Annotated in this window: 41 protein-coding genes and 2 pseudogenes (1 of these 43 running past the window's edge); 32 read left to right on the top strand and 11 right to left on the bottom strand. The window is 62.9% G+C overall.

Annotated elements, in window-relative coordinates; genetic code table 11:
• The 12 genes from NED97_RS20015 to NED97_RS19960 all read left to right on the top strand — a co-directional run.
• Positions 1-587: the 3' portion of a Gfo/Idh/MocA family protein gene (locus NED97_RS20015; protein WP_252490846.1), read on the top strand. It extends 373 nt beyond the left edge of the window; 587 of the gene's 960 nt are visible here — the last part of the coding sequence; the start codon falls outside the window, past its left edge; the stop codon is at positions 585-587.
• 871 nt (positions 588-1,458) lie between these two features.
• On the top strand, positions 1,459-3,186 hold the full coding sequence (locus NED97_RS20010; RefSeq protein WP_252490845.1) for a cation:proton antiporter: 1,728 nt from the start codon (positions 1,459-1,461) through the stop codon (positions 3,184-3,186).
• Between the two features lie 104 nt (positions 3,187-3,290).
• Entirely contained in the window at positions 3,291-4,061 is a 771-nt protein-coding gene (locus NED97_RS20005; protein WP_252490844.1) for an IclR family transcriptional regulator, read from the top strand.
• 792 nt (positions 4,062-4,853) lie between these two features.
• The gene (locus tag NED97_RS20000) at positions 4,854-6,281 is read left to right on the top strand and encodes a sodium-dependent transporter (RefSeq protein WP_252490843.1); all 1,428 of its coding nucleotides are present in this window, start codon (positions 4,854-4,856) and stop codon (positions 6,279-6,281) included.
• Positions 6,282-6,678: 397 nt separating this feature from the next.
• Complete coding sequence (pdhA, locus tag NED97_RS19995; protein WP_252490842.1) at positions 6,679-7,824, top strand: pyruvate dehydrogenase (acetyl-transferring) E1 component subunit alpha; 1,146 nt, start codon at positions 6,679-6,681, stop codon at positions 7,822-7,824.
• Positions 7,821-8,837, top strand: coding sequence for an alpha-ketoacid dehydrogenase subunit beta (locus tag NED97_RS19990; protein WP_252490841.1), 1,017 nt, complete (start codon positions 7,821-7,823; stop codon positions 8,835-8,837). Before pdhA ends, NED97_RS19990 begins: the two co-directional genes overlap by 4 nt.
• A gap of 124 nt (positions 8,838-8,961) precedes the next feature.
• Positions 8,962-9,678, top strand: coding sequence for an EthD domain-containing protein (locus tag NED97_RS19985; RefSeq protein WP_252490840.1), 717 nt, complete (start codon positions 8,962-8,964; stop codon positions 9,676-9,678).
• A 4-nt stretch (positions 9,679-9,682) separates the two neighbouring features.
• Positions 9,683-10,270, top strand: a complete 588-nt coding sequence (locus tag NED97_RS19980; protein ID WP_252490839.1) for an HD domain-containing protein — start codon at positions 9,683-9,685, stop codon at positions 10,268-10,270.
• Positions 10,271-10,786: 516 nt separating this feature from the next.
• Complete coding sequence (locus NED97_RS19975) at positions 10,787-16,222, top strand: AMP-binding protein (protein ID WP_252490838.1); 5,436 nt, start codon at positions 10,787-10,789, stop codon at positions 16,220-16,222.
• A 1,096-nt stretch (positions 16,223-17,318) separates the two neighbouring features.
• Positions 17,319-19,574 (top strand): NADP-dependent malic enzyme, encoded by a 2,256-nt coding sequence (locus NED97_RS19970; protein WP_252490837.1) that lies wholly within the window; start codon positions 17,319-17,321, stop codon positions 19,572-19,574.
• Positions 19,575-19,977: 403 nt separating this feature from the next.
• Positions 19,978-20,247: a hypothetical protein gene (locus tag NED97_RS19965; protein WP_252490836.1), complete on the top strand. Its 270-nt coding sequence runs from the start codon at positions 19,978-19,980 to the stop codon at positions 20,245-20,247.
• A gap of 292 nt (positions 20,248-20,539) precedes the next feature.
• On the top strand, positions 20,540-21,409 hold the full coding sequence (locus NED97_RS19960) for an SMP-30/gluconolactonase/LRE family protein (protein WP_252490835.1): 870 nt from the start codon (positions 20,540-20,542) through the stop codon (positions 21,407-21,409).
• A gap of 128 nt (positions 21,410-21,537) precedes the next feature.
• On the opposite strand, the gene dgoD (NED97_RS19955) is transcribed toward NED97_RS19960, so the two are convergent.
• The 7 genes from dgoD (NED97_RS19955) to NED97_RS19925 form a co-directional block, all read right to left on the bottom strand.
• Positions 21,538-22,740: a galactonate dehydratase gene (gene dgoD / locus NED97_RS19955; protein WP_252490834.1), complete on the bottom strand. Its 1,203-nt coding sequence runs from the start codon at positions 22,738-22,740 to the stop codon at positions 21,538-21,540.
• Between the two features lie 87 nt (positions 22,741-22,827).
• Complete coding sequence (locus NED97_RS19950; RefSeq protein WP_252490820.1) at positions 22,828-23,706, bottom strand: carbohydrate ABC transporter permease; 879 nt, start codon at positions 23,704-23,706, stop codon at positions 22,828-22,830.
• Positions 23,706-24,248: a carbohydrate ABC transporter permease gene (locus NED97_RS19945; RefSeq protein WP_252490833.1), complete on the bottom strand. Its 543-nt coding sequence runs from the start codon at positions 24,246-24,248 to the stop codon at positions 23,706-23,708. The genes NED97_RS19950 and NED97_RS19945 overlap by 1 nt, the downstream gene beginning before the upstream one ends.
• Positions 24,202-24,615, bottom strand: a complete 414-nt coding sequence (locus NED97_RS19940) for a carbohydrate ABC transporter permease (protein WP_252490832.1) — start codon at positions 24,613-24,615, stop codon at positions 24,202-24,204. Before NED97_RS19940 ends, NED97_RS19945 begins: the two co-directional genes overlap by 47 nt.
• Before the next feature lie 63 nt (positions 24,616-24,678).
• The gene (locus tag NED97_RS19935) at positions 24,679-25,986 is read right to left on the bottom strand and encodes a sugar ABC transporter substrate-binding protein (RefSeq protein ID WP_252490818.1); all 1,308 of its coding nucleotides are present in this window, start codon (positions 25,984-25,986) and stop codon (positions 24,679-24,681) included.
• A gap of 123 nt (positions 25,987-26,109) precedes the next feature.
• Entirely contained in the window at positions 26,110-27,417 is a 1,308-nt protein-coding gene (gene melA, locus NED97_RS19930) for an alpha-glucosidase/alpha-galactosidase (protein WP_252490817.1), read from the bottom strand.
• Positions 27,418-27,552: 135 nt separating this feature from the next.
• Positions 27,553-28,686 carry an ABC transporter ATP-binding protein gene (locus tag NED97_RS19925; RefSeq protein ID WP_252490816.1) on the bottom strand — a complete coding sequence of 378 codons (1,134 nt, stop codon included), beginning with the start codon at positions 28,684-28,686 and terminating at the stop codon, positions 27,553-27,555.
• Positions 28,687-29,044: 358 nt separating this feature from the next.
• On the opposite strand from NED97_RS19925, the gene NED97_RS19920 reads away from it, so the two are divergent.
• Positions 29,045-29,833 carry an IclR family transcriptional regulator gene (locus NED97_RS19920; protein WP_252490815.1) on the top strand — a complete coding sequence of 263 codons (789 nt, stop codon included), beginning with the start codon at positions 29,045-29,047 and terminating at the stop codon, positions 29,831-29,833.
• Between the two features lie 140 nt (positions 29,834-29,973).
• Positions 29,974-31,320 (top strand): sulfatase-like hydrolase/transferase, encoded by a 1,347-nt coding sequence (locus tag NED97_RS19915; protein WP_252490814.1) that lies wholly within the window; start codon positions 29,974-29,976, stop codon positions 31,318-31,320.
• Positions 31,321-31,980: 660 nt separating this feature from the next.
• Here the strand turns inward: NED97_RS19915 and NED97_RS19910 are convergent.
• Positions 31,981-33,018 carry a family 43 glycosylhydrolase gene (locus NED97_RS19910; protein WP_252490813.1) on the bottom strand — a complete coding sequence of 346 codons (1,038 nt, stop codon included), beginning with the start codon at positions 33,016-33,018 and terminating at the stop codon, positions 31,981-31,983.
• A gap of 118 nt (positions 33,019-33,136) precedes the next feature.
• Between NED97_RS19910 and NED97_RS19905 the strand changes: the two genes are divergently transcribed.
• The 9 genes from NED97_RS19905 (at position 33,137) to dgoD (NED97_RS19865) (ending at position 42,038) form a co-directional block, all read left to right on the top strand.
• Positions 33,137-34,435 (top strand): extracellular solute-binding protein, encoded by a 1,299-nt coding sequence (locus tag NED97_RS19905; RefSeq protein WP_252490831.1) that lies wholly within the window; start codon positions 33,137-33,139, stop codon positions 34,433-34,435.
• Between the two features lie 8 nt (positions 34,436-34,443).
• Entirely contained in the window at positions 34,444-34,644 is a 201-nt protein-coding gene (locus NED97_RS19900) for a hypothetical protein (RefSeq protein ID WP_252490830.1), read from the top strand.
• Positions 34,645-34,707: 63 nt separating this feature from the next.
• Entirely contained in the window at positions 34,708-35,397 is a 690-nt protein-coding gene (locus tag NED97_RS19895) for a carbohydrate ABC transporter permease (RefSeq protein WP_345781249.1), read from the top strand.
• Positions 35,354-36,217 (top strand): carbohydrate ABC transporter permease, encoded by an 864-nt coding sequence (locus NED97_RS19890; RefSeq protein ID WP_252490810.1) that lies wholly within the window; start codon positions 35,354-35,356, stop codon positions 36,215-36,217. Before NED97_RS19895 ends, NED97_RS19890 begins: the two co-directional genes overlap by 44 nt.
• Entirely contained in the window at positions 36,214-36,849 is a 636-nt protein-coding gene (locus NED97_RS19885; protein ID WP_252490809.1) for a hypothetical protein, read from the top strand. Before NED97_RS19890 ends, NED97_RS19885 begins: the two co-directional genes overlap by 4 nt.
• Before the next feature lie 108 nt (positions 36,850-36,957).
• Positions 36,958-38,106 carry an ABC transporter ATP-binding protein gene (locus tag NED97_RS19880; protein WP_252490808.1) on the top strand — a complete coding sequence of 383 codons (1,149 nt, stop codon included), beginning with the start codon at positions 36,958-36,960 and terminating at the stop codon, positions 38,104-38,106.
• A gap of 57 nt (positions 38,107-38,163) precedes the next feature.
• Positions 38,164-40,188: a glycoside hydrolase family 2 protein gene (locus NED97_RS19875; RefSeq protein WP_252490829.1), complete on the top strand. Its 2,025-nt coding sequence runs from the start codon at positions 38,164-38,166 to the stop codon at positions 40,186-40,188.
• Positions 40,104-40,850, top strand: coding sequence for a hypothetical protein (locus NED97_RS19870; protein WP_252490828.1), 747 nt, complete (start codon positions 40,104-40,106; stop codon positions 40,848-40,850). Before NED97_RS19875 ends, NED97_RS19870 begins: the two co-directional genes overlap by 85 nt.
• A 39-nt stretch (positions 40,851-40,889) precedes the next feature.
• Positions 40,890-42,038: a galactonate dehydratase gene (gene dgoD, locus NED97_RS19865; protein WP_252490827.1), complete on the top strand. Its 1,149-nt coding sequence runs from the start codon at positions 40,890-40,892 to the stop codon at positions 42,036-42,038.
• A gap of 81 nt (positions 42,039-42,119) precedes the next feature.
• Here the strand turns inward: dgoD (NED97_RS19865) and NED97_RS19860 are convergent, their stop codons facing one another.
• Positions 42,120-42,926, bottom strand: a complete 807-nt coding sequence (locus NED97_RS19860) for an IclR family transcriptional regulator (RefSeq protein WP_252490826.1) — start codon at positions 42,924-42,926, stop codon at positions 42,120-42,122.
• Between the two features lie 239 nt (positions 42,927-43,165).
• Here NED97_RS19860 and NED97_RS19855 point away from each other — a divergent pair, with 239 nt between their 5' ends.
• The 9 genes and pseudogenes from NED97_RS19855 (at position 43,166) to NED97_RS19820 (ending at position 55,471) form a co-directional block, all read left to right on the top strand.
• Entirely contained in the window at positions 43,166-45,889 is a 2,724-nt protein-coding gene (locus NED97_RS19855) for a sugar-binding domain-containing protein (protein WP_252490825.1), read from the top strand.
• A gap of 723 nt (positions 45,890-46,612) precedes the next feature.
• Positions 46,613-48,010, top strand: a complete 1,398-nt coding sequence (locus NED97_RS19850) for an NAD-dependent succinate-semialdehyde dehydrogenase (protein WP_252490804.1) — start codon at positions 46,613-46,615, stop codon at positions 48,008-48,010.
• Between the two features lie 175 nt (positions 48,011-48,185).
• Positions 48,186-49,797: pseudogene (locus NED97_RS19845) on the top strand (acetolactate synthase large subunit).
• A gap of 289 nt (positions 49,798-50,086) precedes the next feature.
• Entirely contained in the window at positions 50,087-50,683 is a 597-nt protein-coding gene (locus tag NED97_RS19840) for a hypothetical protein (RefSeq protein WP_252490824.1), read from the top strand.
• A gap of 232 nt (positions 50,684-50,915) precedes the next feature.
• On the top strand, positions 50,916-51,137 hold the full coding sequence (locus tag NED97_RS23270; RefSeq protein WP_345781248.1) for a hypothetical protein: 222 nt from the start codon (positions 50,916-50,918) through the stop codon (positions 51,135-51,137).
• Entirely contained in the window at positions 51,134-51,265 is a 132-nt protein-coding gene (locus NED97_RS23265) for a hypothetical protein (protein ID WP_345781247.1), read from the top strand. The genes NED97_RS23270 and NED97_RS23265 overlap by 4 nt, the downstream gene beginning before the upstream one ends.
• Before the next feature lie 93 nt (positions 51,266-51,358).
• Positions 51,359-52,231: a DMT family transporter gene (locus NED97_RS19830; RefSeq protein WP_252490800.1), complete on the top strand. Its 873-nt coding sequence runs from the start codon at positions 51,359-51,361 to the stop codon at positions 52,229-52,231.
• 861 nt (positions 52,232-53,092) lie between these two features.
• The gene (locus NED97_RS19825) at positions 53,093-54,058 is read left to right on the top strand and encodes a transcription initiation factor IIB (protein WP_252490799.1); all 966 of its coding nucleotides are present in this window, start codon (positions 53,093-53,095) and stop codon (positions 54,056-54,058) included.
• Between the two features lie 78 nt (positions 54,059-54,136).
• The gene (locus NED97_RS19820) at positions 54,137-55,471 is read left to right on the top strand and encodes a metallophosphoesterase (RefSeq protein ID WP_252490823.1); all 1,335 of its coding nucleotides are present in this window, start codon (positions 54,137-54,139) and stop codon (positions 55,469-55,471) included.
• Positions 55,472-55,642: 171 nt separating this feature from the next.
• On the opposite strand, the pseudogene NED97_RS19815 reads toward NED97_RS19820, so the two are convergent.
• Both NED97_RS19815 and NED97_RS19810 read right to left on the bottom strand, forming a co-directional pair.
• Positions 55,643-57,152 (bottom strand): annotated as a pseudogene (locus NED97_RS19815) (MATE family efflux transporter).
• Entirely contained in the window at positions 57,149-57,577 is a 429-nt protein-coding gene (locus NED97_RS19810; protein WP_252490821.1) for a TetR family transcriptional regulator C-terminal domain-containing protein, read from the bottom strand. The pseudogene NED97_RS19815 and the gene NED97_RS19810 overlap by 4 nt, the downstream one beginning before the upstream one ends.
• Positions 57,578-57,671: the final 94 nt, after the last annotated feature.

The raw sequence follows: 57,671 nt of genomic DNA, 5'->3' as shown, positions 1-57,671 counted from the left end.
GTCTGATCGACCGGGCCGAGGAACTGATCAGCGGGCGGACGCTGAGCCTCATCGAGGGTCGATACTGGGGCGGCGTCCCCGGACGCGAATGGGGTCGGCAGAAAGCGAAGTCCGGCGGCGGCAACGTCCAGCTGACGACACACGTTTTCGATCTGATTCGCTACTTCGGCGGCGAGGTCCAGGCGGTCACCGCGTTCGGTGGGTCGCGCGTCGACCTCGAGTCGATCGACTTCGAGGACGTCAACTCGACCACGATGAAACACGAGAACGACGTGGTCAGTCACGTCTCGACGAACTGCGTGACGCCGGTCGGCCGCAAACTCGAACTGGTCGGCGACGGGTTCTACCTCGACCTCGATTTCACTCACCGGACGCTCACCGGAACCGTCGATGACGAGGCCGTCGAGTACGAGTCCGACGACTCGAACGAGGCGCTTCGTCGAGAAGTGGACGCGTTCGTCGCCGCCGTAACCGAACGGGACGAAGCGTACGTCAGGAGCGACTACGCGGACGCCGCAAAGACGCTCGAGCTAACGCTGGCCGCAAACGAAGCGATCGAAACCGGCGAACCGGTCTCGCTTTCGTAGGTTCGAGTGCGGGTCGTCGTGTTCCCGCCCGGTAAACCGGATTATCTCGGTGAACTCGGTTCTCGGACGGCGGAAACGGCCGGTTTACGTTTTCACACGCTATTTGATAATACTAAACAACGCTGTTGCTCGAGCCGGACTCGCGCGTGTTCGATCACGCTTTCGCCTCGAAGATCGATCGTATATCGGTACCGCTGAACAGGGTCCTGTTCGGCTGTGGTCCCGGTATCGGTACTCGCCACGCCCGCATTACAGCAGTACTAATGTAAAAAAATTCTGCCGTCGTCATAATGGATGGCTATTTCCATCCACTTCGACGACAGGTTAGTACACCATATGAATTTAATATTATTAAACAATAGAGCGTCGATACAACGGAGCGCAGCAGTTCACTAGTATGTAACCGTCTATATCATTCTCATCACTATATATCTACACGTCCGGGAACGCTATTTCGACCATCTCCCAAATACGCCCTTTTTATGGCCTTTAGATGCCTATAATGCCCAGAAACAAGGTCTTTCCTTTCTGAGAGAAATCACTGGTAGCAGACATGAATACTAACACTAGTCAAACATGTAATCTCAAAGCCGAACGTCGATACGGGATTCTATTCTATAATCGATACCCCCGTTCATCTGCTGGGGAAACACTTCGTTTGACGTCAATCGTCCGCTTCGATTTCGGCGACGGGGCGAGCGTGGACGTTCGATACCAGTCCACGACGTTCTACCGACCGTTGGTCGAGACCAGAGACGCCCTCCACCGTCGAGACCAACCGACCCTCACACAGCCGCTCGCGAGCGGTACGACCGTCGCCTCGGGTACCTTCGGTGGTAGCATTAACTGGCTCCGTAGAATACTGCTCGTGATGAGCGTCCTCGAGACGGTTCTCGTCGAACTCGTCGTTGTCCTGTTGATCGCGGGTACGGTCGGCGTCGCTCTCGCGAGGACTGCGAACATTCCGTACACGATTGCGCTGTTGCTCGTCGGCTTCGGGGCCTCGGTGTTCGGAATCGATCACACGATCGGTCTCACGGAGGAGATCATCCTGCTCGTCGTCCTTCCGGCGCTGTTGTTCCAGGGTGGTTCGAACGTCGACCTTCGACGCCTGCGGGAGAATCTCCTGCCGGTGATCCTGCTGGCCGGTCCCGGGCTCCTGGTTTCGATCCTCCTTCTCGGAATCGCCGGCCGGTACGCGTTCGGCTATCCGCTGCTCGTCTCCCTGCTGTTCGCGGCGATGATCATGCCGACGGACGCCGTCTCGGTGGTGGCGGTGCTCGAGGACGTCGGCGCGCCGAAACAGCTCTCGACCATCATCGAGAGCGAGAGCCTGCTCAACGACGGCGTGGGCGTCGCCCTCTTCACGACGATCCTCGCGGTCGTCGTCGAGGCCTTCCAGCGCGAAATCTCGCCCGCGGCGTTTACGTCCGCCACGGAGCTGATCCGAGATATCGGCGCCGGACTGCTGGCGGCGAGCGTCGGTGGCTTTCTGATCGGGGTCACCGCCGGCTACGTCGTCTACCGGGCGATGGTCGTCGCCGACGACGCGATGCTCGGCGTCACGCTCACCGTCGTCCTGGCCTACGGTTCGTACTTCCTCGCGGATGCGCTCGGTGCGAGCGGTGCCATCGCCGCCGTCGTCGCCGGACTGCTCATCGGCGACCGGGGGGAGACCGAAGCGCTCGATCCACAGACGCGGATCACCGTCGCGACGACGTGGGGTGCCGTTGCCTTCCTGCTCGACACGCTCCTGTTCGTCCTCATCGGCCTCGAGACTCCGATCGACGCGTTCGTCGACAACGCCGAACTCGTGCTGGCCGCGTTCGTTCTCGTCGTCCTCGCTCGGTTCCTCGTCACCTATCCGCTCGTAACGCTAGCCAACCGGTGGCTCTCCGAATCGGTCCCGTGGTCGTCCCAGCACGTGATCGCCTGGAGCGGGTTGCACGCGTCGATTCCGATCGCACTGGTCCTGGGTCTTCCAACCGACCTCCCCGTCGCGCTCCGCGAAGAGCTTCGGGTGCTGGTCTTCGGTGTGGCGGCGTTCAGCCTCCTCGTTCAGGGACTGACGATCACCTCGCTGCTCGAGCGCACCGGGATCGGCAGACGAGCGCCGGCCGATGCGGTCTATCGACTGCTGATGACCCGCCTCCGCGGCGTCGACGCGGCTATCGAGAGTGCGAGTCAGCTGCGCCGGGACGACGCGCTCCCCGAGGATCTCTACGTCGAATTCTGTGCGACGTACGGCCGGGAGAAACGCCGTCTCGAGGCGACGGTCTCGGCGCTCCTCGAGCGGTATCCGTCGGTGCGACGTCGGACCGAACTCGCCGGCGAACGTCGCGTTCTCGAGAGCGAGAGGGCGGCGATGATGGACGCGATCAAGTCGGACGCCGTCGACGGGACGGACGCCGATCGACTGCTCGAGACGGTGGACGCGCGACTCGAGCGCGTCGATGCGGGCCAGAGCGACGTTCGGCAGCTCGAGGAAACCGGGTTCCGCGAGTTCTGGACCGACGTACTCGACGCGTACGATATCGACGTCGACGAACCAGCGGTGAACGACCGGACGGATAGCTCGACTCCCGAAGGCGACGAGTAACGAAGTGGACGATACGACTGTTCGAGGTCTGGATCGACTGACGGAGAACCGGTTTTCGGCCTGATAGAACAACACCTAAATCACCGGTCGAACGATACGGGACCATGGACGACACCCCTCGATCGAATCGGCCGGTGACGACGACCGAGTCGTCTATCCGCCTTCTCGAGCAGCTGAAGGAAAACCCCGGCCAGACGCTCGACGACCTCGCCGCGGCGTCGGACCTCGCGCGGAGTACCGTCCACCGCCACCTGCTCACGCTCGAGGACAACGATTTCCTGTTCAGAGAGGAGGGGAGATTCTATCTCGGCCTTCGGCTGCTCGATTTCGGAATCAGCGCCCGCACTCGCGTCCCGTTTTTCGACGTCGGGCGACGACAGGTCGATCGGCTGGCCGAAGAGACCGGCGAGAAGGTCTGGCTCGTCGCGAAGGAGGGAGACTTCAGCGTCCATCTCTACAAGGCGTTCGGCGACAGTCCGCTGCGAACGTCCGCCCGCGTCGGGCAGCGGCGATACCTTCACCAGCTCGCCGTCGGCAAAGCGATACTGGCCTATCTCGATCCGGACGAACTCCGGGCGATCGTCGAACGGCAGGGGCTAGTGGAGATGACCGAGCACACGATCACCGACGAGGACGAACTGCTCGAGGAACTCGAGGCGACTCGGGAACGAGGGTACGCGTTCAATATCGAGGAGTCGATCGAGGGATTGAACGCGGTCGGCGCTCCGATCCGGGACGAAGACGGCGCGCCGATCGGCGGGATCAGTATCTCCGGGCCGGCAAACCGGGTGAAAGACGAGTATTTGCGAAACGAACTGCCGGACAAACTCCTCGCAGCGATCGACGAGATCCACATCAACCTCAGATACAGCTAGCGACGGTTCCGTCGGACGTCGCGACCCCAGCGCCGGATTCCGGGATCTGCGCCGTGAAACGTCACAACGGGTCGACTTCGGTCTGAAGAGATCGGCCTCCAGACGCTTCGGTGCCGTCCGAGTAACTTGGACATCTTTTCGTTCTACGATCTCGTGCCTGCTACGGCTATCGCCGTTTCGGCGATTCGGAGCACCGATACGGCCTTCTCGTGCCGCTTTCACCCGTTTCGAGAGCGGACGGTGCGTATCACCGTGATCCAAGCAGATTGGATACAAATCCCGTTCACTCGTTTACGGAGTGGACCGGTTCGATCGTCGTCGATCGCCGGAGAGACGGGACTGTACCGCCTGACCCGGGTATACGTTCCCGATATCAGCTGATTCAGCGAGTGGAGTCCGGGAGGAGCGAGCGGACGGGGTCGTGAGTGACGATTCCCCTGATAGTAACATCTGTAGGTTATACAAACATATGTTTGTAATTCATCGATTGCTGCCGGTAGTTCGTCCAAACTATTCGGATTAGTATAGTGCCTCGAGACGGACGCCACAGATAACTGGTAGGACGATGAGTAATCGTATCGTTTTTCGACGTCGCTGGGTTCGAGATGCCAACGACCGCGTGACGCTTATTCATATGAAATATGGTAAATTGGATACTACTATCGCCCACTCGACTCTCGACTCGACAGTCGCTTCTCGTCGGAGTATCGGGATTTTCGATGATCGTTCTATATCGATCATCTCAGAATAATGAGAAAATATATAGCTGCCGAGTATGTTCTGTGATATAGTATGACACGTGAAACCTGGGCCAGCCGCGTCGGATTCATACTGGCGGCGGTTGGGAGCGCTATCGGTCTGGGGAACATCTGGCGGTTCCCGTGGATGACCGCGGAGAACGGGGGAAGTGCGTTCCTGCTAGTCTATCTCCTCATCGTTATCGGCGTCGGCGTTCCGGGGCTTCTGGCCGCGTTTATCATCGGACGACGATCGAATCGAAACCCCGTCGGCGCGTTCAAATCTCTCAAAGGATCACGCGCGTGGACGTCACTCGGGGTCCTGTGTGTCGTCACGGCAGTCGTGCTGCTGTCGTTCTACAGCGTCGTCGGCGGCTGGATCCTCCGCTATTTCGTCGAGAGCGTTACGGGGGCGTACTTCGCTGATCCCGGCGCTCACTTCGAAGCGATCAGCTACGGGATGGACGCCTTTATCTATCAACTGATCGTTCTCGGTGCGAGTGCGATGATCGTCACGGCCGGCGTGAGACGGGGAATCGAGGCGACGACGAAGGTGATGATGCCCGGTATCGTCGTCCTGCTCGTCGCGTTGGCCGTCTGGGCGGCACAACAGCCCAACGCAGCACAGGGGTACGAGTTCTATCTCGGCTTCGACGGGGAGTATCTCGCGAATAACTTTTTGACGGTGCTCGGCTCGGCCGCCGGACAGGCGCTGTTCACGCTCTCGATCGGTGGCGGAACGATGATCACGTACGCCTCCTACATCGACGACGACAGGTCGTTACCGCTCGACGCGTCGGCGATCGCCGTCCTCAACCTCGGTATCGGCGTGCTGGCGGGACTCGTCCTGTTCCCGCTGCTCTTCTCGTTCGCTGCCGGACCGACGGCCGGCGGTCCCGGTGCCCTCTTCGTCGGTATGGCCGGGGCGTTCGCGAATCTCCCCGCGGGACAGCTGCTCGGTGCGACCTTCTTTCTGGTCGTCCTGCTGGCTGCCATCACCAGTCTGATCAGCATGCTGGAAATCCCCGTCTCGTTCCTCGTCGACGAGTTCGGTATCGAGCGACCGACGGCTACTCGAGGGCTCTTCGTTCTGATCGTTTTCACCGGAGCCCTGAACGCCTTCAGTGCGGACGTTTTCACGCTGTTTGCGAACCACCTCGTGGACCTCCTGTTGACGCTCGGACTGACCGGCTTCATGTTCTACACGGCCTGGGTACTCGGTCCGGACGCCGTTCAGGAGTACCGTAACGGTGCCGGTCCGATCTCGCGGTCCCTTGCCACGCCGTGGCGGTACGCGATCGGAACGGTGTTTCCGACGTTCCTCCTCTTCGCGTTCTACTCCGACGCGCTGAGTCTAGCGGGGTTCTCCCCGCGGACGTCGACGATCGTGTTCGTTACGGTCGCGACGGCCGTCCCGTTCGTGCTCTTCGTCCGCTGGTCGGCGCGTGACGTCCGGTCGACGTCCGTCGACGCTGCCGACTGAACGCCGCGATTCTCTCTCGGCCCCGTTTTTGGTTCTCTCAGTCTCCAGCGGGCGTTACCGGCGGCATATCGCACACCATCGCTTTCGGTCGGTTGTGTCTACCTAGCACAGAACTGTTAAGTACTATAATGACAATTGGACCTCATATGGTGACCGCCAGTACACCGGACGTTCGCGCCGTAACCGAGCTATCCCGGCACTCCGCCGCCAGCCGTCGCGCGATCGGTCTTCTTTCGTTTACACTGGCGGATCTCGCTCCGGTGCGTGACGGTAAACGTATTCGCACCGGACGCACTCTCTGGTAGCGCTTTCGGGATTCGTTTCCAACGATCTCGGGGCTCCCCAGACCGGCTACGGAGTCGTTCCGTGAGTAGAGACAGGTACACACCACCAACCAATGAGCACCCAAAACGAAGCAGACCCACACGTGAACAGCGAGTCGACGCAACGCGACGAACCGATCCGGATCCTGGACGACGACGGGAACCTCCTGTCACACGCGGAGGTTCCGGCGCTCTCCGACGAGAAACTGCTCGCGATGTACGAGGACCTCGTGCTCGCGCGCCGGTTCGACCAGCGTGCGATCAGTCTCCAGCGACAGGGGCGAATCGCGACGTACGCGCCGATGACCGGACAGGAGGGCTCCCAGGTCGCGACGAGTTACGCGCTCGAGGAGCAGGACTGGCTGTTCCCGACCTATCGCGAGCACGCGGCCAAGTACGTTCACGGCATGAGCCTCGCCTCGCTCCTGAAACCGCTCTGTGGGCTCCGGGACGGGTACGCGATCCCGGACGACGTCAACGTCCTGCCGGAGTACATCCCGATCGCGACGCAGGTTCCCCAGGCGATGGGGATGGCCTGGGGACACCACCTCCAGAACCGAGCCGACACGGCCGTCCTGTGTCACTTCGGCGACGGCGCGACGTCCGAGGGCGACTTCCACGAGGGGCTGAACTTCGCCGGCGTCTTCGACGTCCCCGCGGTGTTCGTCTGCAACAACAACCAGTGGGCGATCTCCGTCCCGCGAGACCAGCAGACGGCGAGCGACACGATCGCACAGAAGGCCGCCGCGTACGGAATCGAAGGCGTGCGCGTCGACGGACTCGATCCGCTCGCAGTCTACGAGGTCACGCGTTGTGCGCTCAGCAAGGCAAAGAACCCCACCGACGGCGAGCGTCGCCCGACCCTCGTCGAGTCGGTCCAGTACCGCTACGGCGCGCACACGACCGCGGACGATCCGTCCGTGTATCGCGAAGAGGACGAAGCCGAGGCGTGGCGACGGAAGGATCCGGTCGACCGCCTCCGGAACTTCCTGTACGCGGAGGGGCTTCTCGACGAGGACCTCGAGGACGAGATCGACGACCGCGCCGAGTCACAGATTAGCGAGGCGATTTCGACCGTCGAGGCGGCGGCGGCCGATCCGTCGTCCATCTTCGAACACGTCTACGAGGAGCTGCCGGACCGTCTCCGCGAGCAACGGGACGAACTGAACGCGCTTCGCGAAAAGTACGGCGAAGAGGCGTTCTCCGAGGTGTTAGAATGAGTTCGGCGGCGACGCCCGAAACCGGGGACGGGACGGACAGCCTGACCCTCGTCGAGGCGGTCCAGGACGCGCTCTACACCGAGATGTCGTCGGACGAGAACGTCGTCGTGATCGGCGAGGACGTCGGCGAGAACGGCGGCGTCTTCCGCGCGACCGAGGCGCTCTACGAGGAGTTCGGCGGGAACCGAGTCGTCGACACGCCGCTCGCGGAGTCCGGTATCGTCGGAACGGCGATCGGACTGGCGCTGGCCGGGATGCGACCGGTCGCGGAGCTCCAGTTCATGGGGTTCTCGTATCCCGCGTTCGATCAGATCGTCAGTCACGCATCCCGGTTGCGAAGTCGGAGCCACGGCCAGTACTCGGCGCCGATCGTGATCCGCGCTCCCTACGGCGGCGGCATCCGCGCTCCGGAACACCACTCGGAGTCCAAGGAGGCCTTCTTCGTTCACGAGCCCGGACTCAAGGTCGTTTCGCCGAGTACGCCCTACGACGCGAAGGGACTCCTTATCGCGTCTATCCGGGACCCGGATCCCGTCGTCTTCCTCGAGCCGAAGCTCCTCTACCGTGCGTTCCGCGGGGACGTTCCGACGGGCGGCTACGAGGTGCCGCTTGCCGACGCGGCGATCAGGCGGGAGGGCGACGACATCACGGTGTACACGTGGGGTGCGATGACCCGCCCGACCCTCATCGCCGCGGACAACGTCGCCGATGAACACGGCGTCGAGGTCGAGGTCGTCGACCTGCGGACGCTGTCGCCGCTGGACGTCGAGACGATCGTCGACTCGTTCAGAAAGACCGGGCGGGCCGCAGTCGTCCACGAGGCGCCGAAGACCGCCGGACTGGGCGCGGAAATCGCCACGACGATTCAGGAGCGCGCAGTCTGCTATCAGGAGGCGCCGATCAAGCGCATCACCGGTTTCGATACGCCGATGCCGCTGCACGCGCTCGAGGACTACTATCTCCCGCAGGCGGTCCGCATTCAGGACGGGATCCTCGAGACGGTCGAGTTCTGACCACCGACGGGACTCTCGCTTCCGGAGGTGGTGGACCGAACCGGGAGCGCGCCCTCGAACTCCCGACCGACGCCGACCGGATCGTCCTTATGATTTATTATATCGTATGCAAAACTTGCGTGTGATGTACAAGCACGTCGCCTTGCTGGTTCGCCAGGAGGGGATGACCCACGAGGAGTTCGTCGACTACTGGCAGACGAATCACACGCCGATCGCCCGCGAGATCGAGGGCGTCGTCCGGTACCACCAGGTGCTGCCGACCGAACCCGAGCACGCGGAGTTCGACGGACTCGCCGAACTCTACTTCGAGGATCTCGAGGCGCTCCACGACGCGCTCGGCAGCGAGGGGTCGCGCGACTACGATCCCGAGCGGGGCAAGGCGAAGGAAGCGCGGGAGGACGTGGACAACTTCCTCGCGATCGAACAGCGACCGCGGTTCATCGGCGAGGAGATCGTCCAGAAGGATACGGTCGACAGCGATACCGACGGCCTGTACAAGCACTCGGCGTTCCTGGTTCGCCAGGAAGGAATGACACACGAGGAGTTCGTCGACTACTGGCAGACGAATCACACGCCGATCGCCCGCGAGATCGAGGGCGTCGTGAAGTACAACACGGTCATCCCGACGGATCCCGACAACGCCGAGTTCGACGGCGTCGCCGAACTCTACTTCGACGACCTCGAGAAACTGTACGACGCGCTCGGCAGCGAGGGTTCGCGCGACTACGATCCCGATCGGGGCAAGGCGAAAGAAGCGCGCGAGGACGTGGACAACTTCCTCGCGATCGACGAACGCCCCCGGTTCATCGGGCGAGAGCGACTCGTCAAAAACGAGGCGTGATCGCATGACCGACTTCGAGCACCAGGTTCGCGAGGCGGTACCCGAACTCGAGCGCATCGAGAGCGACGACCTTCGGGAGCGCGTCGTCGAGGCGTGGGTCCTCGGCTTAGAGCGCGGTGGCTGGCAATCCATCGAGGACGTTCCCTACGCCTGGAACATTCAGGAGGTCACGAACGTCGAACACGTCCGCGGCGTCACCCGAATCGCGCTCGAGGCCGCGAACGAGCAGCGCGAGTTCCACGGCGCCGACCCGGACGAGGACACGATCGTCGCGGCGTGTCTCCTTCACGACGTCGGGAAGTGCTACGAGTACCCGGATCACGTCGACGACGACCTCGTCACCGAACCCGATTCGCGGTACGTGAGCGAGGAGATTCCGCACTCGATTTCCGGATACGCGCTCGCCCACGAGGTCGGCTGTCCGCTCGCCGTCCAGCGAGCGATCCCGCACTTTCTGGGCGAGGTTCCCAAACGAACGCTCGAGGCGGAACTCGTCAAGAGCGCGAACTCCGCCTCCTCGAACGCCATCACGCAGGCCAGCATGGGAATCACGCTCCAGGAGTGGGTCGAGAAGTACTCCCAGACGTCGTAGTCTCCGGCCGAGTGCGACGCTCGTTCCGACGGCCCTCGCCGATGGTGGTTGGAGGTGAGATATCTCCCGAAACGCCCGTTATAACTCTACACACGTTGATAAACTATCCGTTACTACAACTCAAAACCACTCGAATCCTTCCGAAATAACTATCGGAATATATGGTTATCGGCGACAATAGTTCATACACGACTGCCTCCAGACGGGAACAGGACCTCTCTATTAAAAGTTCACGGACGTGAGATCCAGCCACGAAGGCGGCACAAACCGACACGGCCGCGTAACAAGGGCGGCCCCTCATCTGGTCATCGATACGGCCGGTGAACTCGCTCGCTCCCCGAAGAACCGCGACCGTACCGCCGCGGCGAGAGCGATGGTGAGACGCCCGCTGCCGACCCCGCCCTTCGAGTCGAATTCACATCATACTACCGATGACACTCAATTTGGCGTGAACCGTCCGATACACGACCCCGAGAAACACTCTTAACCGAGAACGTTTATGATTATATTCGTTCAATGGTGAGTTCGAACCCCGCCGAGGAGGAGGCGACGATCGACGGGAGCGTACGGTCGAATCCGATTCGAACCCGCGGTGACTGGGAGATGGACCGAACTCGCGTCAGAGAGGACCCCGGCGAGTTCCACGGTTCGATCGCGAAACGAGAGCTTCACTGGTATCACGGGGATGACGACGAGTGGCTCTCCTGGAGCGACGACGCCGAGACGTGGTCCGGTTTCGACGCCGACACCGGCGCGGAACTCGAGCGGGAGTACGACGCCTCCCACGAGCCGTGGGACGTCGCCTTCGACGACTCGAATCCGCCGCTGTACGAGTGGTTCTCCGGCGGCCGCACCAACGCCTGCTTCAACGAGGTCGACCGACACGTGCTCGCGGGCCACGGCGACGAGACGGCGTTTCAGTTCGAGGGCGATCGGTGGGATCAGTCGAAAAACGACGGCCGCGGCGGGCCGGTCGTCTCCGAGGAAATCTCGCGGCGCGAGTTGCTCGTTCGCGTCGTCTCCGCCGCAAACGTTTTGCAGAATCTCGGTCTCGAGAAGGGCGATCGAATCGCGCTGAACATGCCGAACGTCATGGAGCAGATCTACTACACCGAGGCCGCGAAGCGCCTCGGAATCGTCTACACGCCGGTGTTCGGCGGGTTCAGCGACAAGACGCTCTCCGATCGCATCGCCCGACTCGGCGCCGACGTGCTCGTCACGAGCGACGGCGGCTACCGGAACGCGGAGGTCGTTCCGTACAAGGAACGGTACGCCGATCCCGCGCTCGACGACTACCTGCCGACCGACACGGTGACGAATATCGTCGACCGAACGCTTCGCGGACTCGCCGTGAGCGAACGCCACGCTGATACCGTTCGCACTCACGTCGAGCGGGCGATCGAGGGCGAGGCCACCGTCGAGCGAGGGCAGGCGATGCGCGGGGTCGGTAACGCGCTGACCGAGTTCGACGATCTTTCGGGCGACGAGAAATCCGAGATCAGAACCGAGATCGCACGGGCGCTGGTCGACTCCGACGAACGGATCGAACGCGTCGTCGTCGTCGAACACACCGGACAGGAGATTCAGATGCACGACCGCGACGACTGGTCGTCGGAGCTGATCGCCGAGGCGCAGACCGATATCCTCGAGAACGCTCGCGCAGCCGGGTTCGACGTCGAGACGCTCGACGACCTGTACGGGCTCGAGGACCGAGAGCTGGTCCGGGCGCTGTGGGAAACCTCGCGCCCCGAACCGGTCGACGCGGAGTACCCGCTGTTCACCATCTTCACGAGCGGCTCGACGGGTAAACCGAAGGGCGTCGTCCACGTCCACGGCGGCTACACCGCGGGTATCGCGAACACGATGAAGGTTTCCTTCGACATCGTGCCGGGCGAGGACACGATCTTCGTCATCGCCGACCCCGGCTGGATCACGGGCCAGTCCTACCTCATCAGCGCCTCGCTGACGACCCGGACGACGAGCGTCCTCCTCGAGGGGGCGCCGGTCTATCCGGACGCGGGTCGGTTCAGTTCGGTCATCGAACGGTACGGCGTGACCGCGTTCAAGGCGGGCGTCACCTTCCTCAAGGGGATCATGGAGGACGACGAGAGCGTGAGCGACATGCGCGAGTGGAGCACCGACCCCCTCCGCGTCGCGACGTTCTGTGCCGAACCGCTGAGTCCGGCGGTCCAGCGCTTCGGTATGGACGAACTCTGCGAGTGGTACGTCAACTCCTACTGGGCGACCGAACACGGCGGGATCGTCTGGACGCACTTCTTCGGGAACGACGAGTTCGCGCCCCGGCCGGACGCACACACCTACCCGCTCCCGTGGGTGTTCGGGAACGTCTGGGTCGAGGAGGAGGAACGGCCGGAGGGCTCGATCTCGTGGCGCGAGGCGGAGACCGAAGAGCGCGGCGAGATCATCATCGAGGAGCCGTACCCCTACCTGATGCGGTACGTCTGGGGCGACCTCGAGAACTGGGATCCGGACGACTGGAAAGCGAACTGGAACGGGGACGCCGAGCGCTTCGAGGAGGTCTACTGGGTCCGGAAGGACGGCGAGTACGCCTACCTCCAGGGCGACGTCGCCAAGAAGTACGAGGACCGCTCGTTCAGCCTCCACGGCCGCTCGGACGAGGTCATCAACGTCTCCGGCCACCGCATGGGGACCGAGGAGATCGAGGGCGCAATCTTGCAGGACAAGCGGATCAACCCCGACTCGCCGGTGGCGAACGTCGTCGTCGTCGGCGCCGATCACCACGAGAAGGGGTTGACGCCCGTCGCCTTCGTCCAGACGAAACCCGACGAGCGACTCACGAACGAGGTCGAGGCCCGACTGTCTCGACTGGTACGCGACGAAAAGGGCGTCACCGCGATACCGGACGCGTTCATCGAGGTGGACGCGTTCCCCGAAACCCGCTCCGGAAAGTACATGCGTCGCATGCTCACGGCGATGCTGAACCGGGAGGGCATCGGCGACACGAGCACGCTGAAAAACCCCGACGTGGTCGAGGAGATCCGCCCCAAGTGCGAGCGATGGCGGCGGCGTCAGGATCTCACCGCCGAACAGGAGATCCTCGAGCGGTACCGAAATATCACGGTTCAGTACAATCCCGTTCGCGAAGCGGCCACCGATGAACGGATCGCGACGGTCACCGTCGATAGCCCGCCGGTGAACGCGCTCAACGAGCGGGCGCTCGACGAACTCAACACCGTCCTCGAGCACCTCGACCGCCGCGAGGACGTCGGCGCGGTGGTGATCGCGGGCGCCGGTCCGTCCAACTTCGTGGCCGGCGCGGACGTCGAGCAGTTCCTCGAAGAGGTCCACGAGTTCGACGAGGCGATCACGTTCCCGAACAAGGCCCACGAGGCGTTCCGCCGGATCGAGGAGCTGTCGGTCCCCGTCGTCGCCGCGGTGAACGGCTCGGCGCTCGGCGGCGGCAACGAACTCCAGCTCGCGGCCCACTACTCGGTCGCCGAGCGGGGCGCCGAGTTCGGCCAGCCGGAGCTCAATCTCAATCTCATCCCGGGCTACGGCGGCACCCAGCGGCTGCCCCGTCTCCTCGCCGAGGAGCGCGGGACCGACGGGATCAGGGACGCCGTGACGCTGATCACGAACGGCCGGGCCGTCGAGGCAGAGGAGGCCCTCGAGATGGGACTGGTCGACGAACTCGAGACCGACCGGACCGCCCGCGCTCGAGCGTCCGAACTCGCCCGCGAGCACATCAGGACGGAGTCGGACGTGCTCGCCGACGCTCGCAAGGGGCGACTCGAGAACCGCTCGTCGTGGGCGGAGCCGGGCGAGTTCCCGGAGGACGTGCTCGAGGATCCGATCGTCGATCGGAACCGAACCCAGTGCGAGCACGTCAGCGAGGGCCGCTCGAAGGCGTTCGATCGGGCCGTCTCGGCGGTTCGAACCGGCTTCGAGGAGGGGATCGAGGCCGGCCTCGAGCGCGAGGCGACCCACTTCGCCGAGGCCGTCGTCGATCCGGACGGGGGCAAGGCGGGGATCGAGAAGTTCCTCGACCGGGCGAGCGAGCCGCTGCCGACCCGGGAACGATTCACTCCCTCGAGCGAGGAGGAGCGAGCGCTCGTCGAGGAGGGACGACTGCTCCCGCCGGGCGAGCCGTTCTTCCCCGGCGTCGACGAGATACCCGACTACCAGTACGCCCAGGCCGTCGTCAAGGACGACGAGACCGGCGCGGCCGCACACGGCGATCCCGCGGAGGCGGAGGTCGAGGAGGTCGTTCCGGTCGAGGAACCGGGGCCGAACGAGGTCCTGGTGTACGTCCTCGCGAGCGAGGTCAACTTCAACGACATCTGGGCGATCACGGGGGTTCCCGTGAGTCAGTTCGACAGTCACGATCAGGACTACCACGTGACCGGTAGCGGGGGCGTCGCCCTCGTCGTCGACGCCGGCGAGGCGGTCACGCGCGAGGGCCGCGTCGCGGTCGGCGATCTGGTGACGATCTACTCGGGCCGGAGCGACCTCCTCTCGCCGACGATGGGGCTCGACCCCATGTACGCCGACTTCTCGATCCAGGGGTACGAGGGACCGAACGGCAGCCACCAGCAGTTCATGCTCGCACAGGGGCCGCAGGTCCTGCCGATCCCGGAGGAGGCGACGCTCGAGCAGGCGGGCGCCTACGTCCTGGCCATGGGAACCGTCTGGCGTGCGCTGTTCACGACGCTCGACATCGACTCCGGGACGACGATGTTCGTCGAGGGCGCCTCGACCGGCACCGGCTGGGAGACGACGAAACTCGCCGCGCGCAACGACGTCGAGGTCACGGGGCTGTGCTCGAGCGAGGAGCGCGCCGACCGTATCGAAACCCTCGGCGCCGACGCGATCGACCGAACCGCCGGCCCGTACGACGGTATCTGGGGCCGGATCCCCAGCGCCGAAGACGAGTGGGAAACGTGGAAGGAGGACGGCGAAGCGTTCGTCGAGGCGTACGAGGACCACCACGACGGACGGCGGGCCGATTACGCCGTCAGCCACGCCGGCGAACTGTCGTTCCCACGCGCGTTCCAGCTTCTCGAGGAGGGCGGGAAGCTGACCTTCTACGGCGCCTCGACCGGCTACTACCTGACGTTTCTCGGAAAACCCGGCGCGTCGACGCCGGCCGAGATGTTCGAGCGGAGCGACGTCCGGGCGGGCGACGGCGTCCTCGTCTACTACGGGACCGACACCGGCCCGGACGGCGTGGTCGACGAAACCGGCCTCCGAGCCGTCGAGGACGCCCGGGAGGCCGGCGCGCGGATCGCGGTCGTGACTTACACCGACGAGCAACAGGAGTTCGTCGAGTCGCTCGGCTACGGCGACGCCGTCGAAGGGACGGTGAGCCTCGAGGGGCTGAAGCGCCGCGAAGACGAGTTCCGCTGGCCCGAGACCCTGCCCGACCTGCCGGACGCGCAGGACGATCCCGAGGCGTTCAGACGCGTCGTCCAGAAGTTCACCGACGAGGTGTTCAAGCCGATCGGGCGGGCGGTCGGCGAACTGCTCCGGACCCCGAAGAATCCGAGAGGGTATCCCGACGTAGTCTTCGATCGGGCCGACCACGACGCGCTCTTCGTCAGCACCATGCTCACGAAACCGCACACCGGCTGCGTCGTCTACAGCGAGGAGATGGCCGACAGGCGGTACTCGATGTACGCGCCGCAGGTGTGGATGCGCCAGCGCGACGTCCTGATGCCGACCGCGGAGATCCTCGGAACGCACCTGAGCAACGCGTACGAGGTCGAACAGTTGAACGAGGCCGTCGATGCGGGCGAGATCGATCTCACCGACCCCGAAGTCGTCGACTGGACGGCCCTCCCGGAGGCGCACCAGCTGCTGTGGGACAACGAACACGAGGCGAGCAGTTACGTCGTCGAGCACGCGCTTCCGGAGGAAGGCTTGACCTCGAAGGAGGAACTGTTCCTCGCGTGGGCCGACCGCTCGAGTTGATAGTTTCCTTCGGTCGCCCGCAATCCGGACCTCTTCCGAGGAGGGGAGTTGACGGCGATATCCCGGGCTACGCTGAGGACGGGTCAGTTAATTATCACGTTCCGCGATCGGAATCATTCTCCGGCTGCTCGGTCTGTAAACCTCGGATATCTCGAGTCAGCCGTAGCGGGGTTCGAGCACGCGAAACCCGCGGGAGGCCCGCGCGATCGACACCGGGTACGTCGCGGATGCGTGGCCTCGTTACGATCGCGGGTCGGACGGTACGCGATCGAGCGCAATCGCTCGTCCGTCTGCGGTTAGGAACGACGATAAGATACGATCGGTTTCTGTGATGTAACTGGTATCAGAATCAGGCGTGGTCTTGGATTCGCGGGAGCGGTATTCGAGACTCACTCGTACAGAATCCCCCTCGCCTCGCCCTCGGTATCGACGTTCGGGCGATTCGACCACTCGGGCATCTTCTCGACACAGCACGTCAAACAGAAGAGGTGATACGTGTTCGGACCCTGCCAATTTTCCCGCTCTACCCACCACCCCTCGATTTCGTCTCCGTCGATGAGTTTCCCACGGTGAGTGCGCCCTTTCGGCTTACACGGCGGATTCGGTGAGGGCCAGTACAGTTTCACGCTCTGTATTTGATATCGATGGTCGGACAGTACCAATAGCCGACTATCGGTCGTCTCCGTTCCAAGTACGATTCCAAGACAGTAGTGATATCTCGGGTACGTGAGATCGAGTCACGTAAATTTCTACGTTCGAATTTCGCAGAGATAAACGGTCAGAAAATGATTATTTTGGCAGTTATATCTGAAATAGTATACAATACACGAACGGAGTGGTTTCGAGTCGTTCCCCGTCGTACTGTTCGCGAAAGCGTTATATCTCGCCTGCCTGTCCAGAAGAACGGCATTCTCTCTTCCGTGTCGCGACGTCGATCACGGTTCGTTCGGGACCGGACAGATTCGGCATCTCGGATGCTGGAGAGCTATCACCCGGATACTGTAGTATAAAAAATGACGTGTAGTCGGCGGAACTATCGAAAACTCCCTTCGAACAGACCCTGTGTTTTTATTCGTTTATAGGATAACGAGAATCCATGACACTGGAGGACGATTCGCTCGACTACCACGAAGCGGATCCGGCCGGAAAGATCGAAACGACGACGACGAAACCGACGAACACGCAGCGAGAACTCGGTCTCGCCTACTCGCCCGGCGTCGCCGGCCCGTGTCGCGAGATCGCGGCCGACCCGGACGCTGCATACCGGTATACCGTAAAGGGAAATCTCGTCGGCGTCGTCTCGAACGGCAGCGCCGTCCTCGGACTCGGCGATATCGGTCCGCAGGCGTCGAAACCCGTCATGGAAGGTAAAGGCGTCCTGTTCAAGCGCTTCGCCGATATCGACGTCTTCGACATCGAACTCGACCTCGAGGATCCGGACGCCTTCGTCGAGTCGGTCGCGGGAATGGGGCCGACGTTCGGCGGCATCAACCTGGAGGATATCAAGGCGCCGGAGTGTTTCACTATCGAGGAGCGGCTTCGCGACCGAATGGACGTTCCCGTCTTTCACGACGACCAACACGGGACGGCGATCATCAGCGGCGCGGCGTTGCTGAACGCCGCCGAACTCGCGGGCAAGGATCTCGAGTCCGTGCAGGTGACCTTCGCGGGCGCCGGCGCGGCGGCGGTCGCGACGGCGCGCTTCTACGCCTCGCTCGGGGTTCGGCGGGAGAACGTCACGATGGTCGACATCGACGGCATCCTCACGACTGACCGGGCGGAGGCGGGCGATCTGGATCCTCACAGCCGCGAGTTCGCGCGAGACGTCCCGGAGGGGGACCTCGCGGACGCGATGAGGGGTGCGGACGTCTTCGTCGGGCTCTCCGTCGGCGGCATCGTCGACCGGGAGATGATCCGATCCATGGCCGACGATCCGATCGTCTTCGCGATGGCGAACCCGGATCCCGAGATCGGGTACGAGGAGGCGAAAGGCGCCCGCGACGACGCCGTCATCATGGCGACCGGGCGCTCGGACTATCCGAACCAGGTCAACAACGTGCTCGGCTTCCCCTTCATCTTCCGCGGGGCGCTCGACGCCCGAGCCACCGAGATCAACGAGGCGATGAAGGTCGCCGCCGCGGAGGCGCTCGCCGAGCTCGCACGCGAGGACGTCCCCGACGCCGTTCGCAAGGCCTACGGCGACCAACCGCTCCAGTTCGGTCCCGAGTACATCATTCCGAAGCCGATGGATCCTCGCGTGCTGTTCGAAGTCGCTCCCGCGGTCGCCAGCGCCGCAATGGAGTCGGGTTCCGCCCGCACCGAGATCGATCTCGAGGAGTACGAGGAACGGCTCGAAGCCCGCCTGGGCAAGTCCCGCGAGATGATGCGGATCGTGCGCAACAAGGCCAAGAGCGATCCCAGGCGCCTCGCGCTCGCGGAGGGCCACAGCGAACAGATCGTCCGCGCGGCCTACCAGCTCGCGGAACGCGGTGTCGCGGAGCCGGTCCTGATCGGGAATGAGGCGGAGATCGAACGTCTCGCCGCCGACCTCGGTCTCGAGTTCGATCCGGAGGTCGTCGATCCGGCGGCCGGCGAGTACGAGGAGTACGTCGACGCGCTCTACGAAGGCCGACAGCGCAAGGGGGTGACCCGGACGGCGGCGCGAGAGCGCATCCGCGACAGCAACTACTTCGCGTCGGTGATGGTCCAGCAGGGAGACGCCGACGCGATGTTGACGGGGTTGACACACCACTACCCGTCGGCGCTCCGTCCGCTTCTGCGGGTGATCGGCACGGCGGACGACGTCGAGTACGCCGCGGGCGTCTACATGCTCACGTTCAAGAACCGGGTTGTCTTCCTCGCGGACGCGACCGTCAATCAGGATCCCGACGCGGAGACGCTCGCGGAAGTCACTCGACACGCGGCCGACATCGCTCGCCGGTTCGACGTCGAGCCGCGGGCCGCACTGCTGTCGTACTCGGACTTCGGCAGCGTCGACAACGAAGGCACGCGCAAGCCCCGACGCGCGGCAGAACAACTGCGAGCCGATCCCGCGGTCGACTTCCCGGTCGACGGCGAGATGCAGGCCGACACCGCCGTCGTCGAGGAACTGCTCGAGGGGACCTACGAGTTCGCCGACCTCGAGGAGCCGGCGAACGTGCTCGTCCTCCCGAACCTCGAGGCGGGCAACATCGCGTACAAGCTCCTCCAGCGCCTCGGCGACGCGGAGGCGGTCGGGCCGATGCTGGCGGGGATGGACAAGCCGGTCCACGTGCTCCAGCGCGAGGACGAGGTTCGGGACATCGTGAACCTCGCGGCCGTCGCGACGGTCGAAGCGCAGGGCTCCGAGTAGCGACGCTCGCCGCCGACCCGCTCGTCGTCACCCTGCTCGTCGCCACCTCGCTCGCCGCTGGGTCTGATTCCGGTCTGCCCGTTCGCTACGGCGCCGCGGCTCGTCGCCGCCTCGCCGTCTGCTCGGACTATAGCAGTCACTGACAGCCTGTGCACGCCCGACGCACGACCGCCGAACGATCGGTGTGTAACCCGTTCCAGTCGGTACTATAGCCGGCGCTGACGGCGGCCCCGACCGTCACTCGGCGCGTCGAACCGTCGTCACTCCTGCGGGGCCGTAGCCGGACTGATCTCCTCGCGGAGGCGCGCCTCCGCGGATAACTGGTGGGCGCGGGTTCCCTCGAGTTCGCAGATCCTGGCCGCCCACGGGACGATCCGGACGGCCCCTCCTCGGTCGCCTCCCGGTGGGTGAGCGTCTTCAGGTAGGTGCCGGCCCGGAGAGATACCGTCGCTGTAGCGAGCGATCTCGAGGGGGTGAGCGACCGCGCCGCAGCCGCGTCGAAGCGCCGTCTACCGGTATCGGGATTCCGTCCGGTTTCGACGAACCCGGCGTCGAGGAAGACGTCGTCCCGCGCCTGGCGGAGAAGACCGGGGAGATCCAGCGGCTCCTGGTCGGCAACCCGTGCCGGGTCGACCGCGAGGATCTCGAGGCGATCCTCGAGAGCGCACGGTAAGAACCGGCCCGCCGACCGGATCCTCTGCGGCCGTTTTCGAGCGACGGCTTGAGGGCCGTCGCACTGTATACGTCCGATCTGAACCGTTCGGGTAACTTCGACCATTTCGGTACACGGCTGATCCGTGTGGTTTTAGTAAACAATAGGTAAAATACCTACCTCAGTTGAGGTAGCTATCTTAGCTAAGTCACCTATTATAGCTACCCAGTTGCTCTCCTGTTCGAACGGGGAACCGGGCGCCGACCGCTATCTCTCGAGTAGATTCAAGTGAGGACAGCGCAAAACGAGTTACGTGACTGCTCTAGAACGAGTCGCCGACACTCGTACACATACCGGTGAAAGCCCCCTGTGGCATCCCGAAGAGCGGCGATTGTACTGGGTCGACATCCCTTCCGGACGACTCTATCGGTACCATCCCGGCCGTAACGAACACGACGTCGTCTACCAAACTGACGGGGACCCCCTCGGTGGATTCACTATCGAAGCGGACGGTGCGCTGCTCCTGTTTACCCGCGGCACTATCAGCCGCTGGAACCCGGGTTCCGAAACCGCGGATCCCGTCGCCGAAATAGACGCCGAAACGAGGTTCAACGACGTCATTGCCGATCCGGAGGGGCGGGTATTCTGTGGAACGATGCCCGGCGAGAACGAACTGGGAGACCTCTACCGACTCGAGACGGACGGAACTGCGACGACGGTCGTCGAAGACACCGACATCCCCAACGGGATGGGCTTCTCGCGCGACCTCGAGACGTTCTACTTCACCGAGTCCGAGGCCAACGCGGTCTACGCGTTCGATTACGACCGGGACACGGGCGAACTCTCGAATAGAAGAACGTTCCTCGAGACGCCGAGCGGAGACGGCGTCCCCGACGGGATGACCGTCGACGAGACCGACCACGTGTGGTCCGCCCGGTGGAACGGCGGCCGAGTCGTTCGGTACGATGCGCACGAATCGGTCGTCGACGAGATCGAACTCCCCGCGCGAAAGGTCGCATCGGTTACGTTCGGCGGTCCCGAGTACCGCGACCTCTACCTGACAACTGCGCTCACCGACGCAGATCGGTCCGTCGAGGGCGAGGGTGCAGGCGCGCTCTTTCGAATTCCCGACGTCGGCGTCAGTGGTGTTCCCGAGTTCCGATCGCGGATCGCGCTCGAGTGACCGCTGTTCGGGACCGAACGTTACGATAAGCGACTCGCCGCGTTTCGATACTACGGATCGAGTCGGTGTCGACGGCCGCATACTCGAAGAATCGTGATAGCGCGTCTGGTGCTCTCAGTCGCCCGGGATCACCACTCCGCGACGCTGCCGTCGTCGTGACGCCAGACGGGATTGTGCCAGTCGATCGATTCCTGCGCTCGTTCGCGAACGACGCCCTCGTCGACTTCGATCCCGAGTCCCGGTTCGTCCGGCAGATCCACGTAGCCGTCCTCGTAGGCGAAAACCGACGGATCCGACAGATAGTCCAGCACGTCGCTGGTCTCGTTGTAGTGGATGTCGAGGCTCTGCTCTTGAATGAGCGCGTTCGGCGAGCAGGCGTCGACCTGGATGCACGAGGCCAGCGCGATCGGCCCGAGCGGGCAGTGGGGGGCCATCGCGACATCGTACGCCTCGGCCATCGACGCGATCTTGTTCACCTCGGTGATCCCGCCGGCGTGAGACAGGTCGGGCTGGATCAGATCGACGACGCCCTGCTCGAACAGGGACTTGAAATCCCAGCGCGAGAACATTCGTTCGCCCGTCGCGATCGGGATCGTCGTATGTTGAGCGATCTCCGGCAGCGCGTCGTTGTGTTCGGGGAGTACCGGTTCCTCGACGAACATCGGCTCGTACGGCTCGAGCGCGGCGACGAGGCGCTTCGCCATCGTTTTGCTCGCTCGGCCGTGAAAGTCGACGCCGATATCGATTTCGTCGCCGACGGTCTCGCGAACTTCGGCGAGCCGATCGCGGGCCGCGTCGACCGCTGCTGGAGTGTCGATCCGTTCCAGCTCGGGCGTCGCGTTCATTTTGAGCCCGGTAAAGCCCGCTTCGACCTTCTTTGCGGCCGCTTCCCCGACTTCGGCGGGCCGATCGCCGCCGATCCACTGGTAGACGCGGATGCGATCCCGGGCTGCTCCGCCGAGGAGTTCGTACACGGGTGCGCCGAACCGCTTGCCCTTGATGTCCCACAGCGCCTGATCGATCCCGGCGATGGCGCTCATCAGCACGGGGCCGCCGCGGTAGAAGCCGCCGCGGTACATCGTCTGCCAGTGATCTTCGATCCGGGCAGGGTCCTCGCCGAGCAGATAACCGTCCATCAGTTCTTCGACGGCGGTTCGGACGCTCTTCGCGCGTCCTTCGACGACCGGTTCGCCCCAGCCGACGGTGCCGTCGCTCGTCGTCACCTTGAGGAACAGCCAGCGCGGCGGGACCTCGAACAGTTCGTACTCGGTAATGACGGAATCTCCGGAGCCGTCGGGTTCTGCCGCCGATTCGCTCAGTTTCTCAGTCATACGCGTTATATCGTGATTTTGCTATAATAAGATACTGCATCGCGATCGACCGTCAGCGACCGATCGCGAGAGGTAATACTCGCGGCGTCAGACCCCCTTTCCACCGGTGTTCGACAGGCCCTCGACGAGCCACTTTCGAACCAGTGCGAACAACAGGACGACCGGAACCGCTGTTACGACGGCGGCCGCGGTAACCGCGCCCCAGTCAACCTGCTGTGCCGTCTGGAAGAGCTGCAGTCCGAGCGGCAAGGTTCGCGTCCCCGTCGATTGTGAGAGGATCGATACGAACAGATAGTCGTTCCACGAACCGACGAAGGCGTAGAAGCCCGCGACGGCGATCCCCGGCAGCGATAGCGGAACGATGATCCGGTACATGATTTCGAGATGCCCGCAGCCGTCCATCTTTGCGGCCTCGTCCAGCGCTTCGGGGATCGCGTCGAAGTACCCCTTCAACAGCCAGACGACGAACGGCAGCACGCCGACGGCGTGGGCGAAGACGAGTCCGACTCTGGTATCGACCAGTCCCATACGGAACATGACCGTAAAGAACGGGATCAACACCAGCACCAGCGGCAGCATCTGGCTCGAGATGAGTCCCAGTACGACGTAGTCGCGGCCCGGATAGTCGAATCGGCTCACCGAGTACGCCGCCGGGATGCCGACGCCGAGCGTCAACACCGTCGTGGCAACCGCGATCATCATGGAGTTGACGAAGTACATCCGGAACGTCCCGCTGGCCAGCACCGTCGCGTAGTTTTCGATCGTCACGTGTGCGAGCGGGAGGAGGTTGATTTCCCGCGCGCGCAGCATCTCGTCGGTGACGATCGAAGACCTGAGGAGCCAGAACAGCGGGATCAACAGGAACCCGTAGTACAGCAGGAGCATCGCGTAGACGAACGCCGCGCGCCGGACGGTCATCTCGTCGTCAAGGCGCATCTCGAATCGGGTGACGAGCGTGTTCAACATCAGTCGAGATCCTCCAGTTTAACGTAGACGACGGTAAACGTCATCATGATGATGAGCATCACGACGCCGATACTGGCCGCGTAGCCGAGCAGGTACTGGTCGAACGCCTGCTTGTACACGTACGTCGGCAGGACTTCGGTGGCTCGGAGCGGACCGCCGCCGGTCGAGAGCCAGACGAAGTCGAAGTTATTGAACGTGTACAGGACGTGTAGCACGATCATGATCATCGCGACGTACGAGATGTTCGGCAGGGTGATGTAGCGGAACTGCTGTACCGCGGATGCGCCGTCCATCCTCGCGGCTTCGTAGAGTTCGTCGGGAATCGACTGCATCGAGGCGAACAGCGCGATGGCGAAAAACGGGGCGTTCTTCCAGACGTGCATCAGAACGATCAGCGGGAGGGCCCACGTGGTGTTCGAGAACCAGTAGTCCGTCGGGAGTCCGAACTCCGCGAGGACGAGGTTAACGAGGCCGTATCCGGGCTGGACGAGCCAGTTAAAGACGATGACGATCACGATAACTGGCAGAACCCAGGTGACCATCGTGATGCTCCGGAAGATCGTGATCCCCGGGACCTTCTGTTTGAGTAACAGCGCAGCCGAGACCCAGCAGAAACTGCAGGGCGACCGATACGCCGGTCAGCACCGCCGAGTTCCACAGTGCGGTCCAGAACACGCCGTCCTGGACGAGCATCCGATAGTTCGACATGAAGACGAACTCGCGAGCCTCCGGCCGCAGGAACGACCGCATCTGGAAGCTCGTTAGAACGCCGTCGACGATGGGATAGAGGATGATGACGCCCATCAACAGTCCTGCCGGTAACAACAGTCCCCAGCCGAGCCACGTCTCCGTCGAGAGGGAGACGAACTGCTTTCGGTACGACGAGAGTCGGTCCGTGCTCACGGCCATATCGGACACCCTCCGGAATCCGCCTTCGGGCGCCGGTTCGGAACTTGTCCGTCCTTCATCGAATCACTCCGCGTCCGGATCGAGGTCCACGTCGGCCGCTTCGAGCGCCCGTTCCAGCTCGTCGGCGGCCTCCGCGGGCGTCTGCTCGTCGAAGATGACGTTCTCGATGGCGTCGTAGATGCCCTCGCGAACCGATCCCCACGCGATCGGCGCCGGGGCGACGCCGTTCTCGAACGCGTCGACGAACGCCGTGTAGTCCTCGTCTTCGAGCGTGGATTCGACGTCCTCGTGGACGGGTGTCGCGACCGCACCCGGGTTGATCTCGGCCATTCGCTCGAGCGCTTCCGGACTCGACCACGCCGACGCGACCGCCATCCCGCTGTCGAGATCGTCCGAGTGCGCGTTGAGCATCACCGGTTTGACCTCCATGTAGGTCGCGTCCGACGCATCCGCGTGCTTCGGCAGCAGCGACACTGCCGCGTTCTCCTCGACCATCTCCACTTGCGCGTCCGTGTCGCGGAACCCTTCGATCCACGGCCCGCAGTGGATCATCGCGTGCTCGCCCTCCGTGAAGCCGACGTCGTTGGTCTCCCAACCCGCGCTCTGATACTCGGAGCCGGCCGTCGGTTGGTCGCCGTGGAACAGCCGGTAGTAGATGTCGCCGAGGATCGCCTCGAACGCGTCCGAATCCGCCTGCAGCGCCCAGCCGTCGCCGTCCCACTCGTATAGCGATCCGTCGGTGTGCTGGTAGACGTGGGAGAGGAACTCCTGCGTGGCGCGCACCTCGCCGCGCTCCGTTGTCAGGTGAAACCCGTTCATATCGTCGCGATCCTCGTTGATCGTCCCCGCGAGTTCCATGAACTCGTCGATGTCCTCCGGCGGACCGTCCTCGTAGCCGTACTCGGCGAGGACCTCCTTGTTGTACACGAGTGCGCGGCCGTTCCCCGTGTAGGGGAGGGCCCAGAGCTCGTCCTGGAACCGGAACGCGTCGAGCGCGCTCTCGTGGAAGCCGTCGAAGTGGGGAATCTCGTCGGTTCGGTCCGTCAGCGGTTCGATGATGTCGGCCGCGACGTAGTCGCCGGGGTGCTCGATCACGCCCTCGATGACGTCCGGCGTTCCCTGCCGACCGCCGGTCAGGACGTTCTGGCGCAGGTCGCTGTAGGCGTAGCCGGTTATCTCCAGTTCTCGGTCGGTCTCCGACTCGACGGTCTCCGCGAGCCACTCGTTGTGATCCTCGTAATCGTCGCTGTCCCCGTCGATCCACCAGAAGGTCAGCTGATCGTCACCGCCGCTCCCGAGACAGCCGGCGACCGAGGCGGCTGCCGCCGCTCCGCCGGCTCTGAGAAGTTCACGTTTGCTAATCTCTCTCATCGCTATACTCCGTATGTTCGCAACGACTATTATAAAAGTTTCCATCCGGTAGCTCTCGCGGAAGCGATCGACGAGAGAACGGTGCAGCAGCTGGCCGAGCCGGATCGACGCCGCGGGACGCGTTCAGCTGAGGGCCGGCAGGTACGCTTCGTTAGCCGCGATGAGTTCCTCGGTCATCTCGTGAATCTCGTCGAGATCGAGTTCGGCCGCCGTCAGCGGATCGAGCTTGATCGCCTGGTGGACGGCGTCGCGGTTCCCTTCGAGCGCCCCCTTCACTGCGAGGCGCTGAACGTTCACGTTGGTGCGGTCGAGCGCGGCGAGCTGCGGCGGGAGCTTTCCGACCGAACACGGCCGGATACCCGTTCCGTCGACCAGACACGGGACCTCCACACACGCGTCGTTCTCCAGATTCCGGATGTGACCCGCGTCGTTTCGCACGTTCAGGTTGAGTCGTCTCGGCGTGTCCGTCTCGAGCGAGTGAATGAGCCGGGAGGCGTACTCCTCCGAGCGTTCGATCGAGACGTCCTCGGAATCGACGTCGGCGAGCGCGTTGTCCCGCTCCTCGGACCGCTTCTTCCAGCCCTCGAGGTACGTCGCGGTCGGCATGCGCTCGGCGTAGTTCGTCCCGGTCAACTCCTCGATTACCTTCTCGTCCGTGCGGAAGTAGGGGAGGTACTCCGAGTTGTGATGGCTCGACTCGGTGACGAAGGCTCCGAAGTGTTTCAACAGTTCGAACCGAACCGTGTCCTTCCGGTAGGTCGTTTCGTCCTCCATCGCTTCCTCGAGCAGCGGATAGACGTCCTGCCCGTCCCGCGTACACTCGAGGAACCACGCCATGTGGTTGATCCCGGCGACCCAGTAGTCGAGTTCCGCCTGGGGAACGTCGACGTACTCCGCGATCGCCTCCGCGGTGTGGGGGACGCTGTGACAGAGTCCGACGATCTCGACGTCCGTGGCCTCGTCCACGGCCCAGCAGACGATCGCCATCGGGTTCGTGTAGTTCATGAGCAGCGCGTCGGGACAGAGTTCCTCCATGTCTCGAGCGACGTCGAGCATCGTCGGGATCGTCCGGAGCCCCCGGAAGATGCCGCCCGGGCCAAGCGTGTCCCCGATCGATTGCTCGACGCCGTACTCCTCCGGAATCCGGATCTCGTTCTCGAACGGTTCCGTGCCGCCGACGTTGATCATGTTGAGCACGTAGTCGGCGCCGTCGAGCGCCTCCCGTCGGTCCGTCGTCGACTCTATCGTCGCCTCGACTCGACCGTTCTCGACCATCTTCTCGGCGACCTCGGTCGTCTGTGCGAGGCGGTGCTCGTCGATATCCATTAGCGCGATCGTGCTGTCCTCGAGCGCTTCGAACGACAGGATGTCCCCGACCAGGTTCTTGGCGAAGACCATACTCCCCGCTCCGATGAACGCGATCTTTGTCATACGAGTACTCGTGGCCGGCGAGGTTATAAAATTACCGAATAGTATGGGTAGAATAATACCGCGAGACGTCTCTCTCGGTGTGATCGTACGAGTTCCGGCTGCGTGGATTCCTAACTTGTGGCGTGCTCGGAGCGATTACGCGGGTACGTCCACCGACCGTTCTCCGGTCTCGATCGCTGCGTTCTTGACGGCCTCTCCGGTATCGGCCGCGAAGAGGTGCACATTCTTTTCGGGGAATTTGACGTGAATCTCCCGCCCGGGGTCCCAGCGCGGCGTTCCGTCGATCGACGCAGTGTACGATCGGTCTCCGATATCGACGTTGACGTGGGCGACATCGCCGAGCGGTTCCACGACGTTGACGGTCGCCTCGATCGCGTTCGGGGTATCCGCCGTGACGACTTCGATGTCCTCCGGACGAATTCCGAGCGCGTACTCCGTTCCGTCTACTTCCAGGGACTCGTCGGTCTCCGCAGACAGCTCGTAGGTGAATTCCTCGTGGACGAGCGTGCCGTCGCTGAGGCTCACGTCCAGAAAGTTCATGCTCGGCGAGCCGATAAATCCGGCGACGAACCTGTTAACGGGTGTATGATAGCATTCCAGGGGTGTCCCGATTTGCTGGAGTTCGCCGTCGTCGAGGATCGCGATTCGATCGCCCATCGTCATCGCCTCCGTTTGATCGTGCGTGACGTAGATCGTCGTCACGCCGAAGTCGTTTTGCAGGTTCTGGAGTTCCGTTCGCATCTCCCCGCGGAGTTTGGCGTCCAGATTCGAGAGCGGCTCGTCCATGAGGAACACTTCCGGATCACGAACGATGGCCCGACCTAACGCGACGCGCTGTTGTTGTCCGCCGGAGAGCTCTCCCGGCTTCTGGTCGAGGTTTTGCTCGATTCCAGTCATCTCGGCGACGTTCTCGACCCGTTCGTCGATCTCTTCCTCGGGAAGGTCGGTCGTCATCTTCAACCCGAAGCTCACGTTCTCTCGGGCGGTCATGTGCGGGTACAGCGCGTAGCTCTGGAATACCATCGCCATGTTCCTGTCTTTCGGTTTCGCGCGGGTGACGTCCTCGCCGTCGAGGACGATTTCCCCGTTCGTCGGCGTCTCCAGCCCGGCGATACAGCGCAGCGTCGTCGACTTGCCACAGCCGGAAGGACCGACGAGCACGAGAAACTCTCCGTCTTCGATGGTGAAATCGAGGTCCTCGACGGCGACGAGTTCGTCCTCGCCGGCGTCGAATACCTTTCTGAGATTTCGAACCTCTATACGACCCATGTGAACAGAGCTCGAGCCCTCCATTATTAAGCTTTTGGTCACCGGAGGAAGCCGCAGGGCGACGAGCGCTCCAGACCGGTGTCTCAGCCGAGAACCCCGATAAGGCACAGCCCAGCCGCTCAGGCTGGTAGCCGCGCATCGGCGATCGTCCGTAGGGGGACTGCGGGTCGTCGATCGGATCCGCCGATGCCGTTCACGACTCGTGAACGGAACCGTCGCGAAAAGATCGATCGGTTTCGGTTTAGGCGGGGAACCGTACGCGAGTTCGCACCCGACAGTGGCGATCGTTCGGCGGGCCCGATACCGCGTTCATGGTGTGTGAACAAGTTATTTGTAGGTGGCCTACGGCTACCCGTGTATGGGCTCGATGGATATTCCGGCGGCGGAAGATGGCGGCCCGACCGCGTCGACGACGGTTACGAGCTTTCGCGTGATCGAGGCGCTCAAGGACCGTGACGCCGCGGGAGTAAGCGAACTGGCCGACGAACTCGACCTCGCGAAGGGAACGGTTCACAAACACCTCAACACGCTTCGACGACTCAATTACGTCGTCAAAGACGGACGCGCCTACCGGTTGAGCGTGAGCTTTCTCGGACTCGGCACGAGCGCCCGCACTCGCCTCCCGATCTCCGACGCGGCGGCGCGACCGCTCGAGAATCTCGCGTCGGCGACCGGCGAAATCGCGAGCCTGATGGTTCCGGAACACGGGTACGGAATCTACATCAACCGCGAGAGCGAGCAAAAACGGCCGGAGACGGCGGCGAGAGTCGGTGATCGTCTCCCGATGCACGCGACCGCAGGTGGAAAGGCCATTCTCTCGTACACGCCTCTCGAAGAGCGCGAGCGCATCCTCGACCACCGCGGACTGTCGAAGCTGACCGAAAACACCGTGACGGACCGGGATGCGTTCGAGGACGAGCTCCAACTGACCCGGGATCGTCGGATGGCCTACGATCGGGGCGAGTACCGCGAAGATCGACACTGTATCGCCTATCCCATCACGAATCCGGACGGTCGAGCGATCGGGGCGGTCACCGTCTCCGGACCGGCCACCCGAATGAAGGAGAAGGACGCGAGCACCGACTTCGCGAGCATCGTCGGCAGCACCGTCAGTTCGATCCAAAACGCGTTCTTCCGCGATCGGTAGTCTATTACAGATGTACATCTGTAATTCTTCACTCGAGCGCGTCGGTCGAGCGTTCACGAACCACGAATAAGCCGCGTTCGAACCGATCCCCCGTCAGGAATGAGGGTAAATATAAGGCCCCGGGAGGGCGACAGGGAGTAATGACCGACGACGACCACGACCGGCCGAACGTCATCGCGGTGATGACCGATCAGCAGCGCTGGGACACGGTTGGCGTCTACGGGTGTCCGTTGGATCTCACTCCCGCGATCGATACGCTCGCGAGGCAGGGCACCGTCCTGACACAGGCGATTACGCCGCAACCGCTCTGCGGGCCGTTCCGGGCGACGTTCCAGAGCGGAAAGTACGCGAGCGAAGTTGACGCGTGGCGTGACACGATGGGGCTCTCGTCCGACGAGTTGGGCCTCTCTCAGCGGTTCAAGGGCGCCGGCTACGATGTCGGATACGTCGGGAACTGGCACGTCGCCGGCACCTTCGACAGTCCCGTGCCCGAGGAGCGTCGCGGCGGGTACGAGGACTTCTGGATCGCCGCGGACGTCCCGGAGTTCACCTCACACCCCACGGAAGGTCGCCTGTTCGATGCCGACGGAGAATCCGTCGAGTTCGAGCAGTATCGCGCGGACGCCTTCACCGAGTACGCGCGCGAGGCGATCGAATCCCTGTCGGAGCCGTTCTTCCTCGTGGTCGCGTACGTCGAACCCCACAATCAGAACGATATGTGGACCTACGTCGCGCCGGACGGGTACGCGGAACCGTACGAGAAGCGGCCGTACATTCCTGAGGACCTACAGGACCGACCCGGCGACTGGTACGAGGAACTGCCGGACTACTACGGGATGGTCAGGCGGATCGACGAGTGCGTCGACGACCTCCTAGGTGCGCTATCCGACCGCGGCGTACGGGATCGGACGATCGTCGCGTACACGTCCGACCACGGCTGTCACTTCCGGACGCGTCCGGGCGAGTACAAGCGCACTCCTCACGAGTCCGCCGTCCGGGTGCCTGCGGTCCTCGCCGGTCCCGGCTTCGACGACGGGTCCGACGTCGATCGACCGACGAGTCTCGTCGATCTCCCACCGACCCTGCTCGACGCCGCGGATATCGCCGTTCCCGACGAGATGCACGGCGAAAGTTTCCTGCCGATCGTCCGCGGAGACGCTCCCGATACCGACGGCGAGGCGTTCATCCAGGTCAGCGAGTCGCAGGTCGGCCGGGCGCTCCGAACCGATCGGTGGAAGTACGCCGTCGCCGCCTCGTCACCGACGGGATGGCGCGGCGGCAGCGCCGAAAAATCGAGCGACGTCTACGTCGAACGCTACCTCTACGACCTCGCACGGGATCCTCACGAGCAGGTCAACCTCGTCGGCCGGCCGGATTTCCGGACCGTCGCCGACGACCTTCGCGATCGGCTCGCGGCGCACGTTCAGGAAATCGAAGGTAAATCGCCCGAAATCAAGCCCTACGAGAACGGATACAGCGCGTTTTGAGATCTCAAACGAAATCGATAGTTCGTCCCGAATCGTCCGCCACTGATCTCGATCGAGGACTGACCTTGATCTGAATCGATCCCACGCCGCGCAGTGTCTCCGTTACGCACGATTCGACCGGCGGTGCTCTCGTGGCCGTTTACCCGCCGTCTCTTCGTACGAAATAGGTCGTGTCTTAATGAGAAACGGAGTCCGATTCGCCCTAAATTAGGGCTAGGCGATGAAAAATCGGTGGTAACCACCGTCTCGTCGCTCGATTGACGCGCTGATCTGTTCGTTCTCAGTAGGTAGCCGACTGATCCGGAAGTGGACTGGTATTTACAATAATATGGCTGTAATTGGTTGGCGGGACGGATCCGTCTTCTCCACGACACGGTCGTGTAAGGCGGGTCGCTGCTGGGCCAATCCCGTTGTCCTTCCGTTACCTCGCACCCAGCTTTGTTTCCTAATAAGATACAGAGCTACTGCGGATCGAATGCCACCCGAGTCATCGGGTTATCCGCGCAAAGTCGACTCAGAACGCGGAGCGGCAGCGTAACGGAACTGCTGGAGGCGCGAATAGTTCGGGACAGGTACCGTGTTCGCCGTCGCAATTCGACTGGTAGCCCCGATTTCCCGATTCGAAACGACGGGCGGGATCGAGTATCGGTACTCGAGGCGTCAGCGTTCGACGACCGGCGCGCCGGCCTCCTCGCTCGGAACGCCGTCTTCGATCGTCGGCCAGCCGTCCTCCCACCGGATTCGATCGATCAGTAGCGCCCGACGCGGCGTGTCGTTGATCCAGACGTCGTCGGCGTGATACGCGTGGTACACGAGCCAGTCGTCGCCGTCGTCGTCTCGGATGACCGCGTTGTGCCCCGGACCGAGAAACGCCTCGCCACCCTCGAGAATCGTCGTTCCCGGGTAGTTCTCGATCGAATCGCCGTTTCGGTTCACGTACGGACCGTCGAAGGATTCGGAGCGACCGACGACGACGTGGTAGGTGCTTCTCCCCCCGTCACAACAGGAGCCGTTCGAGCCGAAGAAGTAGTAGTAGCCGTCGCGCTCGATGATCCACGGCGCTTCGAAGTGATCGTCGGCGGCGATACGGAACGGTTCACCGGCGACCTCGAGACCATCGTCGGAGAGTTCGACGCCCCAGATACCGTACCAGCTCCCCCAGAAGAGGTACGGCGTCCCGTCTTCGAGCATGAAGAACGGATCGATGGAGTTCTCGACGCCGATTTCCTCGCTGTCGAACAATTTGCCGCGGGCGTCGAACGGCCCCGCGGGGTGATCGGCGGTGGCGACGCCGATCGCCGGATTCTCGTCGCCCCACTCCGAGTAGGCGTAGTACAGGTAGAACTGGTCGTTGTACTCGGCGATATCGGGTGCCCAGAGGCCGCCGCCCTCCTTCCAGTCGGGTTTCGTGTCGAACACTTCGCCGACGTACTCCCACTCGACGAGGTCGCGGGATTTGGCGATCGGAATCAGCTGTCGTCCGTGCGTATCGTGTCGATCCGACTCGTGATACCAGTGGTCTTCGGTGCCGTAGACGTAGAAGACGTCGCCGTCGTCCGCCGAGTACCGGATGATCGACGGGTCGGCCATCGTGGGTTCGAACACCGAGTTTTCGTACGTTTCCGTTTCGGCGATCGTCTCGAGGCATCCCGTAAGGCCGAAGATCGTGGTCGTCGCTAAGAATCGTCTCCGATCCATATCTTCCCTATTCACCTGCGGTAACTTTATCTCTTACTTGAAAATTTCAGCCAAACGCCCGTGAGCGCCGTTCACACCAAAGGAGATATATAGGGGGATAAGTCAATAGTAACAGTGTATGACACTGAATAACAGGTGTTGCGACGGTAGAGGTACCTCCGTAAACCGACGGCGGTTCCTGCAAACCACGGGTGCTATCGGAGCGGCCGGGATCGCTGGCTGTACCGGTCTCATGGGAGGCAGCCAGCAAGACGGCGTCGAGTACTGGACGCTCTTCACCGGCGGGGACGGCGATGCTATGGAGGGTATGGTGACCGAAATAAACGAGAGCGACGATCACGATGACCTCCACATCAATCGGCAGCGCGTTCCACACGGCGAGTACTACGATCGCCTCTATACGTCCTTGACGGGCGATGAGTATCCGGATGTGGCCGTCCTCCACGCGGATATGATCCGCGAGTACGAAGATCTGGTTACGCCGCTCACCGACGAAATCGGATCGGATCCGTACGTCGATGAAGTTGCGGAGGCCGTCGTCGTCGACGGAGAACAACTCGCCGCACCCCTCGATACCCACCCCCTCGGGCTGTACTATAACAAGGAGATATTCGAGGAAGCGGGACTCGATCCGGAGGAGCCGCCGAGCAACTACGAGGAGTTCGAGGAGGCTGCAAACGCCATCACCGAAAATACGGACCACTGGGCGGTGAATATCTTCGAGGGGGGGCTCGTAACGATGAACTTTCGGATGGCACTCTCCAGCTTGGCGGGTGAACCGACGCCGGAACTGGACGAAAACTTCGAGCCGACGTTCGATAACGACGAGGGACTCGCGGTTCTGCAAGAACTCCACGACTGGGTTCACGAGCGCGAATGGATGCCGGAGGACGGCGACGTGGGAGACGACGCGTGGAACGCCGGCGAGTTAGGAATGGACATCAACGGAACGTGGCACGTCAGTCCCACCCGCCGGAACGACTTCGAGTTCGGTATGACCGAGCCGGCGGTTATGCCGAATTCGGAGGCCACGTTCACTAACCAATCCAGCCACGTACTGGTCATACCGAAGAACGAGGAGCGAGATACCGAACGTCACGAGGAAGCGGTCGAAACGGTCCGCCTGCTGACTCAGACCTACAATGACGCTTGGGGGTACGAAGCCGGACACATGCCGGCCAGTTTGGAGGCCCTGGAAAGCGACGAACTCCGCGAGAGCGATACGTGGAGCGATACGCTGGAAACGTTCACCGCGATGATCGACGATGGTCGCGGCGTAGCGCCGCCCGCGACGCCGAACAATACCGCCTACAAACAGCAGCTGTATCAACCGATAGATGATATGCGAAGCGGCAATCTGAGCCCCGAAGAAGCCTTGGACGACGCCGTGGAAGGTATTCGGGAAACCTTCGAGTAGTGTCCACTATGCCTCAAACAGACAACGAGTCGAGCACGAACGAGCGGGTGCTCGGTATCGATCCGACGTCGCGAGAAACGCGCGAGCAGATTGCGGGCATCGGTTTCGCGCTCCCGTACCTCGTTATCGCCGGCGGATTTCTTTTCGGCCCGTTGCTGTTGGGTCTGTACATGAGCTTTCACGACTGGAACGCGACGACTCCAGCTTGATCGGAGTTTATCGGGTTTCAGAACTACCAGTCGCTCTTGACCGACCCGCAGTTCTGGTCCGCGATGTGGAACACCGCGTACTTCGTCACACTCACGGTGCCGCTGCTCGTCATCGGGTCGCTCCTGCTTGCGCTCGGAGTCAATCGAGAAATAAAGGGGAAGTGGTTGTTACGAACGATCTTCTTTAGTCCGTACGTCCTCACCGTAGCCGTAATCGGTATCCTGTGGGGAGACCTCTTTGGCGGAAATGGACTGATCTCCTACTATACTACGGGTGGAAGCTGGTTGAATAGCCACACGCTCGCAATGCCGGCGATAGCCATCGCGACGGTTTGGTGGACGATCGCGTTCAACTTCATCATCTTGCTGGCAGCGCGCCAGAACGTCTCGAACAGGCTCTACGAGGCTGCGAAACTAGACGGGGCCAGTTCGTGGCGAATGATGCGAGATATCACGATTCCTCAGATGAAGAACCCCCTCATCTTCGTCGTAATCGTCTCGTTCATCACTTCGTTCCAGGTGTTCGGCCAGCCGTTCATCATGACCGACGGTGGACCGAGTTTCCAGACGACCACGATCGTCGTGTACCTGTACAACACGGCCTTTGCTGGTCGGGAGTTCGGTTACGCAGCCGCAATCGGGTACGTTCTGTTTCTCATCTTGGTCGCCGTATCGTCGGTCAGCTACTACCTGCTGGAGGAACCAAAGAATGAGTACACGATCGCGACGGTTGATAGAGGGTGTATCGTTTGACGCGGATCTTCGAACGGTCGGCGTATACGCCGCCGTGTACGGAGCGGCGTTCCTGTTTGTTATCCCGTATTGGTGGATGTTCGCGACGTCGGTTATGCCCCGCGGACAAATTTACTCCAGTACGCCGCACTTGATTCCGAGAGACATCACGTTCCAGTGGTACGAAGTGCTCTTCGAGGGCACGCTGATCGTCCAGTGGACCATCAACACGTTCATTCTGGCGCTGGTAACTACTGTCATCGTGCTGTTGATCGACGCCATGATCGCCTACTCGCTCACCCGACTCGAGTGGCCGGGTCGCTCCGTTCTCTTTTCGCTGATCGTGGCGAGTTTCATGGTGCCCACAATCGTGAATCTCGTTCCCGTCTACGTGATCGTGAACGAACTCGGCCTCATCAACTCCTTGTGGGGTGTCGTTCTTCCGGCCGCGGCCGGTCCGCTGGGCGTGTTCATGCTCGTCCAGTTCTTCAAGGATATCCCCGTCGAGGTCGAGGAAGCAGCCCGACTCGACGGGTTTTCTCGAATCCGAACCTTCACGACTATCATCTTACCGATGATGCGTTCCGCACTCGCTTCACTCGGGCTGTTTATCTTCGTCTGGACGTGGAACGCATTTCTCTGGCCGCTCGTCATCCTTCAAAGCGAGGGGATGTACACGCTCCCGATCGGAATCGTGACGGTCCAGGAGGGAATGGGCACTACCGAACCGGGAATCGAAATGGCTTCGGCGGTCGTTGCATCGCTGCCGCTGCTCCTGGTCTTCCTGCTCATACAGAATCACCTCGTAAAAGCGGTCGAAATGCAGGGGACGACGAAATGAACGCTCCCGACGATATCGATCCCATGTACGCGACGCTCGAGCGAACGGTCCGCTTCGTCTGGGTCAACCTCGTCTCGATCGTCAAGATTAGCCTCGCGTGGTTCCTGGTATCGTTGCCGATCGTCACGATCGGCCCCGCCACCGTCGGCGCCTACCGTGCCGTGCTCTCGCTTCGAGAGGCGGGCGCTGAAGGCGTCGATTGGGGCGCCGTCAGCGGGATCTTCCGAGCGCAGTTCATCCATGCGACGCTCGTCGGACTCGTTCCGCCAATATTGCTAGCGGTTTCGGGAATGTACGCACTCGCGTACCTCGCCGACGGGACGGTTCTGGCGGGCCTGCTCACGCTCGGTGCGGCTTACGCCGGATTGTACGCCTGGCTCGTGTCAATCCCTGTTCTTCTGGGACTGGCCGAAGGAAAGCCCGCAGCGGACGCGATAACCGACGGGTATCTGTGGACCGCACGGCACGCCATCGGCGCCGTCGCGCTGGGAATCGTAACCACCGTGCTGTTGACGGTGACGTCGCTGCTGACCGTTGCTGTAGCACTTTTGTTCGCCGGCGTCGCCTTCACGCTTCACATCGAATTCATTACCGAAACCGACCAACTTACGACATCAGTTCCAGAACGATGATAGACAGTACGAGATTCGATCGATCACGCACCGCGCCCCGGAGACGGGTGAGATGAGCCCCTCGGAAGCAATAGCTACGAAAGCGTGCGAGCACGCGCGGAGGGTACTATGACGAGTTCGAACGACGGAACGGCATCGATTACGTTCGATGACGCGAGAAAGGTGTACGGCGATGAGTTCGTTGCCATCGAGGGGGTTGACGCCCACATTGAACCCGGCGAGTTCATCACGATCGTCGGACCATCCGGATCGGGCAAGTCGACGTTGCTTCGGATGATCGCAGGTCTCGAGAAAATATCCGATGGCGACATCCAAATCGGTGGCGAGAGCGTCAAGGGCGTCGAACCGCAGCACCGTGGCATCGCTATGGTGTTCCAGAACTACGCGCTCTATCCGCATATGTCGGTCCGGAAAAACATGTCCTACGGGCTGAAGCTGACGACGGACCTTCCGGATAACGAGATCAAACAGCGAGTGCAAGAGACGGCTGAAATGATGGGTATCGAGGACCAGTTGAGCGCTAAGCCGAGCGAGCTCTCCGGCGGACAACAACAGCGCGTCGCGACGGGACGAGCCATCGTCCGCGACCCCGAGGTCTTCCTGATGGACGAGCCGCTGTCGAACCTCGACGCGAAGCTCAAAGTCCACATGCGGACCGAACTCCAGCGTCTGCAGGAGGATCTGGGAACGACGACGATCTACGTCACCCACGATCAGCACGAGGCGCTCACGATGAGCGACCGCATTATCGTTCTGAACGCGGGCGAACTCCAGCAGTTCGCGACACCGGACGAGATATACGACCGACCCGTGAACCGATTCGTCGCGGACTTTATCGGAAGTCCGTCGATGAACTTCTTCGACGTCGAGTTGAACGAGCGGACGCTCGTCGGCGACCACGTCGAGTACTCGGTTCCCGAACCGGTCGCTGAGGCGATCCGAGAGGGCCAGACGGGAGACGGTCTCGAGCTGGGGATCCGACCCGAGAACATCTCGCTCGGTTCCGACGGCGCCAACGCCATCTCCGCGACGGTCGAGGTGGTCGAGGTTGCGGGAAGCGACAACTTCGTCTACCTCGACGTCGGCGGGAACGAGTGTCGAGTTCGCGTCCCGAGCGACGTGAAACCGACGGTCGGCGAACCGGTTCAGTTCACGTTCGACCCGGCGGACATCCACGTCTTCGACAGACAGACCGGACGGAACGTCCTCAGAACGCTCGAGTCGAGACAACAGGTTTCCGAGGAAGCGTCTCCCTGATCCGACTCGATCGAAGCGGAGTACTCGTATTAACAGACGATCGCTACAAGATACACTATGGAACGACTGACGGAAGACTATCGACGGCAGAGAGCACTGAACGGACACTGGCAGTTCGTAACGGATCCCGAATACGACGGGCGGTCTGACGACTGGTACGACCCCGATGCGGACTGGCCGAATCGCACGCACGCGGTCGAGGTGCCGTGTGCGTGGCAGGAGGACGACGCATACCGGGAGTACACGGGCGCAGCGTGGTATCGACGGACGGAGACCCTCGAGCTACCGGCCGAGGAGCGCGTACTGCTCCGATTCGGCGCTGTCGACTACGAAGCGACAGTCTGGGTCAACGGCGAGCGCGTCGGCGAGAACCGCGGCGGCTACCTCCCGTTCGAGCTAGACGTCACCGACGCGGTCGTGGAGGGAGAGAACGCGATCGTCGTCGAGGTCGTCGACCCGGCGGACATCAGCGAAATCCCGCACGGCAAACAGGGCGCGCCGTGGTACCAGCGGATCAGCGGGATCTGGCAGGACGTCACGCTCGAGTTCGTCCCCGAGACCCGCGTCGAACGGCTCCGCGCGACGCCGGATCTGGACGACGACAGTGCGCGCATCGATTTCGACGTCGCGGGCGTCGACGACTCGTCGTCGGTGACGGCCGCGGTCCGGATCACTCGCGACGGCGACGACGCGGCTCGCGGCGAGACGGCGATCGACGCCGACGGCTCGGGGTCGCTGACGGTTTCGATCGAGGACCCGACGTACTGGACGCCCGAAACGCCGGCGCTGTACGACGTCACCGTCGACCTGCGCCGCGACGGGCAGGTCGTCGACCGGTACGAGGACTACTTCGGGATGCGTTCCGTCGAGGCTCGAGACGGACGGCTCTACCTGAACGGTGAGCCCTACTACATGCGGGGCGCGCTCGATCAGGGATACTATCCCGAGACGCTCTATCGACCGTTCGACGAATCGCTGTTCGAGGAGGAGGTTCGGACGGCCAAGGACCTCGGATTCAACCTGATCCGGAAGCACATCAAGCCCGCCCACCCGGACTTCCTCGAGTGCGCCGACCGGCTCGGCATCCTCGTCTGGGAGGAGCCCGCGAACCCGACCGTTCACACCGACCGCTCGAAACGCGAGGTTCGCGAGCAGATCGAGGGGCTCCTCGAGCGAGACTACAACCGGCCGAGCGTGATCGTCTGGAGTCTCTACAACGAGGAGTGGGGGATCGGGAACCCGCAAGGGCTCGACGAGGAGACGTCGCTCTGGGAGGACGAGGCGAAACAGGAGTACCTCGCGGATCTCTACGACGACATTTCGGCGCGAGATCCGACCCGGATCGTCTGCGACAACTCGGGCTGGGCACACGTCGCGACCGACGTCAACGACTACCACCGCTACTTCGTCAGTCCGGACCGCGCGGGCGCGTGGGAGACCGACATCGACGCGATGGCCGACGCCCCCGAGGAGAATTACGGCGCGACGGAGACCGATCCGGACGACGCGCCGATCATCGTCTCGGAGTTCGGGACCTGGGGGCTGTGCGATCTGCCCGCGGTCGAAGCCCACTACGACGGAACGCCGCCCTGGTTCGATTACGACTTCTTCGACGATCCGATCAAGCGTCCGGAAGGAGTCCACGACCGCCTCGAGGAGACGACGCTCCCGGACGTGTTCGACGATTGGGAGTCGCTCGCGGAAGCCTGGCAGTGGCGCGAGTTCCGCTCGATCAAGGACGTGATCGAGCGGATGCGCGCCCGCGAGGGGGTCGCCGGCTACGTCATCACGGAGTTCTCCGACATCGAGTGGGAGTTCAACGGCATGCTCGACTACCGGCGCGAGGAGAAGGTCTTCACGGACGATTTCGCCCGCATCAACGACGACGTCCTCGTGATGGTCGAACCCGACTCACACGCGGTCGGTGCGGGAGACACGCTAACCGCGGACGTCGTCGTCAGCAACCACACGAACGAACCTCTCGAGGGCGAGGTGACGTGGTCGTTCCGCGGGCGCGAGGGGCGGTCGCGATCGATCGCGACGGGTTCGGCGTCACGCGCGTCGAGGACGCGATCTCGATAGCCGTCCCGGACGTCGATGACGCGACGACGGACGAACTGACCGTCTCGCTACCCGGCGCGAGTTCGAACGCCGAATCGATCACCGTCGTCCCCGATCCGTCGGTCGACACCGACCTCACCGTGGCCGTCGACGACGACGAACTGGCGTCGACCCTGACGGCGATCGGGTTCGACGTCGAGCCGTCGATTACGGACGCGACCGACGTCGCGCTGGTGGCGGATCCCGACGTCGACGCGAGAGCGTACGTCGAGGGCGGCGGCGCGCTCGTTCGGCTTCCGGACGCGACCGGTCACATGAGCGACGACGCGTTCTTCGAGTACCGCGACCTCCCCGAAGACGAGAGCTGGAACCTCGTCGCGTCGCTGTTCTACCGCGACGACGGACCGCTCGCGGAGTACGTCGACACCGTTCCCGGCTGGGAACTCGAGGGCCTGTACCCCTACGACGTCGTCGCGGACGTCGACCGAGACGTCGACGACGTCGGCGTCGGATACGTCGAGGGGTGGCTCGCGAACTGGAGCGCCGCGGTTACCGTCCGCGATCACGGAGACGGGCGCGTCGGCGCGTTCACCTTCAGAGTCACCGACGACGGCGCGCGCGCGAACAATCCGGTCGGCGTCGCGGCGCTCGCCGCGTTCGTTACCGACCTCGCTCGAGACTAGGACCGAACGACCGAAGACGATTCACGACACACGCCACTCATGCACATCACAGACTACGAACTGTTCGAAGTACCGCCGCGCTGGCTGTTCCTCAAGGTGACGACGAGCGACGGCACCGTCGGCTGGGGCGAACCGGTCGTCGAAGGACGCGCGAAGACGGTCAAGACCGCGGTCGAAGAGCTGATGGATACCTACCTCGTCGGCGAGGATCCGGCACGAATCGAAGATCACTGGCAGACGATGTACCGCGGCGGCTTCTACCGCGGCGGGCCGGTCCTGATGTCGGCCATCGCCGGGATCGACCAGGCGCTGTGGGACATCAAGGGCAAGACGTACGACGCCCCGGTGTACGACCTGCTCGGCGGGCGGGCCCGCGATCGACTGCGCGTCTACCAGTGGATCGGCGGGGACGATCCGTCGGACGTCGCCGACCAGGCGCGCGAGAAGGTCGACGCCGGCTTCACCGCCCTCAAGATGAACGGGACGCCGGCGATGGAGCGAATCGACTCGCCGGCGACCGTCGAGGCCGCGACCGAGCGGATGCGAGAGGTTCGCGAAGCCGTCGGGAGCGAGGTCGACGTCGGCGTCGACTTTCACGGGCGCGTCTCGAAGTCGATGGCCAAGCGGCTGGTCGCGGCCCTCGAACCGTACGAGCCGTTCTTCATCGAAGAGCCGGTCCTGACGGAACACCTGGACGAACTCGCGGGGATCGCCCAGCACACGACCACCCCGATCGCGACCGGCGAGCGGATGTACTCGCGGTGGGATTTCAAGCAGGTCTTCGAGGACGGACACGTCGACCTCATCCAGCCCGACCTGTCCCACGCCGGCGGGATCACCGAGGTGAACAAGATCGCGTCGATGGCCGAAGCCTACGACGTGGCGGTCGCACCGCACTGCCCGCTCGGCCCGATCGCGCTAGCCTCGTGCATCCAGGTCGACGCCTGTTCGCCGAACGCGCTCATCCAGGAGCAGAGCCTCGACATCCACTACAACGAGACCAGCGACGTGCTCGATTACCTCGCGGACCCCTCCGTTTTCGACTACCGGGAGGGGTACGTCGACATCCCCGACGGACCGGGGCTCGGAGTCGACATCGACGAGGAGTACGTCCGGGAGCAGGCCGGCGAGGTCGACTGGCACAATCCCGTCTGGCGCCACGACGACGGCAGCGTCGCGGAGTGGTAACGATGGTGGACGAGTACGAGGTGGAGTGGAGAGCTGAGACGGCCCGCGTCGAGGGCTGACGAGCGTCGCTTTCGGTCCGAACTACCGGCTCAACAGCACGGTCTCGATCGACTTGCTCGCGTTCACGAGGAGTCTGGCGATCTCGTCCTCGAGTCGGCGACCGTAGAGACTGTCTTTGGAGCCGCTGACCTCGATCGCGGCGATGGCGTAGTTGTCGGCGTCTCTGACGGGAACGGCGACGCTGTGGAGGTTCTGGTAGGGTTCGCCGTGGCCGACGACGTGGCGGTGGCCCATGAAGGATCCCGCGCTGAAGGTACTCTCCTGCGGACCCTCGCGTTCGATAACCATCCGCTGGTTCCGAAGCGTCCGTAACTCCGAAACGAGCTGATCCGCGCGGTCGGTCAGCTCCTGTTCCGCGAGCAGCGCCTCCACCTCTTCGACGGGACGGTACGAGAGGATCGCCTTGCCGCCGACCGAAATCGGCGCCGGAATGCGGTCGCCCTCGCTGACCGGTCCGACGGGTTGCTCGCGCTCGCTCGTCTGGGAGAGATAGATCGCGTCTCCGTCCTCTTCGACGACGAGCGAGACCGTCTCCCCGGTCTGCCGGGCCAACCGGTTCAGTTCCGTCCGCGCGACCTGGAAGACGTCGCGGCGCTCGCGAACCCGACGACCGATCTGGAACCACCGCAGGGAGAGCGCGTACGAGGACCCGGTTTTCGTCACGAATCCGAGGTGGTGGAGCGTGTCGAGATACTTGTAGACCAAGCTCTTGGCGATCCCAGTCTCGCGCGCCAGTTCCGTGATTCCCGTACTCTCGCGCCGTTCCAGCGCCTCGATGATCCGAAAGAGCTTGCGGACCGATTTCACGTGGTGGCTCGTCCCCGACATGTGTCGTAGACGACTGGCGACGATCACCAAAACCGTTTCTCATTGTGACACGGAGTCGTCTCGTTCACGGCGCGTACTCGCTTGCGTCGGACGGAAGATTTATTCGCCGAAACGAACGTTACTACGAAAGTGACCGAACATGCGTCCTGCACCCCCTGAGACGACCGACACCCTGCCTCAGTTCCGCCGAGACGTCCTGCGTTCACGAGCCGATCAGCCGCTAGCGACCGGGAATATCGGTGGGAGTCGTGACCGGGTCACCGACGGGAGCGTCCGAGGAGGACGCGAGCGACCGACGGCGCTCGGTCGCGCTCGACGGCGAGTGGGAGTTTCTCATCGATCCGGAACGCAGCGGCCGAACGAACCGGTGGTACGAACGAGACGCGACGTGGCCGGACCGTGCACACGCGGTCGAGATTCCCCGAGCGTGGCAGGAAGACGACGCGTATCGAGAGTACACTGGGACGGCGTGGTATCGTCGATCGATCGACCTGGACGCGGCGGTTCCGGCGGGAAAGCGGGCGTTTCTCGTCTTCGGCGCCGCGGACTACGAGACGACGGTGTGGGTCAACAGCGAGCGCGTCGGCGAGAACCGCGGCGGCTACCTCCCGTTCACGATAGACGTCACCGACGAACTGGAGCGCGGAGCGAACGCGATGGTGGTCGCGGTCACCGATCCCGCGGATCTCTCGGAGATTCCGCACGGAAAACAGGGAGATCCGTGGTACACTCGGGTCTCCGGCCTCTGGCAGTCCGTCAGCCTCGAGTTCCGTCCGGAAACCCGAATCGTCGACGCACCCGTCACTCCCGACCTCGAACGGGATCGTGCCGTCGTCGATCTCGAGTTCGCGACGGGATCGGCCGACGTCGAGGCGTTGCGGGCGACGGTGCTGGCCGACGGAGACGGCGATTCGGAGGCGAGCGCCACCGTCTCGCCGGCCGCCGACTCGACGGCCGTTCTCGAGTTCGACGACCCCACCTACTGGTGTCCCGACGAGCCGGCGCTGTACGACCTCACCGTGATCCTCGAGCGCGACGGGACGGTCGTCGATCGGTACGAGGACTACTTCGGAATGCGGAGCTTCGAGACGGCGGACGGGGAGTTCCTGCTGAACGGCGAACCGATTACGCTTCGCGGCGTTCTCGAACAGGGATACTACCCGGAGACGCTCTACCGGCCCCGGGACGAGGAGACGTTCAGCAGCGAGATCGAACTGGCCGCCGACCTCGGGTTCAATCTCATCCGGAAACACGTCAAGCCCGCTCATCCGGACTTTCTCGAGTGTGCCGATCGGAACGGGATGCTGGTGTGGCAAGAGCCCGCAAACCCGATGCGGGACACCGAGCGCTCGCGTGCGGAAGTGAGGGCACAGGTCGAGGGGCTCGTCGAACGCGATTACAACCGGCCGAGCGTCGTCATCTGGTCGCTGTACAACGAGGAGTGGGGTCTCGGTCACCACGACGCCGACGAGACGCTCTGGACGGATGCGGAGAAACAGCGGTTCCTCGCCGATCTCTATCGGTCGGTTCGCGAACGCGATCCAACGCGGATCGTGTGTGACAACTCCGGCTGGGCGCACGTGGCGACCGACGTCAACGACTACCACCGCTACTTCGTCAGTCCCGATCAGGCCGATAGCTGGGCCGCCGACCTCGAGCACATCCGCCACTATCCGGGCGACAACTACGCTACGACCGAGTTCGACGATCCCGACGCGCCGCTCGTCGTCTCGGAACTCGGGACGTGGGGGCTGAGCGACGTGGACGCCCTCCGCGATCGATACGGCGGGGATCCGCACTGGTTCGACCACGACTTTCTCGTCGAGGCGCTCAAGAAACCGGACGGGATCGACGAGCGGCTTCAGCGGACGACGCTCCCCGACGTCTTCGACGACTACGCCGATCTCGCAGCGTCCTGGCAAGAGCGGGAGTTCACGTCGATCAAACACCTCATAGAGGAGATGCGCGTTCGAGACGAGATCGCCGGCTACGTTCTGACCGAACTGTCGGATATCGAGTGGGAGTTCAACGGCCTGTCCGACTACCACCGAAACCCGAAGTCTTTCGCCCCCCGGTTTTCGACGGTTAACGGCCCGCTCACGGTCGTCGCGAGGCCCGAGTCGCACGCCACGTGGGCCGACCAGTCCGTCGAGGTTTCGCTCACCGTCGTCAACGACACCGATCAGTCGGTTTCGGGGCCGCTCGAGTGGTCCCTGGATCGACAGCGAGGCGGTGAGACCGTCTCGGTCGCTGCTCACGACGCGACCGCCCTTACGACGACGGTCACAGCACCAACGGAGACGGACGAGGTGGCGCGAACGACGGAGTTGACCGTCTCCTTCTCGCCGCGAGACGAATCGATCTCGACGGCGGAACCCGTGACGATCGTCGACGGTGACCGTGGCGCGACGCCGTCGATGACCGTGTACGCGGACGGTGCGTTCGCTTCGCGACTCGCCGAGGAGGGCGTGACCGTCACGCACACGCTCTCCGATGCGGTCGACGTCGCCGTAACCTCCGAAATCACGAGTCGTATCGATCAGTTCGCGACCGACGGCGGTGCCGTCGTCCACGTCCCGGATCGAGACGGCGAGATGAGAACCGGCGGGCCGTTCACCTACCGCTCGCTACCGCGCGCCGAAAGCTGGAATCTCGTCGCCGGGTTCTACTACCGGGACTCGGCACTCCTCGAGGATATCTGTCCGAATCGCCACCTCGGCTGGGAGTTCGACGGACTCTATCCGTACGCGGTCGCCACCGATCTGAACCCGTCGGTCGACCGCGTTCACGTCGGCTACGTAGAGGGATGGCTCGCGAACTGGAGTAGCCCCTTCGTCGTCCGCGGGTACGGAAGTGGATCGATAACGGCGCTGACGTTTCGGGTCTGCGATCGGTACGGACGCCACCCCGTCGCCACCGTTCTCTGTAATCGTCTCCTCCGATGGCTCTCCCAGAACCGTTGAATTTCGGACGTACAGATACTACTTCGCTATAGTAGCCACTGAAAGTCAGTACACGCCCGATCGCACAGCCGTCGTGCGATCGGTGTGGAACCCGTTTCAGTTGGTACTATAGTATCTCGACTCGAAACTCGCTGCGACCGTTAACGGTACGCGAAGGAGAGTCTTTAAAATAGCTACAATAGGTAGCTTAGCTGAGGTAGCTACCGTAGGTATCTTATCCCAACGATATCGCGAACCGGTACGATCATAACCGTATACATATCATAACTAGAGTCATATATACGGAAAAGAGAGGGACGAGATCCAGTCGAATTCCGGGCGATCGCACACGAGTCCGTTCCTCGCGAGCGATACAATATTTTTCGTTCGCCCGTAACCGCGCTAGAGGCGCTCGTGCGGGATACCTGATTCGCGTACGTGCTCCTGAGGACACAAGTAAGACACGATTAGAGGCGTCAAATATACCGTTTTCGAGTTCTATAAAACGCATTCCGAATCAATCAATTCGGTGCTGGTGTCGAATCCGTAATCGGATTGACGACGTTGTCGATCGTCGCTCCCTTACTGTCGGCCGCGATCGAGAATGCCCCGGCGGAGCTCACGAGACTCGAGACTGTGTGCCTCGTTGGAATATTCGAAGAGCGCAATCCGATTGCCGGGAACAGCTCTTTGTCGTTCGTTACCGTACTACCGGAAACGCGCGGCGCGTTGGTGATACTGCCAATGAAGAGTACCAATCCAGCGACCGACGAGGTAATCGAAACGTACGACGACCACACGGCGGACGACGTCGACTCCATTCTCGAGGACGCGGTTTCGGCCTCGGAATCGTGGGCGGAGACGAATATCACCGAACGTCAGCAGCTTCTCGAGAACGCCGGCGAGATCCTTCGCGACCGGCAGGACGAGTACGCCGAGTTGATGAGCCGAGAGATGGGTAAGCCGATCGACGAATCCCACTCCGAACTCGAGAAGTGCGCGTGGGTCTGTGACTTCTACGCCGAGCGTGCGGACGAGTTCCTCGCCGACCGCGTAATCGGCAGCGAGCCGAACGCGAAGACGTTCGTCTCCTACGAGCCGCTGGGAGCCGTCCTCGCGGTGATGCCCTGGAACTTCCCGTTCTGGCAGGTGTTTCGCTTCGCCGCGCCGCACCTGACTGCCGGCAACGTCGGCCTGCTCAAACACGCCTCGAACGTACCGGGCTGTGCGCTCGCGATCGAGGAGATCTTCCGCGACGCGGGCTATCCCGAGGGCGTCTTCTCGACGCTGCTGGTCGGCTCCGACGCGATCGAGGACGTCGTTCGAGACGACCGTCTCGACGCGCTCACCCTGACGGGGAGCGAGGGTGCCGGGCGCGCCATCGCCGAACAGGCCGGCAACGAACTGAAGAAACACGTCCTCGAACTCGGCGGGAGCGACCCGTTCGTCGTCCTCGAGGACGCCGACCTCGACGCGGCGGCCGAAACCGCGGCCACGGCGCGGACGATCAACTCGGGGCAGTCCTGTATCGCGGCCAAGCGGTTCATCGTCGCCGACGAGGTCTTCGACGAGTTTCTCGACCGCTTCGTCTCGGAGATGGAGGCCCTCGAAATCGGCGATCCGATGGAGTCCGGCACCGAAATCGGTCCGCAGGCGCGCGAAGATCTCATGGAGGACGTTCACGAGCAGGTCGAGGCGAGCGTCGAGGCGGGGGCGACCCTCGAGTGCGGCGGCGAACCCCTCGACCGCGACGGCTGGTACTATCCGCCGACGGTGCTCGCCGAACCGCCGATGGACAGTCCCGCGGCCGAGGAGGAGGTCTTCGGACCGGCCGCGGCCGTCTTCCGCGCCGCCGACGAGGAGGAGGCGATCGAGATCGCGAACGACATCCACTACGGACTCGGCGGCTCGATCTGGACCGAGGACCTCGATCGCGGGGAGCGGATCGCCCGCGAGATCGAAGCCGGCTGCGTGTTCGTCAACGAACTCGTCAAGTCCGATCCTCGACTCCCGTTCGGCGGCGTGAAGGCGTCCGGGTACGGTCGCGAACTCGCCAAGGAGGGGATCCACGAGTTCGTCAATCGAAAGACCATCTGGGTGCAGTCCGCCGGCGAGGGCGACGACGTTCCCGCAACCGAGTAAGCGTCTCGAGCGGTTCGATCCCGTTTTCTGGAGGTGTTTCATCTCGCCGATCGAGACCGTTCTGCTCGCCGCCCCATCCGGTAGCCGGCTCCGTGGCCGATTTCCGAGGGATGACTCCGCTCGGGGTACAGGTAGGAAAACTCGTCCTCTCGACTCTCGAGCGGGTGGTAGAATCATGTACCGCAAGGTAGTCGAGAGAAACGTGCCACTAGCATCCGATCTACTCGTCGACTGCCTCGAGGTCGAGGGTGTCGAGTACGTCTTCGGTCTCCCGGGCGAAGAAATCGAGGAACTGCTGTTCTCGCTCCGGGACTCTCCGATCACCTTCGCTCCGACCCGACACGAACAGGGAGCGGCGTTCATGGCCGACGTTTACGGCCGGCTGACCGGCGACGCGGGCGTCTGCCTCTCGACGCTGGGGCCCGGCGCGACGAACCTCATCACCGGCGTCGCCGACGCACAGGCTAGACAAGAGTCCGCTCGTCGCGATCACGGGCCAGGGCGGTCGCGAACGGCTGCACAAGGAGAGCCACCAGGCACTCGACGTGATCGACGTGTTCGAGCCGATCGTCAAGTGGAACGCCCAGATTGCAGACCCCGAGATCGTCTCCGAATCGGTCCGCAAGGCGTTCAAGCTCGCCGAGTACGAGAAGCCGGGCGCGACCCACCTCGAGTTCCCCGAGGACGTCGCTCGCGAGGAGACCGACGCCGAGCCGATTCCTATCCGCGATCAGGTGCGCCGGCCGGATCCGGATCCCGAGTCGGTCGAGCGAGCCGCGACGCTACTCGAGGAGGCCGAGCGACCGATTCTGCTCGCGGGTAACGGCGCAGTGCGAACCCGCGCGGCCGACAGCATCCGTGCGCTCGTCGACCGCCTCGAGATCCCCGTCGTCGCGACGTACATGGGCAAGGGCGCTATCTCCGACCGCGAGCCGACCTCGCTGATGACGCTCGATTCGGGTCCGGACGGCGAGGCGGCTCGCGCGGTCGAGCGGGCGGACTGCGTCGTCGCGGTCGGGTACGATATCGCCGAACACGATCCGGAGGGATGGAATCCGAACCTCGAAAAGACGATCGTTCACGTCGACCACGAGCCCGCAGAGGTCTACCGCCACTACAACCCCGACGTCGAGATCGTCGCGGACGTCGGCGCGACGCTCAGGGCGATCGACGAGCGGCTCTCGTCGGACGCCTCTGCACTGTGGTGCCGCGAGCTACACGACCAGTTGCTCGAGGCGGTGACGAAGCCGCCCGAAGAGAGCGATCCGATCACCGTCAGAAACGCGCTCCCGCTGTTGCGGGAGGCCATGGCCGACGAGGACGTCCTCGTCTCGGACGTCGGCAGTCACAAGATGGCGATCGCACAGTCGTTTCCGGTGTACGATCCGAACACCTGCATCGTCTCGAACGGACTGGCGAGTATGGGAATCGCCGTTCCGGGTGCGCTCGCGGCGGACCTCGCGGTCGACGCCAACGTCGTCGCGGGAACCGGCGACGGCGGCTTCCTGATGAACGCGGCGGAGATCGAAACCGCGACTCGACTCGACTGCGGCTTCACGGTCGTCGTGTTCAACGACGACGATTACGGCCTCATCTCCGAACAGCAGGTGACACACCGTGGCGAGCATACCGGGACCGAACTCGCGAATCCGGATCTCGTGACGTTCGCCGAGAGCTTCGGAATCGAGGCCTATCGTCCCGGAACGTGGAACGAGATCGAACGGGCCTTCTCGGAAGCGGTTCCATCGGACGAACTGGCGCTGATCGAACTCCGCCTCGGAGATTGAGGGCCGCTCGCGGGGAGGATCGAGCGGTAGGCACACCGAACAGGAGCGTCACTCCGTGGGCGCCGAGCAGGAGGAACCCTAGCGCGATCGTAACGCGTTCGCCGTCGGGCGTCAGTCGTTCGAGTGAGCCGATCAGCTGTTCGACTGCGAACAGGTGGCGTCGACGAGAAGTTAGACTATCAAACTCTTGGCTGATGGCGGTCGTAGGCGGGGAATACGGCACTTACGGTCCAGTCGAAACCGACGAACGGTTAGCCGCTCGCCACGTACGTACGACGAGGTGAGAAACGTGAGTACTAGCGCGTGGATCGTCCGAGATACGGGGAGCGGAAAAGAACGGGAGTTCGACTCCCGAGGCGAGGCCGAGGGCGCGATGGACGAGCTCGAGGATCTCGGTATGGACGTCGAACTCGTGCCGCCGAGTCCGTCCGATCCCGATCCGGTAACGCCCGAGGTTATCGATGCCGACGCGGCTGCTGATACCGACGCCGTCGACCCGACGGCGTACGAGCTCCCGGACCGGTCGATCTCCGACGACCCGCTCGAGTGGGTTCCCGGCGAATTCATCGACGAGATCGACGGCACGCAGGCGATCAACCGGAAGGGTTTCGAAGTGCTCTCGCACTTCTACGATATCGACGTCGAGACGGACGTCCTGGTCTCGCCCCACGAAACGGAGTTCACCTACTGTCAGGTGAAGGCCGCCGCCACGATGCCCGACGGTCGTCGGTGCGAGGCGCTCGGCAGTGCACACGTCGACCGGGGCGACGACTCGGTCTTGCTGCTCGAGTTAGCCGATACGAGAGCGCGCAAGCGGGCGCTCTCCATCGCAACCGGCGTCGGTGCCGTGGCGGTCGCGGAGCTCAAGAACGAGTTGGACCGGTGAGCGACTCACGCCGCCGCACACTCCTTTCGTCGGATCGGCAGCGTGCGACGTTGGACGTCTCGCCCGGCGTCGCTCGATAGCGATCCGCCGCGCCCTGCACGGTGTCGTACGCCCGTCTGACTGACGTTTTTGAGGCCGAGTCTGGATACGGACTCTATGGAGGCACCATCGACCACACCCGTATCGTCCCTCGTCGATCACCGACTACCGCCCTTCCGGAGGCGATAGCACCATGCTCACGACACAACCCGCGGTGAGCCGTTCGCTCGCGGTCGTCGCACGCGTGAAGACGTGGCCAGCGTACCTTCTGGCGGTGTGTTTTCCGGGCGTCGGACACTGTTACACCCGTCAGTGGATGCGCGGTCTCAGCTGGGCAGTACTGTACGCGGCTGCGCTCGTCTTCCTCAGCACCGGGACGCTCTCGTCGACGGCACGGTCGTCGAACCGCTCGTGATCACCATCGTTCGGCTCGAGGGCGTGACGTTCATCGACGTGGCCGTTCCACTCGCCGTGCTCGTCTGCAGTGTGATCGACCTCTATACGCGCGTTGCACTCGTCGACGCCGCTCCGGTTTCGCAGTGATGGCGTCGCGTCCGCTCGCGATAGGCGGCTGGTGAGTTCCGAGTGATCACTCGATCGAACGACTGATGTATCGGACATTCCTCCAGCCGAGTAATGGACGCTGGTGTCGGCTTTGCGATCGTTGCAGCCTTCGTCTGGGGCTTCTACATTTACGTGCTGAAGCGGTCGTTTTCCGGCTATCCGCCGGCGGCACTAACTGTGCTCCTCAACGCGTTCGCGATCACCTGGTACCTTCCGGTCGTGATCACGCAGACGGAGTTCTCGAGGAACCTGTTCGATGGCATGGGTCTCTTCGAACTGGGTATCGTCGCCCTCACAGTGGTCATGACCGCCGTCGCGTTCGTGTTGTTCCTGCAGGCGATCGACGACGGAGACGTTTCGTACGTGGCGCCGATCAACAAGATCGTCCCGATGTTCGTCCTCCCGCTCGAGATCGTTTTGCTCGGCCAATTTCTCACACGGCTACAGGTCGTCGGTGTCCTCGTCGCGACGCTCGCGGTGTACGTCGCGAACTACGACCCTGGCGGGTTCTTCCAGCCGTTCATCAAGGCTGCACGCTCACGGCCCGCACAGCTCGCGTTGCTGAGTGCGATGTGCTACGCGGTCAGTGACCTCGGAAAACGGGTCTCGCTACAGGAACTCGCCATCCCGGGAACGCTCTGGGTCCCGATACTGCTGTTCGGCGTCGCGGTCGTTCTCTTCCCGAGCGCGGTCAGAAATCCGCCGACGGCGATTCGAGGGGACCTTCCCAAACTGGCCGCCGGGGGCGCGATCGTCGCGCTCGGCGAGCACGTAACGACGCTCGCATTTGCAGTGCTGCCGGCGAGTATCGCCTCTCCGATCATCAATACGCAGGCGATCATCGCCGTCGTTCTCGGCGGGATCCTCCTCGGCGAGCGATACTTTCGACTTCGGCTCGTCGCTGCCGTCCTGGCTGTCGTCGGAGTAGCGCTCATCGCAGTTTGACATTCCTGTGGTCCGGCGGCCGCGGTACGTTTAACGTCAAACCCACGACTCTTCACAGGATCGCTGAAGAACCCGACGCTTCCGTTATCTCCGTCTCGAATCACCTCCCAGTTCCGAAAAACTGGACGTTACTGAGGGATCTATGATCTCGTTGAAATCCCCTTGCACAGCCGTGATTTTGTCCGAAGCAGATATTTCATGCGCGCGCGTACCTTTTTCGCCTCGGGATTCCTCGTGGTTCGAGAGACCTTCGGTCTCTCGTCATCACGAGACGGCTTCGCCGTCTCGAACGACTTCGATCGGAACCTCGGTTCCGCGCTGGGCCCAAAAATCTACGCTAAAAGGGCCGTCTTCGCGGACTTTGTCCGCTTCGGCGGGAAGCCACTCACTTTGTTCGCGGATGCTGGCTGTGGGGCCTCTCTTGTAGTCGCCACTGAAAGTCGGTGCACACCAAATCGCACGACGGGAGCGCGGGTCGGAGCGAGCGAAGCAAGCGAGAACCGCGGACAGTGCGATCGGTGTGGAACCCGTTTCAGTGGTTACTATAGCCGTCCGTAACACGACCGGTGGATAACCGTCACCACCAAAGAGGCTCGACTCTGCTGTTGAGCCCTCTCCGCGCTCGATCCGCGGACCGGACCGCTCGAGGGGATACAGTTCTCGAACGACACCTCGGTGAACACGCATCGATTCTCAGCGAGCGTGCGAGCGTCGAAGCCGGCCCGGTATCGTCTCATAGACGGATTTAAGTAGGATCAACAGTCTCATTTTATCGGTATAGAAGCCGTGCGTATTCAACTCTTTACCTGGCCGATTGCTCCAAGTATTTAACCGTCTCGGGCGACTTTCTACAGTTGACTGATGAAACGCCCGACTCGCCAGCGGGAGAAGGAGGATGAGACAGAACGGGAAACAACTGAGCAGAAGGGTGTTCAGACCTGTCCAGAATGTGATTCGAGCACACTCATTAGGAGCTCGGACGGGAGCGAAATTAGCTGTGAAGACTGCGGGCTGATCCTCGAGGAGGAGGCTATCGATCACGGACCCGAGTGGCGGGCGTTCAATCAATCGGAGCGGGACAGCAAATCCCGCGTCGGGGCGCCAACGACCCAGACGATGCACGATAAGGGTCTCACCACGACGATCGACTGGAAGAACAAAGACGCCTACGGACGCTCCCTCTCCTCGGAGAAACGGAATCAAATGAGTCGGCTGCGCAAGTGGCAGGAGCGCATTCGGACGAAGGACGCTGGCGAGCGAAACCTTCAGTTTGCGCTCTCCGAAACCGATCGAATGGCCTCCGCCCTGGGCGTTCCCCGGTCCGTCCGAGAAGTTGCGAGCGTGCTCTACCGACGCGCGCTCAAGGAGGACCTCATCCGTGGACGCTCGATTGAGGGCGTTGCCACGAGCACGCTGTACGCGGCCTGTCGTATGGAGGGGATCCCGCGGTCGCTGGACGAAGTCGCGGCGGTCTCGCGCGTCGATCGGATGGAGATCGGTCGCACGTACCGATACATCTCGCAGGAGCTCAGTCTCGAGATGGAACCCGTCGATCCGAAGAAGTACGTGCCTCGCTTCTGCTCCGAGCTCGAGCTTTCCGAAGAAGTACAGTCGAAAGCGAACGAAATCATCGAGACCACCGCCGAACAGGGGATGCTGTCGGGCAAATCACCGACCGGATACGCCGCGGCTGCAATCTACGCGAGCGCACTCCTGTGCAACGAGAAAAAGACACAGCGGGACGTCGCCGACGTCGCCCAGGTAACCGAGGTCACCATCCGGAACCGATATCAGGAACAGATTAGCGCGATGGGCATTCACGAGTAACGCTAACCAGTTGTTCGGACGACAGGAATCGACGGAGAAGACAATACCTTTTTGAGATGGCCGTAAGGTCTGGAGACGATGGGCAACGACACCGATGATCGGGTCTATTACGTAATCAGTGACCTTCACATCGGCGGTGACGAACAGCTCGAAGAGGTCGAGTTTATCGAAGAACTACTCGCGTTTCTCGAGCGCCTGGAGACAACTGACGAGAACGCCGAGTTGATCATCAACGGTGACGCGTTCGGGCTCTGGGAGTTTACGAAGTCCCAGGGTATCGAGAAGTTCGACGTGCTCGAAGAAACGTATCCGAAGCTGTTCGAACAGTTCCGTGCGACCGGCGAGAATATTCCGATCACGCTGTTGCCGGGCAATCACGACCACGAACTCGCGGCTTACGACGAGTACGTGGAGCGATTCGCTGCGTACAACGTCGATCTCATCCAGGACCAGTCGATCTCTCGGCCGGTCGGCGAGCAGGCGATCCACTTCGAGCACGGCCACCAGCAGGATCCCAACAACCAGATCGAGGATTGGGGGAATCCCCACGCGACGCCGCTCGGCTACTACTACAACACCCTCGTGACGAGCCGGGCGGGCCAGCTCTCCGATCGCGGGCGGTACAACTGGCTGAAGGACGTTCAAGCGGTCACGCCGACCGAACGGATGCCGGTCTGGCTCCTCTCGAAGTACTTCTACCGCGAGATGAACCCGCTGCTGCGCTACTCGCTGGTTCCCTTCTTGCTGTTGTTCAACGTGAGTGCGATCCTCGCCGTGCTGGCGGGATTGGACGTCCTGGGTATCTGGTCGGCGCCGGTCGACCGAACGGAAGCGTTTCTCGGCCAGTTCGGCAGGGCCGGCACGGCAGCCTGGTTCTTCCTCGCGCTCAACGCGTCCGTCGCCGGCCTGCTGTTGCTCGTGGGCATCCCGTTGTACTTCATCCGACGGGACATTCGGAAGACTGTCGACCGCTTCGGGATCTTCGAGACCGATCTGACCGTCGATCCCGAAGCACCGTACGAAGAATCCGCTCGCGAAACCTTCGCCGATCAGCCGGAGACGACGATCTTCTGCTACGGTCACACCCACCGACCGTCGATTCAGGAGACCGACGGGGGGATACTGGTCAACACCGGAACGTGGCTGAAGCGACTCCACCGTCGGGACGGGATTATCGGCATCCTGCCGCCCGTGTTCTATCCGTCCTACCAGCTTGCTGCCGTTCGCATCGCCGCCGAACCGGCGGGTGTGACGGTGGACTACGAGCGGATCACGAAGCCGAGTCCTGCAACGGAGGAACTCACACGCACCGAGCGCTTTTTCACCGTCGGCCGGGAGCCCGAACCGGAACTGCCCGACCGCTACGTCGTGGAAACGGAGGAGAGAGTTCCCGTTCCAGAAACTGCCGAGTGAGCGGTCGATGTCGGTTGAAAACCGCTCTTGCCGGCCGAGATCGGACTGCCCTCACGAAATTCAACCGTTCGATCTTCCCTTCAAACCGGAAAATGCGCAATTCAAGCGCTTCAAAAGACCGTTTTGACGCGATGAGGCGCTCAAACGCGCTCCTCCACTCCGTCCGAGGAGTTAGTCGTCCTCGAACCCGTCACTCACTGGCGTTGCGTGATCTCCCGCGTCGATCTCCGGCTCCGGGTCAGCTCCTTCCTCGATCACGCTGTCGGTCCAGGTTCCCCGGAGGAGGTACAGCCCGGCGAGAACGACGATGACGACGTTCGTCAGGGCGTCGCCGATGAAGACGCCGGTGGCGCCCATTCCCAGGGGCTCGGCGAGACCGTAGGCGAGCAACGGGCGGAGAACGATGAAGCCGATAATCGCGAATCCCATCGCGATCCGGGTGCTGCCGCTGCCGCGGAACGCGCCCTGCACGATGTAGAAAACCCCGAGGAAGACGAACGAAAGGGAGATGATACGCAGATACTCGGCACCGATCGCCGTCACTTCGGTTGCACCCGATCCAGTGATGAAGACACCGATAATCGGATCGGCGAGAACGTAGACGAAGACGCTGAAGAGGAGAAAACAACCGGCGACGAGTCCGGCCGCGGCGTACACACCGCGTTTGGCGCGGTCGGCCTGCCGGGCGCCGAGGTTCTGTCCGACGAGAGTCTCGACGCCGCGGGCGAGTCCGAGCGCCGGCAGCACGACCATCGACGTGATGCGGGTCCCGATACCGTAGCCGGCCACCGCCGTCGGGCCGGCCAGCGCGACCAGCGCGGTGAGGATCGTCACGCTGAACGCCTTGGTGCTGATCTCGATGCTCGCGGGCGTCCCGATCGTAACGAGCTGTTTGACCGTCTCCATCCGGAGCCGAAAGTCGCTCCGGGTGAGCTGGATGCCGACCGATCCCGAGAGCAGCAGCCAGATTCCGATCCCAGCGGCGAGCCCGCGCGAGAGAATCGTCGCGAACGCCGCGCCCTGCACAGCCCAGCCGTCGAACCCCGTGAGCGCGAACAGGGAGGCTTCGAGCGCCTCGAGGCCGAACCACGCGAAGACGACGTTATCCTGGAATCCGAGGATGAAAAACGGATCGATGACGACGTTGAGCGCGACGCTGAACGTCATGAGGTACAGCGGCGTCCGCGTATCACCCCAGCCCTGAAGCAGCGACTGAAAGACGAAGAACGCGAAGATGAACGGCATTCCGACGAACTCCGTCCGGGTGTACGCGAGGGCGTACTCGTATTCCAGGGTCCCCGATTCGGCACCGATGAGCCGGAGCATCGAGGGCGTGAGGAAAAACCCGACGACGGCGATGAGCATCGAGAGCAGGAAGACGAACGTGACCGTCTGGCCGGCGACCCGGCTGATCCCGTCGAGGTTGCCGGCGCCCTTGTTCTGGGCGACGAGCACCGTCCCCGCGACGTTGAAGCCGATCCCGAAGCTGATCACCAGGAAGATGATCGCCCACGAGAACGACAGCGCGGAGACGCCCGCCTGACCGAGGCGCCCGACCCAGAACGTGTCGGCGAGGTTGTAGCCGACCATCAGCAGGTTGGTGAGGACGATCGGCACCGAAAGGACGATCAGCGGCCACACTAACCCCGTCGACGACGTTGACCGAGCGATCCCGGCTCACTCGATCGCCTCCAGTTCGACGTCCGGTGCGAGTAGACGAGACTCGACGTAGGCTCGCAGCTCTTCTCGGACGGCCGCGGTCCGCTCGGTGTCGGTCGTCGCTTCCTCCTGCATCGCGCCGTGGATCGACGAGAGCACCATCGCGGCCGCCCGTTCCGGATCGACGTCCCGGAAGACGCCCTCTTCGATTCCGCGGCGAACGACCGTGGCGAGTCGCCGACGGAAGAATCGGTCGTTCCGGGTGAAGTGCTCGCGGTAGGCCTCGTCGGTCGCAGCCTGCGCTCGCAGCTCGACCATCGCGGCCCTGAACTCCGCCCGCTCGGAATCGAGGTCCGTCGGGAGCGCGTGGTCGAGGATCGCCTCGAGGTGTTCGCGGGCGTCACCGTACTCGCGATCCGGGATCGTCGCCTCGAAGCGCTCGAGCATGAACGAGAGGAACTCGAGCAAGAGCGCGTCCTTTCCGTCGTAGTGGTGATAGAGGAGCGACTTGCTCTTCGGGAACTCGTCGCCGATTCGCTGG

The sequence above is a fragment of the Natronococcus sp. CG52 genome, assembly GCF_023913515.1.
GTDB classification, from domain to species: domain Archaea; phylum Halobacteriota; class Halobacteria; order Halobacteriales; family Natrialbaceae; genus Natronococcus; species Natronococcus zhouii.
This window is presented reverse-complemented; position numbering and strand designations above follow the sequence as displayed.

Excerpts from the sequence above, each read along its gene's own strand:
- melA (WP_252490817.1), bottom strand. The coding sequence starts at position 27,417 with ATGACAAAGATCGCGTTCATCGGAGCGGGGAGTATGGTCTTCGCCAAG.
- NED97_RS19985 (WP_252490840.1), top strand. The coding sequence starts at position 8,962 with ATGTACAAGCACGTCGCCTTGCTGGTTCGCCAGGAGGGGATGACCCAC.
- NED97_RS19850 (WP_252490804.1), top strand. The coding sequence starts at position 46,613 with ATGAAGAGTACCAATCCAGCGACCGACGAGGTAATCGAAACGTACGAC.
- NED97_RS19950 (WP_252490820.1), bottom strand. The coding sequence starts at position 23,706 with ATGTTGAACACGCTCGTCACCCGATTCGAGATGCGCCTTGACGACGAG.
- pdhA (WP_252490842.1), top strand. The coding sequence starts at position 6,679 with ATGAGCACCCAAAACGAAGCAGACCCACACGTGAACAGCGAGTCGACG.
- NED97_RS19945 (WP_252490833.1), bottom strand. The coding sequence starts at position 24,248 with ATGGTCACCTGGGTTCTGCCAGTTATCGTGATCGTCATCGTCTTTAAC.
- NED97_RS19830 (WP_252490800.1), top strand. The coding sequence starts at position 51,359 with ATGGACGCTGGTGTCGGCTTTGCGATCGTTGCAGCCTTCGTCTGGGGC.
- NED97_RS19810 (WP_252490821.1), bottom strand. The coding sequence starts at position 57,577 with ATGCTCGAGCGCTTCGAGGCGACGATCCCGGATCGCGAGTACGGTGAC.
- NED97_RS19915 (WP_252490814.1), top strand. The coding sequence starts at position 29,974 with ATGACCGACGACGACCACGACCGGCCGAACGTCATCGCGGTGATGACC.
- NED97_RS19875 (WP_252490829.1), top strand. The coding sequence starts at position 38,164 with ATGGAACGACTGACGGAAGACTATCGACGGCAGAGAGCACTGAACGGA.
- NED97_RS19920 (WP_252490815.1), top strand. The coding sequence starts at position 29,045 with ATGGGCTCGATGGATATTCCGGCGGCGGAAGATGGCGGCCCGACCGCG.
- NED97_RS19925 (WP_252490816.1), bottom strand. The coding sequence starts at position 28,686 with ATGGGTCGTATAGAGGTTCGAAATCTCAGAAAGGTATTCGACGCCGGC.
- NED97_RS19880 (WP_252490808.1), top strand. The coding sequence starts at position 36,958 with ATGACGAGTTCGAACGACGGAACGGCATCGATTACGTTCGATGACGCG.
- NED97_RS19890 (WP_252490810.1), top strand. The coding sequence starts at position 35,354 with ATGAGTACACGATCGCGACGGTTGATAGAGGGTGTATCGTTTGACGCG.
- NED97_RS19895 (WP_345781249.1), top strand. The coding sequence starts at position 34,708 with ATGTGGAACACCGCGTACTTCGTCACACTCACGGTGCCGCTGCTCGTC.
- NED97_RS19900 (WP_252490830.1), top strand. The coding sequence starts at position 34,444 with ATGCCTCAAACAGACAACGAGTCGAGCACGAACGAGCGGGTGCTCGGT.
- NED97_RS19885 (WP_252490809.1), top strand. The coding sequence starts at position 36,214 with ATGAACGCTCCCGACGATATCGATCCCATGTACGCGACGCTCGAGCGA.
- NED97_RS20000 (WP_252490843.1), top strand. The coding sequence starts at position 4,854 with ATGACACGTGAAACCTGGGCCAGCCGCGTCGGATTCATACTGGCGGCG.
- NED97_RS19935 (WP_252490818.1), bottom strand. The coding sequence starts at position 25,986 with ATGAGAGAGATTAGCAAACGTGAACTTCTCAGAGCCGGCGGAGCGGCG.
- NED97_RS19975 (WP_252490838.1), top strand. The coding sequence starts at position 10,787 with ATGGTGAGTTCGAACCCCGCCGAGGAGGAGGCGACGATCGACGGGAGC.
- NED97_RS19820 (WP_252490823.1), top strand. The coding sequence starts at position 54,137 with ATGGGCAACGACACCGATGATCGGGTCTATTACGTAATCAGTGACCTT.
- dgoD (WP_252490827.1), top strand. The coding sequence starts at position 40,890 with ATGCACATCACAGACTACGAACTGTTCGAAGTACCGCCGCGCTGGCTG.
- dgoD (WP_252490834.1), bottom strand. The coding sequence starts at position 22,740 with ATGACTGAGAAACTGAGCGAATCGGCGGCAGAACCCGACGGCTCCGGA.
- NED97_RS19980 (WP_252490839.1), top strand. The coding sequence starts at position 9,683 with ATGACCGACTTCGAGCACCAGGTTCGCGAGGCGGTACCCGAACTCGAG.
- NED97_RS19910 (WP_252490813.1), bottom strand. The coding sequence starts at position 33,018 with ATGGATCGGAGACGATTCTTAGCGACGACCACGATCTTCGGCCTTACG.
- NED97_RS23270 (WP_345781248.1), top strand. The coding sequence starts at position 50,916 with ATGCTCACGACACAACCCGCGGTGAGCCGTTCGCTCGCGGTCGTCGCA.
- NED97_RS19970 (WP_252490837.1), top strand. The coding sequence starts at position 17,319 with ATGACACTGGAGGACGATTCGCTCGACTACCACGAAGCGGATCCGGCC.
- NED97_RS19940 (WP_252490832.1), bottom strand. The coding sequence starts at position 24,615 with ATGGCCGTGAGCACGGACCGACTCTCGTCGTACCGAAAGCAGTTCGTC.
- NED97_RS19990 (WP_252490841.1), top strand. The coding sequence starts at position 7,821 with ATGAGTTCGGCGGCGACGCCCGAAACCGGGGACGGGACGGACAGCCTG.
- NED97_RS20010 (WP_252490845.1), top strand. The coding sequence starts at position 1,459 with ATGAGCGTCCTCGAGACGGTTCTCGTCGAACTCGTCGTTGTCCTGTTG.
- NED97_RS20005 (WP_252490844.1), top strand. The coding sequence starts at position 3,291 with ATGGACGACACCCCTCGATCGAATCGGCCGGTGACGACGACCGAGTCG.
- NED97_RS19825 (WP_252490799.1), top strand. The coding sequence starts at position 53,093 with ATGAAACGCCCGACTCGCCAGCGGGAGAAGGAGGATGAGACAGAACGG.
- NED97_RS19860 (WP_252490826.1), bottom strand. The coding sequence starts at position 42,926 with ATGTCGGGGACGAGCCACCACGTGAAATCGGTCCGCAAGCTCTTTCGG.
- NED97_RS19905 (WP_252490831.1), top strand. The coding sequence starts at position 33,137 with ATGACACTGAATAACAGGTGTTGCGACGGTAGAGGTACCTCCGTAAAC.